Annotated in this window: 53 protein-coding genes and 1 tRNA gene (1 of these 54 running past the window's edge); 35 read left to right on the top strand and 19 right to left on the bottom strand. The window is 63.3% G+C overall.

What is annotated here, in order from left to right; genetic code table 11:
* Nucleotides 1-50: 50 nt before the first annotated feature.
* From gpmI to B2828_RS15200, 3 genes are all read left to right on the top strand, one after another.
* A complete protein-coding gene (gpmI, locus tag B2828_RS15210; RefSeq protein WP_479634621.1) occupies nt 51-1,589 on the top strand; it encodes a 2,3-bisphosphoglycerate-independent phosphoglycerate mutase in 1,539 nt (512 codons plus the stop codon).
* Between the two features lie 52 nt (nt 1,590-1,641).
* A tRNA-Gln gene (locus B2828_RS15205) sits at nt 1,642-1,715 on the top strand.
* 25 nt (nt 1,716-1,740) lie between these two features.
* Complete coding sequence (locus B2828_RS15200) at nt 1,741-2,409, top strand: HAD family hydrolase (RefSeq protein ID WP_479634620.1); 669 nt, start codon at nt 1,741-1,743, stop codon at nt 2,407-2,409.
* Here the strand turns inward: B2828_RS15200 and B2828_RS15195 are convergent.
* Nucleotides 2,406-4,067, bottom strand: coding sequence for a S1 family peptidase (locus tag B2828_RS15195; RefSeq protein WP_479634619.1), 1,662 nt, complete (start codon nt 4,065-4,067; stop codon nt 2,406-2,408). The two genes, B2828_RS15200 and B2828_RS15195, sit on opposite strands and share 4 nt — an antisense overlap.
* Nucleotides 4,068-4,174: 107 nt before the next feature.
* Between B2828_RS15195 and B2828_RS15190 the strand changes: the two genes are divergently transcribed.
* A complete protein-coding gene (locus B2828_RS15190; protein WP_479634618.1) occupies nt 4,175-5,215 on the top strand; it encodes an HD domain-containing protein in 1,041 nt (346 codons plus the stop codon).
* A gap of 79 nt (nt 5,216-5,294) precedes the next feature.
* Entirely contained in the window at nt 5,295-6,338 is a 1,044-nt protein-coding gene (locus tag B2828_RS15185; RefSeq protein WP_479634617.1) for a sulfate ABC transporter substrate-binding protein, read from the top strand.
* 7 nt (nt 6,339-6,345) lie between these two features.
* Here B2828_RS15185 and B2828_RS15180 read toward each other — a convergent pair whose 3' ends face one another.
* Complete coding sequence (locus B2828_RS15180; protein ID WP_479634616.1) at nt 6,346-6,846, bottom strand: Co(2+)/Mg(2+) efflux protein ApaG; 501 nt, start codon at nt 6,844-6,846, stop codon at nt 6,346-6,348.
* On the opposite strand from B2828_RS15180, the gene thiD reads away from it, so the two are divergent.
* From thiD to B2828_RS15135, 9 genes are all read left to right on the top strand, one after another.
* Entirely contained in the window at nt 6,845-7,636 is a 792-nt protein-coding gene (thiD, locus tag B2828_RS15175; protein WP_479634615.1) for a bifunctional hydroxymethylpyrimidine kinase/phosphomethylpyrimidine kinase, read from the top strand. The genes B2828_RS15180 and thiD overlap by 2 nt on opposite strands.
* A gap of 49 nt (nt 7,637-7,685) precedes the next feature.
* Nucleotides 7,686-7,943, top strand: coding sequence for a hypothetical protein (locus B2828_RS15170; protein ID WP_479634614.1), 258 nt, complete (start codon nt 7,686-7,688; stop codon nt 7,941-7,943).
* Between the two features lie 66 nt (nt 7,944-8,009).
* Nucleotides 8,010-8,849 (top strand): ABC transporter ATP-binding protein, encoded by an 840-nt coding sequence (locus B2828_RS15165; RefSeq protein ID WP_479634613.1) that lies wholly within the window; start codon nt 8,010-8,012, stop codon nt 8,847-8,849.
* Nucleotides 8,846-9,766: an ABC transporter permease gene (locus tag B2828_RS15160; RefSeq protein WP_479634612.1), complete on the top strand. Its 921-nt coding sequence runs from the start codon at nt 8,846-8,848 to the stop codon at nt 9,764-9,766. Before B2828_RS15165 ends, B2828_RS15160 begins: the two co-directional genes overlap by 4 nt.
* Nucleotides 9,763-10,530, top strand: a complete 768-nt coding sequence (locus B2828_RS15155) for a hypothetical protein (protein WP_479634611.1) — start codon at nt 9,763-9,765, stop codon at nt 10,528-10,530. The genes B2828_RS15160 and B2828_RS15155 overlap by 4 nt, the downstream gene beginning before the upstream one ends.
* Nucleotides 10,531-10,553: 23 nt before the next feature.
* A complete protein-coding gene (locus B2828_RS15150; RefSeq protein WP_479634610.1) occupies nt 10,554-11,276 on the top strand; it encodes a metallophosphoesterase family protein in 723 nt (240 codons plus the stop codon).
* A 30-nt stretch (nt 11,277-11,306) separates the two neighbouring features.
* Nucleotides 11,307-12,275: a glycosyltransferase family 9 protein gene (locus B2828_RS15145; protein ID WP_479634609.1), complete on the top strand. Its 969-nt coding sequence runs from the start codon at nt 11,307-11,309 to the stop codon at nt 12,273-12,275.
* Between the two features lie 3 nt (nt 12,276-12,278).
* Entirely contained in the window at nt 12,279-13,190 is a 912-nt protein-coding gene (locus B2828_RS15140) for a helix-turn-helix domain-containing protein (protein WP_479634608.1), read from the top strand.
* Nucleotides 13,191-13,496: 306 nt separating this feature from the next.
* Complete coding sequence (locus B2828_RS15135; protein WP_479634607.1) at nt 13,497-14,492, top strand: aldo/keto reductase; 996 nt, start codon at nt 13,497-13,499, stop codon at nt 14,490-14,492.
* A gap of 1 nt (nt 14,493) precedes the next feature.
* On the opposite strand, the gene B2828_RS15130 is transcribed toward B2828_RS15135, so the two are convergent.
* Nucleotides 14,494-15,762, bottom strand: coding sequence for a hypothetical protein (locus B2828_RS15130; RefSeq protein ID WP_479634606.1), 1,269 nt, complete (start codon nt 15,760-15,762; stop codon nt 14,494-14,496).
* A gap of 53 nt (nt 15,763-15,815) precedes the next feature.
* Here B2828_RS15130 and B2828_RS15125 point away from each other — a divergent pair, with 53 nt between their 5' ends.
* On the top strand, nt 15,816-16,613 hold the full coding sequence (locus B2828_RS15125; protein ID WP_479634605.1) for a TIGR00282 family metallophosphoesterase: 798 nt from the start codon (nt 15,816-15,818) through the stop codon (nt 16,611-16,613).
* Nucleotides 16,614-16,662: 49 nt separating this feature from the next.
* Here the strand turns inward: B2828_RS15125 and B2828_RS15120 are convergent, their stop codons facing one another.
* From B2828_RS15120 to B2828_RS15100, 5 genes are all read right to left on the bottom strand, one after another.
* Entirely contained in the window at nt 16,663-17,508 is an 846-nt protein-coding gene (locus B2828_RS15120; RefSeq protein WP_479634604.1) for a nitroreductase family protein, read from the bottom strand.
* A gap of 8 nt (nt 17,509-17,516) precedes the next feature.
* Nucleotides 17,517-18,575, bottom strand: a complete 1,059-nt coding sequence (locus B2828_RS15115) for an alkene reductase (protein ID WP_479634603.1) — start codon at nt 18,573-18,575, stop codon at nt 17,517-17,519.
* 30 nt (nt 18,576-18,605) lie between these two features.
* A complete protein-coding gene (locus B2828_RS15110; RefSeq protein WP_479634602.1) occupies nt 18,606-19,187 on the bottom strand; it encodes a TetR/AcrR family transcriptional regulator in 582 nt (193 codons plus the stop codon).
* Between the two features lie 73 nt (nt 19,188-19,260).
* Entirely contained in the window at nt 19,261-20,115 is an 855-nt protein-coding gene (gene pssA, locus B2828_RS15105; RefSeq protein ID WP_479634601.1) for a CDP-diacylglycerol--serine O-phosphatidyltransferase, read from the bottom strand.
* Nucleotides 20,116-20,143: 28 nt separating this feature from the next.
* Nucleotides 20,144-20,797: a phosphatidylserine decarboxylase gene (locus B2828_RS15100; protein ID WP_479634600.1), complete on the bottom strand. Its 654-nt coding sequence runs from the start codon at nt 20,795-20,797 to the stop codon at nt 20,144-20,146.
* 213 nt (nt 20,798-21,010) lie between these two features.
* Here B2828_RS15100 and B2828_RS15095 point away from each other — a divergent pair, with 213 nt between their 5' ends.
* From B2828_RS15095 to B2828_RS15085, 3 genes are all read left to right on the top strand, one after another.
* Nucleotides 21,011-21,868, top strand: a complete 858-nt coding sequence (locus tag B2828_RS15095) for a hypothetical protein (RefSeq protein WP_479634599.1) — start codon at nt 21,011-21,013, stop codon at nt 21,866-21,868.
* Between the two features lie 92 nt (nt 21,869-21,960).
* Nucleotides 21,961-22,389, top strand: a complete 429-nt coding sequence (locus tag B2828_RS15090; RefSeq protein ID WP_479634598.1) for an Rrf2 family transcriptional regulator — start codon at nt 21,961-21,963, stop codon at nt 22,387-22,389.
* Nucleotides 22,390-22,439: 50 nt separating this feature from the next.
* Nucleotides 22,440-23,054, top strand: a complete 615-nt coding sequence (locus B2828_RS15085; RefSeq protein WP_479634597.1) for an NAD(P)-dependent oxidoreductase — start codon at nt 22,440-22,442, stop codon at nt 23,052-23,054.
* A 115-nt stretch (nt 23,055-23,169) separates the two neighbouring features.
* Here B2828_RS15085 and B2828_RS15080 read toward each other — a convergent pair whose 3' ends face one another.
* Nucleotides 23,170-24,318, bottom strand: coding sequence for a GDSL-type esterase/lipase family protein (locus B2828_RS15080; RefSeq protein WP_479634596.1), 1,149 nt, complete (start codon nt 24,316-24,318; stop codon nt 23,170-23,172).
* Nucleotides 24,319-24,472: 154 nt separating this feature from the next.
* Here B2828_RS15080 and B2828_RS15075 point away from each other — a divergent pair, with 154 nt between their 5' ends.
* The 3 genes from B2828_RS15075 to B2828_RS15065 all read left to right on the top strand — a co-directional run bounded on the left by B2828_RS15075 (nt 24,473) and on the right by B2828_RS15065 (nt 31,760).
* Nucleotides 24,473-25,345 carry a deoxyribonuclease IV gene (locus B2828_RS15075; RefSeq protein ID WP_479634595.1) on the top strand — a complete coding sequence of 291 codons (873 nt, stop codon included), beginning with the start codon at nt 24,473-24,475 and terminating at the stop codon, nt 25,343-25,345.
* A gap of 288 nt (nt 25,346-25,633) precedes the next feature.
* Complete coding sequence (gene gltB / locus B2828_RS15070) at nt 25,634-30,235, top strand: glutamate synthase large subunit (protein WP_479634594.1); 4,602 nt, start codon at nt 25,634-25,636, stop codon at nt 30,233-30,235.
* 46 nt (nt 30,236-30,281) lie between these two features.
* Complete coding sequence (locus tag B2828_RS15065) at nt 30,282-31,760, top strand: glutamate synthase subunit beta (RefSeq protein ID WP_479634593.1); 1,479 nt, start codon at nt 30,282-30,284, stop codon at nt 31,758-31,760.
* A gap of 88 nt (nt 31,761-31,848) precedes the next feature.
* Here B2828_RS15065 and B2828_RS15060 read toward each other — a convergent pair whose 3' ends face one another.
* The gene (locus tag B2828_RS15060) at nt 31,849-32,433 is read right to left on the bottom strand and encodes a cysteine hydrolase family protein (protein WP_479634592.1); all 585 of its coding nucleotides are present in this window, start codon (nt 32,431-32,433) and stop codon (nt 31,849-31,851) included.
* A gap of 194 nt (nt 32,434-32,627) precedes the next feature.
* Nucleotides 32,628-32,822: a hypothetical protein gene (locus tag B2828_RS15055; RefSeq protein ID WP_479634591.1), complete on the bottom strand. Its 195-nt coding sequence runs from the start codon at nt 32,820-32,822 to the stop codon at nt 32,628-32,630.
* Nucleotides 32,823-32,912: 90 nt separating this feature from the next.
* Here B2828_RS15055 and B2828_RS15050 point away from each other — a divergent pair, with 90 nt between their 5' ends.
* From B2828_RS15050 to B2828_RS15010, 9 genes are all read left to right on the top strand, one after another.
* Nucleotides 32,913-33,101, top strand: coding sequence for a hypothetical protein (locus B2828_RS15050; protein ID WP_479634590.1), 189 nt, complete (start codon nt 32,913-32,915; stop codon nt 33,099-33,101).
* Nucleotides 33,098-33,373 carry a hypothetical protein gene (locus tag B2828_RS15045; RefSeq protein WP_479634589.1) on the top strand — a complete coding sequence of 92 codons (276 nt, stop codon included), beginning with the start codon at nt 33,098-33,100 and terminating at the stop codon, nt 33,371-33,373. The genes B2828_RS15050 and B2828_RS15045 overlap by 4 nt, the downstream gene beginning before the upstream one ends.
* A gap of 64 nt (nt 33,374-33,437) precedes the next feature.
* The gene (locus B2828_RS15040; RefSeq protein ID WP_479634588.1) at nt 33,438-34,034 is read left to right on the top strand and encodes a TVP38/TMEM64 family protein; all 597 of its coding nucleotides are present in this window, start codon (nt 33,438-33,440) and stop codon (nt 34,032-34,034) included.
* A gap of 226 nt (nt 34,035-34,260) precedes the next feature.
* The gene (locus tag B2828_RS15035; RefSeq protein ID WP_479634587.1) at nt 34,261-34,695 is read left to right on the top strand and encodes a hypothetical protein; all 435 of its coding nucleotides are present in this window, start codon (nt 34,261-34,263) and stop codon (nt 34,693-34,695) included.
* Between the two features lie 9 nt (nt 34,696-34,704).
* Nucleotides 34,705-36,276 (top strand): glycosyltransferase family 4 protein, encoded by a 1,572-nt coding sequence (locus tag B2828_RS15030; RefSeq protein ID WP_479634586.1) that lies wholly within the window; start codon nt 34,705-34,707, stop codon nt 36,274-36,276.
* Entirely contained in the window at nt 36,273-37,133 is an 861-nt protein-coding gene (locus tag B2828_RS15025) for a glycosyltransferase family 2 protein (protein WP_479634585.1), read from the top strand. The genes B2828_RS15030 and B2828_RS15025 overlap by 4 nt, the downstream gene beginning before the upstream one ends.
* A gap of 112 nt (nt 37,134-37,245) precedes the next feature.
* The gene (locus tag B2828_RS15020; RefSeq protein ID WP_479634584.1) at nt 37,246-38,409 is read left to right on the top strand and encodes a UDP-galactopyranose/dTDP-fucopyranose mutase family protein; all 1,164 of its coding nucleotides are present in this window, start codon (nt 37,246-37,248) and stop codon (nt 38,407-38,409) included.
* 109 nt (nt 38,410-38,518) lie between these two features.
* Entirely contained in the window at nt 38,519-39,538 is a 1,020-nt protein-coding gene (locus B2828_RS15015; protein ID WP_479634583.1) for a GDP-mannose 4,6-dehydratase, read from the top strand.
* A 22-nt stretch (nt 39,539-39,560) separates the two neighbouring features.
* Nucleotides 39,561-40,301, top strand: coding sequence for a glycosyltransferase family 2 protein (locus tag B2828_RS15010; protein WP_479634582.1), 741 nt, complete (start codon nt 39,561-39,563; stop codon nt 40,299-40,301).
* Here the strand turns inward: B2828_RS15010 and folP are convergent.
* From folP to B2828_RS14995, 3 genes are read right to left on the bottom strand one after another with little or no spacing between them, the layout of a single operon-like run.
* Complete coding sequence (gene folP, locus B2828_RS15005) at nt 40,282-41,169, bottom strand: dihydropteroate synthase (protein WP_479634581.1); 888 nt, start codon at nt 41,167-41,169, stop codon at nt 40,282-40,284. The two genes, B2828_RS15010 and folP, sit on opposite strands and share 20 nt — an antisense overlap.
* Entirely contained in the window at nt 41,166-41,969 is an 804-nt protein-coding gene (locus tag B2828_RS15000; RefSeq protein WP_479634580.1) for a histidinol-phosphatase, read from the bottom strand. Before B2828_RS15000 ends, folP begins: the two co-directional genes overlap by 4 nt.
* A 5-nt stretch (nt 41,970-41,974) precedes the next feature.
* Nucleotides 41,975-43,171 (bottom strand): MGDG synthase family glycosyltransferase, encoded by a 1,197-nt coding sequence (locus B2828_RS14995; RefSeq protein ID WP_479634579.1) that lies wholly within the window; start codon nt 43,169-43,171, stop codon nt 41,975-41,977.
* A gap of 120 nt (nt 43,172-43,291) precedes the next feature.
* On the opposite strand from B2828_RS14995, the gene B2828_RS14990 reads away from it, so the two are divergent.
* Together B2828_RS14990 and B2828_RS14985 are read left to right on the top strand one after the other, a co-directional pair.
* Complete coding sequence (locus B2828_RS14990; protein WP_479634578.1) at nt 43,292-43,750, top strand: CYTH domain-containing protein; 459 nt, start codon at nt 43,292-43,294, stop codon at nt 43,748-43,750.
* On the top strand, nt 43,747-44,616 hold the full coding sequence (locus B2828_RS14985) for a CHAD domain-containing protein (protein ID WP_479634577.1): 870 nt from the start codon (nt 43,747-43,749) through the stop codon (nt 44,614-44,616). Before B2828_RS14990 ends, B2828_RS14985 begins: the two co-directional genes overlap by 4 nt.
* A gap of 6 nt (nt 44,617-44,622) precedes the next feature.
* Here the strand turns inward: B2828_RS14985 and B2828_RS14980 are convergent, their stop codons facing one another.
* From B2828_RS14980 to alr, 3 genes are all read right to left on the bottom strand, one after another.
* Nucleotides 44,623-46,698 (bottom strand): acyltransferase family protein, encoded by a 2,076-nt coding sequence (locus B2828_RS14980; protein WP_479634576.1) that lies wholly within the window; start codon nt 46,696-46,698, stop codon nt 44,623-44,625.
* A 13-nt stretch (nt 46,699-46,711) separates the two neighbouring features.
* The gene (locus B2828_RS14975; RefSeq protein WP_479634575.1) at nt 46,712-47,077 is read right to left on the bottom strand and encodes a hypothetical protein; all 366 of its coding nucleotides are present in this window, start codon (nt 47,075-47,077) and stop codon (nt 46,712-46,714) included.
* A gap of 66 nt (nt 47,078-47,143) precedes the next feature.
* Nucleotides 47,144-48,292, bottom strand: a complete 1,149-nt coding sequence (gene alr / locus B2828_RS14970) for an alanine racemase (RefSeq protein WP_479634574.1) — start codon at nt 48,290-48,292, stop codon at nt 47,144-47,146.
* A gap of 98 nt (nt 48,293-48,390) precedes the next feature.
* Between alr and B2828_RS14965 the strand changes: the two genes are divergently transcribed.
* Together B2828_RS14965 and carB are read left to right on the top strand one after the other, a co-directional pair.
* Complete coding sequence (locus tag B2828_RS14965; RefSeq protein ID WP_479634573.1) at nt 48,391-49,389, top strand: hypothetical protein; 999 nt, start codon at nt 48,391-48,393, stop codon at nt 49,387-49,389.
* Nucleotides 49,390-49,631: 242 nt separating this feature from the next.
* Nucleotides 49,632-52,883: a carbamoyl-phosphate synthase large subunit gene (gene carB / locus B2828_RS14960; protein WP_479634572.1), complete on the top strand. Its 3,252-nt coding sequence runs from the start codon at nt 49,632-49,634 to the stop codon at nt 52,881-52,883.
* 41 nt (nt 52,884-52,924) lie between these two features.
* Here carB and B2828_RS14955 read toward each other — a convergent pair whose 3' ends face one another.
* Entirely contained in the window at nt 52,925-54,031 is a 1,107-nt protein-coding gene (locus B2828_RS14955) for a glycosyltransferase family 9 protein (protein ID WP_479634571.1), read from the bottom strand.
* A 10-nt stretch (nt 54,032-54,041) separates the two neighbouring features.
* A complete protein-coding gene (locus B2828_RS14950) occupies nt 54,042-55,208 on the bottom strand; it encodes a glycosyltransferase family 4 protein (RefSeq protein WP_479634570.1) in 1,167 nt (388 codons plus the stop codon).
* A gap of 203 nt (nt 55,209-55,411) precedes the next feature.
* Here B2828_RS14950 and B2828_RS14945 point away from each other — a divergent pair, with 203 nt between their 5' ends.
* Nucleotides 55,412-56,090, top strand: the 5' portion of a protein-coding gene (locus tag B2828_RS14945; RefSeq protein WP_479634569.1) for a glycosyltransferase. 392 nt of this gene lie beyond the right edge of the window; the window shows 679 of its 1,071 coding nt (coding positions 1-679); it begins with the start codon at nt 55,412-55,414; its stop codon lies beyond the right edge, outside the window.

Genomic DNA, 56,090 nt, shown 5'->3' with positions numbered 1-56,090 from the left:
ATTCCGCCATTGCCAAAGGGGGTGAGGGTATGGGAAATTAAGGCAAAAATATGTCTAAACCTGTAGTGCTCATCATCCGCGACGGTTGGGGAATCAATCCGAATGGCAAGGCTTCCGCCGAGGCCGATGGCAATGTGACCCTCCTGGCCCAAACCCCGTTCCATAACGACCTTTACGCTCGCTACCCGGGCTCGAAAATCAGCGCCAGCGGCTTGAGCGTGGGCCTGCCGGAAGGCCAGATGGGCAACTCCGAGGTGGGCCACCTGAACCTCGGCGCGGGCCGCGTCGTCTACCAGGACCTCACCCGCATCAACAAAGCCGTGGCCGAGGGCAAGCTCCAGGAGAACCCCGTCCTCCAGACCGCCTTTGCCCAGGCCAAGGGCAAGCGCCTCCACTTCCTGGGCCTCGTCTCCGACGGCGGCGTCCACAGCCACATGGAGCACCTCGTGGCGCTCTGTAATGCCGCGAAGGAAGCGGGCGTGGACGACATCATGGTCCATGCCATCACCGACGGCCGCGACTGCTCGCCCACCGGCGGCGCGGAATACCTCAAAAAGCTCGCCGAGGAGCTCAAACCGAGCGGCGCCTATATCGCCACCGTCGTCGGCCGCTACTACGCCATGGACCGCGATAACCGCTGGGAGCGCAACAAGCTCGCCTGGGACGCCATCGTGCTGGGCCGCGGCACCGTCTCCACTCTGAGCCCGTCCGAGACCGTCAGCGACCTCTACGCCAACGGCCAGACCGACGAATTCCTGCCCGCGCTGATCTTCTCCCACGCCAACGAGCAGCGCGTTCATGACGACGACGTCGTCTTCTTCTTCAACTTCCGCGCCGACCGCGCCCGGCAGATCTCCCAAGCCTTCCTGCGGCCTGATTTCAAGGGATTCGACCGCGAAGTCACCCCCAAGGTCCACTTCGTCACCCTCACCCAGTACGACAAAACCTTTGGCTGTCCGTGCGTCTTCGGGCCCGAGGAAATGACCAACATCCTGGGCGAAGTCGTCAGCCAGGCGGGCCTGAAACAGCTCCGCATCGCCGAGACCGAGAAATACCCGCACGTCACCTACTTCTTTAACGGCGGCATCGAGGCCCCGTTCGCTCACGAGGACCGTGTCATCGTCCCATCGCCCAAAGTCGCCACCTACGACCTGGAGCCCCGCATGAGCGCGGCCGAGGTCACCAAGAAAGTCGTGGCCGACCTGCACAACTACGACTTCGTGGTGCTCAACTTCGCCAACCCCGACATGGTGGGCCACACCGGCTTCATCGAGGCGGGCATCAAGGCCGTCGAGACCATCGACACCGCAGTTAAAGACGTTGTGGCCGAAATCCTCCGCCTCGGCGGCAAAGCCCTCATCACCGCCGACCACGGCAACTGCGAGCAGATGCGCAACGCCGACGGCTCGCCCAACACGGCCCACACGACCAATTTGGTTCACCTGATCTACGTCGGCGCAGATGCCGCGCAGTATAAGCTCAACGACGGCATCCTGGCCGACGTGGCTCCGACGCTGCTTACCATGCTCGATCTGCCGATCCCGGCGGAAATGACTGGAAAAAATCTGCTCATCCGCTTGCAATCGTAGAGCCAAACGGCTATCAAGACGCTCCCCGGCGATCCGTCGCCGGGGTGTTGATTGCCCGGTGGTGTAAGGGTAGCACAGGTGACTTTGACTCACCTAGTCATAGTTCGAATCTATGCCGGGCAGCCACTTTCCTAAAAACACAGAAGATCCGATGACCAGTTCCTGGGGGGCTATTTTCGATTGGGACGGCGTCATTATCGACTCCTCCCGCCATCATAAACGCTCCTGGGAGCTGCTCGCCGAAGAGGAGCACTTGCCGCTTCCCGAGAACCATTTCGTCCTCGGTTTCGGGCGCAAAAACCAGATCATCATCCCCGAGATCTACCGCTGGGCCACCGAGCCTAAGGAGATCGAGCGCCTGGGCAACCGCAAGGAGGAGCTTTACCGCGAACTGATGGCCGCCGAGCCCCTGGAGCCGCTTCCTGGCGTGCGCGAATGGCTCGAAGCGCTCCGCGACGCGGGCGTTCCCCGGGCCGTCGGCTCCTCCACGCCGCGCGCGAATCTGGATGCCGCCCTGGGCCGCCTCGGCTTCGGCCCGCTGTTTGACGCCATCGTATCCGCCGAGGACGTGACCCTCGGCAAGCCCAACCCCGAGGTCTTCCTGAAAGCAGCCGCGCGCATCGGGCGCAAGCCGGAGCGCTGCGTGGTTTTTGAGGACGCCTTTGCGGGCATCGAAGCCGCGCGGGCGGGCGGTATGCGCGTGATCGCCATTGCCACGACTCACCCGATCGAGGAACTGGGCATGGCCGACCGGGCCGTGCACACGGTGAAGGAGCTGAGCGTCGGGGAGCTGGCGGCGTGGTTCCCGCCAGAAGCCTAGAACCAGCTCGACGAGCGCTGCTCGATCTGGAAGGAGAGGTCTTTATAAACCTGTTCGCGGAAGCTGATTTGCTCCTCCATCACGCGACGGAAGTAATCGTAGCCGGTTCGCATGTCGAAGCTCGGAATATCGTTCCTGCTGACGCTGCGGAGGTCTCCCAGGAACTGCTGAAGGATCATTTTTTGCTCCCCTGCGGACAGGCGGTTGTGGGCCTTTACTCGCCCGGAGAATGATTGCATCACCCGCTGCATCCCGGGCGATTTGTAGTAGCTCGGTTCGAAGCGGCTGCTGCTTTTCGAGTCAAAGAGCCGGATGAAATCGTCGCTGACGCTCTCGATCTTTCCCACGGTCGCTCCCTGGTTAAAGAGGACTTGCCAGTTGATCGGCTCCCAGGTTTTGACGGAATCGAGCCGGTAGCCGAACCGCCGGACGTCGGTGGTCACGGTGTCGCCGTTGTTCTTAACCTCGCGTTTGAGCAGGTAGGTGGCGATGCCGATGACCTTCCCCGTGGCCTTGTGCACGATGGGACTGCCGCTGTTGCCGGGTTCGAACGGGGCGTCCACTTCGATCAGGTTCGGGCCAATCCCCTGGATTTTTCCATCCACGGGCTTGACCACCATGGCTCCCCGGACGTTGCCGAGCACGGTGACTTCGTCGCCGATTTTGATGCTGGTGTCGATGTTCTCCAGTACTTCGAAACTCTTGGGCGGATTCTGGGCTTCCATCCGTACGATGTCGTGCCCCACCGCGACGCCGCCCGCTCCGACGGTGAGCCCGCCTCCCTTGACGTTGGTGAGCTTGAAGCCGGGGCTGAAGCAGATGACGTGGGCATTGGATATGACGTAGGGCTTCCCTCCCATCGTGCAAACAAAGCCGCTCCCGGTGCTCTCCTTGCCCTCCACGATGAGGAGAGCGTCGGAGTATTCAGAGACGATTTTTGCGGTTTCGGCGCTGGACTGGGCCGGGGTGGGGGCCGAAGTCGGCGGGACGGCTCCGACGGGCTGGGATGCGGGAGCGGGTGAGCCCGGAGTGCCGGGTGCGAAGGCGGCGCTGTTGGCGACGACCAGCTTCTCGCCGACGGTTAGCGAATTGAGGATCGCGCTGAGGTCCTGGGCTGTCGTGCCGTCTTCCTTGGCTCGCGATAGGGAAATCCGGACAATGGCCGCTTCTCCGGCGGCGGCTTCGGTAAAGATGCGCTCATCGCCCGCCGCGCCTTTGCCTGTGATCTCGATCGTCACGATCCGGGTGCCCTTGGAGGAATTGGTCGTCCTCGTTTTGACGTCCGTAGGGCTGTAGCCGAGGTTGAGCATTGAGCAGAGGAGCTTTTCGGTTTCTGCCTGGATGCCGCGCTCTCCGTCGAGCGGGGCGGGGCCGGGAGACTGGAATGCGGTGCGGTAAACCGAGAGTAGTACGCGGCGGCGGGGATCGTCCGGGCGGGCTGTCAGCAGTAGTGCGGAAGCCTTGATGTCGAGGCACGATGAGGCCGCCGAGGGGGTCCCATCCTGGTGGTTTTCAATGACTTTCCAGCCGGGCGGTAGAGCGAGGTCGGTACCCGAACCGACTTTAATCTGTTGCGCCAATAGCGGGAGCGGGGCACTCAGCAGCGCCAGGCCAAGCATCCGAACCAGAAAACGTCCATGCGGTGGGGTGAGCGTCATACGCGATATGCGGTTAGTCCACCGCCTTGTTACGCCGGATGCCGCAGCCTTGGAAGAAAAATAATCTGTGAAAATGGGGCCGATCCGGCGATACATTCACTCTTCCCATGACGCTCCTTACGATTCCCGAGATCAAACGCGCGGCTCAGGCTCAGGAAAGCCGGGTTGAGGCCAGCTTCCACGCCCAGGCCGACGCGGTGACGCCCAAGCAAACCCGCGACGGCAAGCCCTATTGGGAGCTGACCGCCGCCGATGCCGAGGGGAAGCTAACGCTGCGCGCCTGGAGCGATTCCCCGGCCTACGCTTTCTGCGAGAGCTTGCCGCAGGGGGCGTTTGTCGAGGTGGAGGGGGAATTCTCGGCGCATCCGGCCTTCGGGGTCGAGGCGCGCCGCTGGACGGGCCGCATCCTGGAGGAGACCGAGGTGGAGCTGCTCCTTGGCGGGCCCGCTTCGTTGCGCGAAAAGCAAGCGCGGGATTTTGAAACGATCCGCACGCTCCTGGGGAGCATCGCCGACCCCCGGCTGCATGCGATTTGCCGGACGTTTTTGGAGGAATTCGGCGAGCGCTTCCGTCGCACAGCCGCCGCGCGCACCTATCACCATGCCCGCCGGGGCGGCCTCGTCGAGCACGTCGCCCAGATGCTCCGCGCCGCCGACGCCTTGGCCGGGGTCTACCCCCAGCTTAACCGCGATCTGCTCCTCTCCGGGGTCTTTTTCCACGATTGCGGCAAGCTCTGGGAATGCTGCCCCGAGCCGCGCGGGTTCGCGATGCCCTATGACGAGCGGGGCGAGTTGATCGGCCATATTTCCATCGGGATTGAGGTCATCAACGCCCTCTGGCGCAAGATTTTCGCCTCCGAGGAGGCAGCGGGATGGTCGGCGCTGACGCCCTCCAGCGAGGACGTGCGCAATCACTTGATCCACTTAATCGCCGCGCACCATGGCGAAATGGCCTTCGGCTCCCCCGTGCTCCCCAAGACGCCCGAGGCCATCGCCCTCCATCACATCGATAACCTCGACGCCAAGCTCGAAATGATGTCGGCGGCCTACGCCACCGGGGCCTCAGTCGCCCCGCGCATCCTGGAACGCGTCAGGCCGCTGCCCGCCAATCTCGTCGTCCCGCTGGCAAAGTTTACGCCTGAGGCATAAGCCCTCGTGTTTTCAAAATCCGCGTGTCGTCGAATAATCTTATAGACTACCTACTCAATGGGTATATATAATCCGCACGATGACTACTTTTCGCTCCCATCTGGTGGCGCGCCCGTTGCGCCGTGCTGTTCCGGCTCTGTTCGCCGCCGCGCTTGCGGTTCTGGCGGTGACTCCCGGCGAAGCGGCGGCCCCCGTCTCTTTGCTCAATGTTTCCTACGATGTGACGCGGGAGTTTTACCGGGAATTTAACCCGGCCTTTGAGGCGCATTGGAAAGCCCAGGGCGGCGGCCCGCTGACGATCAACCAGTCCCACGGCGGCTCCAGCAAGCAGGCCCGGGCCGTCATTGACGGGCTGGAGGCGGATGTCGTCACGATGAACCAGAGCACGGACATCGACGCCATCGCCGACAAAAAACTGCTCGCCGCAGACTGGACGCAAAAGCTCCCCGACAACGCCGCCCCGTTTACCTCCACCATTTTCTTCCTCGTGCGGAAGGGCAACCCGAAGGGGATCAAAGACTGGCCCGACCTCGTGCGCCAGGGCGTGCAGGTGATCATCCCGAACCCCAAAACCTCCGGCAACGGCCGCTACAGCTACCTCGCCGCCTGGGGGTACGCCTTGCAGGCGGGCGGCGGCGATAAAACCAAGGCACGGGAATTCGTGAAGGCGCTCTTTGCCAACGTCCCGGTGCTGGACACTGGCGGGCGCGGGGCGACGACCACCTTTGCACAACGGGGCATCGGCGACGTGCTTCTGACCTTTGAGAACGAAGTCCAGCTGGCTATCGCCGAACTGGGCGCGGATAAATTCGAGGTCGTCGTGCCCTCGGTGAGCGTGCTCGCGGAGGTGCCCGTGGCGGTGGTCGATACCGTCGTAGACCGGCACGGCACCCGCAAGCTGGCCGAGGAATACCTGCGGTATCACTTTAGCGACGAAGGCCAGGAGATTGCCGCCCGGCACCACTTCCGGCCGCGTTCCTCTGCGGTGCTGCAAAAGCACCAAGCCGAGTTCCCCGCCCTCAAACTGCTGACCATCGAGGAGATCGCGGGAAGCTGGAAGCAGGCACTGGATGTCCACTTTGCTGACGGCGGGGTCTTTGACCAGATTTCCGCCCAAAAATAGGCGCGGGTTACTCTGGTCCCCGGGGGATCTTCATCTCGAAGCGGGGAATGAGCGTCGCCACCGGCTCGCCCGATTCGCTGGAGCCGAAAAACGCCCCCTCGGCCACGCTGTCGGTCGCCACGACGTGGTAGGAGTGATAGGAAAAATGGTCGCCCGGCTCCAGGCGGGGCGTTTTGCCCACCACGCCGTCCCCCTCGATGACGATCCGGTTCCCCTTTTCGTCGGTGACGACCCATTTGCGGCCCCGGATGGTGACGGTCTCCTCTGAACGGTTTTCAATCGTCAGGTAGTAGGCAAAGGGGTGGGGCCGTTCCGCCGGGGTCTCCAGCTTGGGCATGTACACCAGTTTGTCGAGTGTGACACGGAGCGACTCGAGTTGACGAAAGGATGTCATGGTTAAAATCCGCGTCAATATGGACTCGGAGCCGGGCGTTTTCCAGTGATAATCCCGGCAGATTTTTCGCGGGGCTTGCGGCGAGAGGGGCGGGTCGCTACGTTGCCGCGTCATGACCATTCCCGTCGCCCTTTCCATCGCTGGTTCCGATTGCAGTGCCGGAGCCGGGGCCCAGGCCGATTTGAAAACGTTCTCCGCGCTCGGCGTCTATGGCCTGACCGCCGTGACCTGTGTGGTGGCGGAGGTCCCCGGGCGGGTCGGCTCCATCGCTACGCTGCCGCCCGAGGTGGTGGCCGAGCAGATCCGGATGTGCTTTGAGACCTTCCCCGTGGCGGCGCTAAAAACGGGGATGCTCCATTCCCAGGGCATCGTGGAGGCCGTGGCCTGGGAGCTGGAGAAAGTGCGTCCCGAGGCCCTGGTGGTCGATCCCGTAATGGTCGCTACCAGCGGCACGCCGCTCCTGGAACCGGCGGCGGCTGAGAGCGTCCGGGAGCGCATCCTCCCGCTGGCGCGCCTGGTAACGCCCAACCTGGCCGAGACCACCGCGCTCCTGGGGCGCCCCGTGGCCGGGCTCAAGGAAATGACCGAGGCGGGCCGGGTGCTTAGCGGCCAGTACGGCTGCGCGTTTTTGATCAAAGGCGGGCACCTCAAGGGGGAGGCTGCGGATGTCCTCGTCACCCCGAACGGGGAGTCGGAGGTCTTTGCTGCCGAGCGCGTCGCGGGTGTCTCCACCCACGGCACCGGCTGCACCCTTTCCGCCGCCATTGCCGCCGGGCTGGCGCGCGGGCTGGAGCTTCGGGTGGCCGTGGCCGAGGCCAAGGCGTTCGTCACCCGGGCCATCGCCGGATCGTGCCGCTGGGATGGCGTCGAGGCGCTCAACCACGGGGGCTTTGTTGGTGCATAAGGGGTTGCCGGGAGGCGGCCTGATGGCGTATAAAGCTTTCCCCCTAACCATGGTTCCCCTGTTTCTAGAACTTCTGCGCTGCCCCGAGAGCGGTCAGCGCCTGGCCCTGGCCTCTGCCGAAGTGCTGGCCGGGCTGGAGGCGCTTCGCCGCGAGGGGGCGCTCTCTGTCCCCGCCACAGCGCCCCAGTGGGACCCCTCCTTGCCGCTTGAGGCCGTACTGGTCCGCGAGGATGGCCGGGTGGGCTACCCCGTGCAGGGCGGCATCCCCATTTTGTTGCCGGGGCACGGGTTCGCTCTCGGAAAATGAAGGCAAAAGAAGCCAAAAGCGCGCAATCTGCTATCTTCCAGGTTTGACGATCCTTTTTTCACTTCCATGTCTGAACCCGCCATTTCGATTCGGAACTTAACCAAGGTCTACCCCATCCCGTTCAAGCGGGAGCGGGTGGTGGCCGTCCACGATCTCTCGCTTTCCGTCGAGCCGGGGCAGGTCTACGGGCTCCTCGGGCCGAACGGTTCGGGCAAGAGCACGACGATGAAGATCCTGCTCGGCCTGGTGAGCGCCACCTCGGGCACGACGCGGATTTTTGGCCGCGACTCGACCCGCGTGGAGAGCCACGAGGAGGTCGGCTACCTGCCGGAGAACCCCTATTTTTACAAATTCCTGACCGCGGGCGAGACGCTCCGCTTCTACGGGCGGCTCTGCGGCATGGGCGGGCAGGCCCTCCGGGACCGCGTGCACGAGCTGCTCGCCGTCGTCGGGCTGGAGGACGCCGAGCACCGCCGCCTCGGGGGCTTTTCCAAGGGAATGCTCCAGCGCATCGGCCTGGCCCAGGCGCTCATCCAGGAGCCGCGCCTGCTGGTGCTCGACGAGCCGACGGCGGGCGTTGACCCGGCCGGTTCGCGCGATATCCGGGACCTGATTTTGCAATTCAAGGCGCGGGGCATCACCGTGCTGCTCTGCTCCCACCTGCTCGGCCAGGTGCAGGAGGTGTGCGACCGCGTGGGCATTCTCCACAAGGGCCGCCTCGTCTGCGAAGGGGAGCTGGACAAACTCGTGGCCATCGAAAACCAGACCCAGCTGATCTTCGAGAACGCCTCGCCTGAGCTGCTGGCCCGCTTCGAGGCCGAGGCCGCGGCGTGTGGCGCGCGCTTGGTTGAAAAAAGTAAACCCCACGCCCCGCTGGAACGCTTCTTCCTGGAGGTGACGAAATGAGTGACTCACCCACGACCCTTTCCACCCCCGCCGCCGCTTCCTTGGCCCGGCACCGCGCTTTTTCCCTGGTGCGCATCGGGGCCCTGGCCGCCAATACGCTGCTCGATTTGATCCGGCAGAAGGTCTTTTATTTCCTGATCGTCTTCGCGCTCGTCCTGATCGGCTGCTCCTGCTTCATGGACTTCATCCGGCCCGAGCTGCAATTCCAGGTCATCAAAGACGTCTCGCTCGGGGCCATGTCGATCTTCACCTGGCTGCTCTCCGTGCTGGCCACGGCCATGCTGCTGCCCAAGGACATCGAGGACCGCACCCTTTACACCATTCTCGCCAAGCCCGTGCCCCGGTTCGAGTACCTGCTGGGGAAACTCTGCGGCGTGCTGCTGCTCCTGGCCGTTTCCACGGTGATCATGGGGGCGATGTTCTCCGTGGTCCTCTTTGCCAAGGAGCAATTCGTCGTCGCCGGGCTGCGGCATGAGCTGGGCGGCAACCCGGCCGCGCTCGCCGAGGCGCTCAAAGGGGTTTACGCGGGCACGTTCAGCAGCGCGCTCGTCGCCGGGATCATCGCCATCTACCTGAAGGCGGCCATCTTCGCGGCCTTGACGCTCTTTATCTCCACCTTTGCCAGCTCGTACATCTTTACCGTGGTGATCTCCGTGGCCGTCTACCTGATCGGCCACCTGGTGCCGATGGCTCGGGATTACTGCCTGAGCGGCGGGGGCGGCTTCGTGGCCAAGGCTACCGTGGCCGTGGTCGCGCTGCTCTTCCCGGATCTCCAGCTCTTTAACCTGACCGACGATATCGTCGCCGGTAACGCCATCCCGCTGCCCATCTTCCTGCACACCTGCGGGCTCGGGTTCCTCTACATCGCGGTGTATACCTGCGTGGCTTACTTTACCTTCGCCAAAAAGGAACTGTGAAACGGGTCGCCGCCATCTTGCTCCTGCTCCTTGCTTTCGGAGCCGCGAAGTTCCCTCTGGAACAGCGGATCGGCGAAGCGCATCGCGCCGCGTTTTTCCACGGGGCGAAGCTGAATATCTCCCTGCGCGAACAGATCGGGCAGGGGGCCTTCCTGGCGGCGTTGAGCGGGTTCCGAGGGGTCATCGCCGATATCCTGGCGCTCCAGGCCAACGACGCCTGGGAGAATACCCAGTGGAGCCGGGTCCATTTCCTCTACAAACAGATTACCACCCTGGAGCCGCGCGTTACCGTCTACTGGGAGATGGCCGCCTACTACATGGCTTATGACGCCGCCGCCGCCGCGCTTCAGGACGAAAAACAGCCCCGACAGCTGCTCCGCGTCAAGGCCTCCCGGGAGTACATGCAGCTGGGCCGCGAGTTCCTGGAAGACGGCGTCAGCAACAACCCCGACCGCTTCGTGCTCTACAACCGCCTGGGCCATGTGCTCATGACCAAGCTCCATGACCATTACGGCGCCTACGAAGCCTACACCAAGGCGGCCCAGTTCCCCGATTGCATGGGGTATGAGAAGCGCTTCGCCGCCTACGAGCTGGCGCAATGCCCCGGCTACGAGGCCCAGGCCTACGAACTGCTCCTGGGGCTCTACCGCGAGGGTCCCGTGGAAAGGACCTCCACACTCCTCAAGCGGCTGGCGGCGGTTGAAGAAAAACTCGCCATCCCCCCCGAGCAAAGAGTTTACAAGCCCCCTACAAAAAACCCATAGTAGCCCCTCCCCCTTCCGGTCCCATGCGTTTTGCAATCTTCGGCGATATTCACTCCAATTTGGAAGCCCTGCAGGCCGTACTGGCCGATGCACGGGACTGCGGCTGTACGCACCACGTCTGTCTGGGCGATATCGTGGGGTACAACGCCAACCCCCACGAGTGCGTGGATGTCATCCGCAACCTGGGCTGCCCCGTGGTGATGGGCAACCACGACGAGCAGGCTTACCTCAACGATAACAAAGAGAACTTCAACCCCCTGGCCGACACGGCGATCCGCTGGACCCGCGCCCACCTGCCCGAGGAGGATAAAGCATGGCTCTCCAAGCTGCGGCTCGTGCGGCAGGTGAGGGACTTCACCATCGTCCACGCCACGCTCGATACCCCGCACCAGTGGGGCTACGTCTTTAACCAGCTCGACGCCGCCGCGAGCTTTAACTACCAGTTCACCAACCTCTGCTTCTTCGGCCATACCCATTCGCCGCGCGCCTACGTGCGGGACGAGTCCGTCCGGTCCGTGCCGCTCGACGTGCTCCAGATCGAGCCGGGGAAGAAGTATTTCATCAACGGCGGCAGCGTCGGGCAGCCGCGCGACGGGGACTGGCACGCCTCCTACTGCATCTTCCACGCCGATAAGAACCTGGTCGAGCTGCGCCGGGTGGAATACGACATCAACACCGCCCAGGACAAGGTGGTGGAGGCCGGGCTGCCGCAGCGGCTTGCGGACCGGCTCGCCCTGGGGGCCTAAAGAGGCGCAAGGGGGGCGCAAGATTATCCCGTGGCACCGGAATCCATTTTGGTCATCAAGCCGAGTTCGCTCGGAGACATCGTGCACACGCTACCGGCGGTGTCGCTCGTGCGGCGCGCCTGGCCTACGGCCCGGCTGGCCTGGGTGGTTAACCCCGAGTGGTCGCCGCTGCTGGAGGGGAACCCCGACGTGGACGAAGTCGTGCTTTTTCCCCGGCGCGAGCTTGGCGGTTTGCCGCTCAAGACGCTCCGCTGGCTGCGGAAATTGCGCGCCGGGCACCGGAGCGACTTGGTACTCGATTTCCAGGGGCTCCTGCGCAGCGCCGTCATGGGCCGCTTTGCCCGGGGCGGGCGGCTCGCCGGGCTTTCCGATGCCCGCGAGGGGGCGCGGTATTTTTACGACGACGTGGCCCACGTCGGGCGCGAACACGCTGTGGAGCGTTGCCTGAAGCTGGCGGCGAAGGTGGGAGCCGGGCGCTCCGAACCGCTCGTCTGGAATCTGCCGCCGGGGAACCGCCCCGCCGGGTTTGAGCTGGCCGAGGGGAGCTACGTGCTGCTCCATCCGTTCTCGCGCGGCAAGGGAAAATCGCTCACCGCCGAGCAAGCGGGGGATTTCGCCAAAGCGCTCGCGTGCCCGGTTGTGCTAGCGGGGCGGGCCGATGCCGCGCTGCCCGACCCGATGCCGGAGAACTTGGTTAACCTGCTCAACCACACCAGCATCGCCGAGATGATCTGGCTCATCCGCCACGCGCGCTTCGTCGTCAGCGTGGACAGCGGCCCGATGCACATCGCCGCCGCGTTGACGCCCCATTTGCTCTCCATCCACACCTGGAGCGATCCGCGCCTGGTCGGGCCGTACCGTCCGGAAGCCTGGATTTTGAAAGACCGCACCCTCTTCCAAGCCCGTGAACTGCGCGAGGGGCCCGCGACCGGCAAGCCGCTGGCCGCGCCGGACATCAAGACCGTCGCCGCCCACGTGGCGACGCTCATCGGAGGCTAACCCATGGCGCTGCCACCCGATCCGATTCGTGCCGAGGAATTCTCCCGCCACAGTCCGGGGAGCGTGGTGCAATCCGGCACCGGCGAGGCGTGGAAGGACCTGCTGGTGGAGATCTACACGCTGACCGATTGCGAACAGAGCGTCATCGTTCCCGCCGTGGCCGAGCCCGCGATTTTCTGGAAACTCTCGGGCCGGGCCGAGTTCGCCGAGCGGGACTTGGGCGGCGAGTGGTGGTCCTACACGCTCAACGAAAACGAATTTTTCATCACCACCTCGCGCACGCCTTACGAAGTGCGCTGGAAGGTGATCGGGGAGGAGCCGTTCAGCTCGATGCGGGTTTTTATCGGGTTGCCGATCTTCGCCCGGGCTTACCGGGAGGTGTTTGGCCGGGCCATGAAAAGCGCTTTGCTGCGCGAGATTTCCGGCGGGCGCGATCCCGTTCTGGAGGCGCTCCTGGAGCAGCTTCGCGGCGAACTGACCGCCCGGGGCCCGGCCAGCCCGCTCTTTGTCCAGGGGATTGCCCAAGCCATCGCGGTGCACCTGATCCGCACCTACTCGCTGCCCGGGGACGAGGAGGAACCCCGCCGCCTGGGCCTGCCCGCGTTCACTCTGCGCAAGGTAACGGCGTGGGTGGAGGCGCATCTGGAGGAGGCAATTTCGCTCGACCAGATGGCGGGCGAGGCGGGGCTGAGCCCGTTCCATTTTTCGCGCATTTTCAAGCAGACCACCGGCCTCTCACCCTCGCAATATGTCATCCGCGAGCGAATGGGCAAAGCGCGCCGCCTCTTGCGCGAGACGGACCGGAGTGTCATCGAGATCGGCCTGGAGGTTGGCTACGCCAGCCCGGGGCATTTCGCCAAGGTTTTCCGTCGCGAAAGCGGGATGACGCCGCTGGAATTCCGGCAAAACGGCTGAGAACCCTGAAACCCACTTGAATTTTATCAGGAACTCAGGGAAAAGGCAGAGGGTTCACGCAAAGCCGCAAAGCCGCAAAGCCGCAAAGATAGGAAACGCTTGTCTTTGTCTTTTTTGCGCCTTTGCGTGAGAATAGAATTCCCCCCCTATTTCATCCCGCGTGGATTCCTGTGTCCTCGGGGCATGGGGATCTGATTTGTATTCCTGATAAAAATGGATTTCCGCAAGATCGGGCTAGGAAGCGCAAGACCTCGCGAGAAATTTGGGCGTGCCGGTTCTATGGTTGCCGAAATGAAAGAGACACCAATGTTAGCAAAACGTAAATTGGGCAGCCAGGGGCTCGAAGTCGGTGAAATCGGCCTCGGGTGCATGGGCATGAGCCACACCTACGGCCCGGCTGACGATGCCGAGTCGATTGCCACCATCCACCGGGCCATTGAGCTGGGGTGCACTTACTTTGACACCGCCGAGTACTACGGCCCCTTCACCAACGAGGAACTCCTGGGCCGGGCGCTGAAAGGACGGCGCGGGGAGGTCGTCATCGGGACGAAATTCGGCTTCGACATCGCCTCCGGGCCCGGGTTCGGCAAGGCCACCCGGCTCAACAGCCGCCCGGAGCACATCCGCGAGGTGGTCGATCAGTCGCTGCGCCGGTTGCAGACGGACTATATCGACCTGCTCTACCAGCACCGCGTCGATCCCGCCGTGCCGATCGAGGAAGTGGCCGGGACGGTGGGCGAACTCGTGGCCGCTGGGAAGGTGCGCTACTTCGGGCTCTCCGAAGCAGGCATCGAGGTGATCCGCCGGGCCCACAAGACCCACCCCGTGAGCGTCTTGCAGAGCGAGTATTCCCTCTGGGAGCGGAATTTGGAGGCGGAGATTTTCCCCGTGTTGCACGAGCTGGGCATCGGGCTTGTGCCCTACAGTCCACTTGGGCGCGGCTTCCTCACCGGTACCGCCAAACGGGCCGAGGACTACAGCCCGGACGACGCCCGCAGCTTCGTCAATCCCCGCATCCAGGGGGAGAACTTCGAGGTCAACCAGAAGGCGGCGGAGGTGGTCAAGGAAGTGGCCCGGGCGAAGGGAGCCCTCCCCGCGCAGGTCGCGCTGGCGTGGATTTTGCAGAAAGGGCCGGATATTGTTCCGATCCCCGGCACCAAGCGGCGCAAGTACCTTGAGGAGAACCTCGGCGCGGCGCAAATCCGGCTCACCCCAGAGGAGATCGCCACCCTGGAGACGGCCTTCGCCCACGTGGCCGGGCCGCGCTACGCCGCGCAGCAGGCGGCGTTTGTGAATCGGTAGGCTACTTCCCCTTTTCCGCGAAATAAGCTCCGACGCCTTCGGCCACGGCGTCGGCGTATTCGCGGTAGAGGCTTTTGCGGGGGGCGCCCCCGACGATCTTCGTGCCTTTGTAGTCGCCCAGCTGCACCCGGTCGAATACCGGTTGGCTGTTCATCACATACGGTTCGCAGTAGACCACCGGGCTTTGGTAGAGACGGTTGGCCAGCAGGTTGCGCGCCCAGACGTAGGGGCTCCCCGCCGGGGCTGCGTTGCCGCCGTGGTATTCGAAGGGGGGCAGGCCGGTGGCGCGGGCCAGCGAATCGGCCACTTTGGCCGAAAGGGGCAGGTCCACCGAGGCGCTGCGGTTGAGGAGCCGCAGGAGCATCTCGTGGCGCACGTCCGCCAGGGCCAGCTCCTCGGCGCTGTAGTTGCCGTTGACGAGCAGGTGCATGTGGTTGTGGTCGGTGAGCTGCGGGGTGGCCGGGTCGCCCCAGGCCTCGGCGTTGTAGTGGAGGCAGATCGTCAGGTCGGGCCGGATGCGCTGGTTGACCTTCCATGCCCGGGCGCGGATTTCGCTGACCCGGTAAAAAAGCAGCTCGCTTTGCCACTGGAGCGACGCCGATTTGTCCGGGTCGTTCGGGCCGTCATAGCCGAAGTGGGGATCGGGAATCCCGGCCTGGGCCAGCAGCGTGCGGGCCTCCGTGCGCAGCGTGCGCGGGCGGTCGCTCGTGACGGGATCGGCGGACGAACGGACTAGGACGACTTTGGCCCCCATCGCGGTGAGCCGTCGGGCGAGGTGCCTGGCCGTCAGGAGCGCCATGTCGCCCTCGGTTACCGGGATGCCGTCGCCGATTTTAAACCAGCGCTCCTCCATCTTCGCCCATTTGCCGCCGAGGTGGCCCGGGTCGATGGCGATGGTGTACCCGGCGAGCGGGCTGCCGGGGAGGGCTTTCTTAGCTCCCGGGGGGCTCCAGTAGCGCGGGATGGGGCTAGCGGCCTCGGGCGAGGGGGCGAACTCCAGGCGGAAGTCGGTCTCCGCGCTTTCCGGCGGGTGGATGCGGGCGCTGGTCTTGCCGAGGTCGATCGTGGCCTTCCATGCGCCGCCCGGGGCGTAGATGGTATCCAGGAGGTTGAGGAACTCGGCGCGAGTGATGGTTTTCTGGTAAGGGGCAAGGTCGGCCCAGTCGGGCTCGCCGCTCAAAACGCTGGTCGGTTCCGCACCCCTAAGCTGCGGGAGCAGGCCGATTAAAAGGAGGGCGGTAGCGCGGAGAATCGCAAGGAAATGGCGCATCGGAAGAATAGAGTTTGTGGAGAAGCCGGTGTTTCCAGTAATGAACAGACTGTATGTTACGTATTTTGTTCCTGGGTGACGTGGTGGGCGAACCGGGCCGCAGCGCGGTGATCGGGCTTCTGCCGGAGCTGAAACAGGAGTATGGCCTCGATTTTGCCATCGTCAACGGCGAGAACGCCGCCGGGGGGCGCGGCATAACCCCTAAGATTACCATCGATCTGCTGCGCGCGGGCGCGGCCGTGGTGACGACCGGTGACCACATCTGGGACCAAAAGGAGATCCTCAACTATATCGATACTGAGCCGCGTCTGCTCCGTCCGCTCAATTACCCTCCGGCTACCCCCGGCCAGGGGAGCGTGGTGCTGGAGACGGCCAAGGGCAAGGTGGGCGTCATCCAGGTGCAGGGGCGTACCTTTATGCAGCCGCCGCTGGAGAACCCCTTCCGCGCCCTGGAGGTCGAGGTGGCCCGGATGCGCGAGGAGACGGTCGTGATTTTCGTGGATATCCACGCCGAGACGACCAGCGAGAAGGTGGCCACGGGGCGCTTCCTGGATGGCCGGGTTTCCGCCGTGGTGGGCACCCACACGCACGTTCAGACGGCCGATGAACAGATTTTCCCCGGCGGCACGGCTTTCCTGTGCGACGCCGGGATGTGCGGCCCGGTGGAGTCGATCCTCGGGCGGCAGATCGAGCCGATTGTGAACCGCTTTGTCAGCAGCCTTCCGGCGACTTTCCCGGTGGCCAAGGGGCCGGTGGCTCTCCACGGAGCCATCGTGGACGTGGACGAAACCACCGGCAAGGCGCTTAAAATCGAGCGGTTTGTGAGGCGGGTCGGAACGGAAGCTTCGTAAGGCGGCCCCGCGTTCCCCAAGGCTGATCCCCCGGACCGCTCTGGCGGGGTCAGCGGACCCAGTTCACCTCCGGCGGCGTGTGTTGCACGGTTCGCTGAAAGGGGATTTTCGGCAATCCGAAGGCCATGCAGTAGCAGATCACGTCGTCCTCGGGGATGCCCAGCCAGTGCCGCGCTTCCGGGACAAACTCGGTGATGGCCCAGTAGGCCAGGCCATCCCAGACGGTGGCGATGCCGCGCGTTTGGGCCAGAAGCTCAAAGTAGCTCAACGCGATGATCCCATCGACCTGAGGCGTCCTCGCGTTCCGGGGAACCGAGGTGACGACAAAATGCGGCGCGCCCCGGAAGAGGATGTCCACCTTTTGTTCCTTCCACAAGCGGGGGAAACTGGCGAACGTTTCGCGCTCGGGTGGGAGCGCTTGCTTGGCGATGGCTTTTTCGATGCCGTCGAGGAGCTTTTCGCGGAATCCATCGAGCTTGGCGCGGTCGTCGATCACCGTCCAGCGAACGCTCCGGCGGTTGGCGCCCGTGGGGGAGGCGTTGGCGATCTCCAGTAGTTCCCGAATCTGCTTCGCGGGGAGGTTTTCCTGCTTGTAGGATCGGGTGGAGCGTCGGCCGCGCACGAGAACCTCCATGCTCCGTGCCGAGGGGAGGTTGCCTGCCAGCGGAAGGCTCTCCCGTGGGTCGCGGCCGAGGATGGAGATGGCCCCGTGCGGACAAATGGCCAGGCAGTGCTGGCATTGATAGCATTTCCCGGATTTTTCGAGGATCAGCTCTACGGGCCCTTCACTGGGAAGGGCCAGGATTTTGGCGGGGCAATCCGCCACGCAGCGGCCGCAGCGGTTGCACAGGGCCGGGTCGGCGGCGAAAGCGAGATCAGGTAGCGTCGTTTCCATGGAATGGTCTATTTTAGGAACGGGTAATCCGTGTACCCCTTCGGGCCTTCGCCGTAGAAGGTCTCTTTGTCGGGCTCGTTGAGCGGCTCGTCGAGGGCGAAGCGCGCGGGCAGGTCCGGGTTGGCGAGGTAGGGGATGCCGAAGGCTATGGCATCGGCTTCGCCTGCCGCGAGGACTTCGTTGCCGGTTTCGCGCGTGAACTGCTCGTTGGCGATCCAGATGCCGCCGAATTCCTTCTTGAGCACCGGCCCAATCCGGTCCGGGCCGAGCTTCTCGCGGGCACAGACGAAGGCGATCTTCCGCTTGCCCAGCTCCCGGGCGACGTAGGTGAAGAGGGCCAGTGGGTTGGAGTCGGCCATGTCCTGCGAATCGCCGCGCGGGGCGAGGTGGACGCCGACGCGGCCCGCCCCCCAGACGGAGACCACGGCGTCGGTGACTTCCAGAAGCAGCCGCGCGCGGTTCTCAATGGAGCCGCCGTAGATGTCGGTGCGGTGGTTGGAGCCGTCGTGCAGGAATTGGTCGAGCAGGTAGCCGTTGGCTCCGTGGATTTCCACGGCGTCGAACCCGGCTTCCTTGGCGTTGATGGCCGCCTGGCGGTAGGCCTCGATGATGCCCGGGATTTCATCCAGCTCCAGAGCGCGGGGCGTTACGTAGGGCCGCAGGGGCCGCACGAGCCGGACGTGCCCGCTCAGCGCGATGGCGCTCGGGGCTACCGGTAGCGCGCCGTTGTGGTAAATCGGGTCCGAAACGCGGCCGACGTGCCAGAGTTGCAGGGCGATGTGGCCGCCGGAGTGGTGGACGGCGGTGGTGACTTTGCGCCAGCCTTCCACTTGTTCCTGGGTCCAGATGCCGGGGGTGTCGGGGTAGCCGACGCCCTGGGGCGCGATGGCCGTGGCTTCGCTCAGGATGAGGCCCGCGCCGGAGCGCTGGCGGTAGTATTCCACCATCAGGTCGTTGGGGATGCGCTCTTTCCCGGAACGGCAGCGGGTGAGCGGGGCCATGATGATGCGGTTGGGCAAGTGAAGGTCGCCGATTTGGACAGGATCGAATAGCGTGGGTTGGCTCATAGGTTGGATCGGTTGGTTTAGGACTGCGCTTTAAGACTGCATTTCCAGAAACCGGAGCATGCCCGGCTTCAGTTCGTTCAGGGGGGAGAGATCGTTGTGCACCTTGGCCTGGAGCAGTAGGCCCTGCGAATAGGCGAAAAGGCAGCGCCCGACGGCAATGGGATCGGGGACCCCGGGGAGGTCGCGGGCGGCGGAGGCAAAGTAGGCGACGTAGCCGTCCATGATCTCGGCGGTTTTCCGGCGAATGGTTTCGTCCTGGGTGCTCAGCTCGGCCCCAAGCGTTACCATCGGGCAGCCGCAGACTTTGCCATACTGCTCCCGTTTGGCGGCCTGGCGGGAGCGCGTGTAGTCGCAATAGGCGCTGATCCGCTCGGATGCGGTGCGTTGAGGCGAGAAGATCGCGTCGAGGTCGGCCTTCTGCTCTTCCCAATGCATCTGCATCGCGGCGGCTGTGAGGTCGGACTTCGAGGGGAAGAAGTAATAGAAGCTCCCTTTTTTAACCCCGGCCTGGCGGCAGATATCATCTACGCTCACGGAGCCATAGCTGGCCTCCCAGACGAGGCGCAGCGCCACGTGGAGCAGTTTTTCCCGAGTATCGCAGGCGGGCTTCATGAAGGGAATGTAGTTGACCGGTCAGTCAACTGCAAGGGGAAAATGAAGCGCCTTGAAAAAAGGGCGGGTTTTTTTACCCCTGCGTGGGGGGCACGGGCGGCTGCGGGGGCTGGGAGTCGCTCTCCTCGGAGTCGTCTTCGATCTCCTGGCGCATTTGCTTGGAGAGGAAGGGGCGCAGGAAGCCGTAGAGGAGGTAGGTGATGAAGAGTACCGCCGGCATCCAGATGTAGTTGATGGCGGTGAAGATCAGGACCAAGAAGATGGCGATGAAGACCGGGATGGACCCTTTGGTGCGCCAGTTAACCCGCTTGAAGCTCGGGTATTTGAAGCCCGAGAACATCATAAACGAGAGGAAAATCATCAGCGCTACGAGCAGGTAGCGCCACACGCCGATCAATTCGCGGTCTTTGCCTTCCCACCAGAGGATGAAAAGGGTGACGGACGCGATGACGCCCGCCGCGGCGGGGATGGGGAAGCCGCGAAAATCTTTGTCGCACCCGGTGCTTTTCGCCGCCAGGCAGTTGAAGCGGGCCAGGCGCAGCGCACCGCAGAGGAGGTAGAGGAAGGAGATGGCCCAGCCGTAGGGGAAGCCCTGGAGGACGATCTTGTAGAGCATCATGGCGGGGGCGACGCCGAAGGAGATGACGTCGGCCAAGGAGTCGAACTCCCGGCCAAAGTCGCTCTCATGGCCGCCGAGGCGGGCCAGGCGGCCGTCGAGCATGTCAAAGATGCAGGCGATCAGGATGAGCCAGATGGCGGAATGAAAGTAGGTCTGGTTAAAGAAAAAGAGATCCGGCTCGCCCAGCTCCTGGGCGACGGTGCCGCGCACGATGAGCATGGTGGCGGCAAAGCCGCAGAAGAGGTTGCCCGCCGTCATCAGGTTGGGCAGGAGGTAAATCTTGGGGGAATCGCACTTCGAATCGCTCATGTCAAAAGGGAAGGGGAAAAAGGAGGTTCTACGGCTGCTGCTTGAGGCGGGCAATGATCGAGGTGCCCGCTTCCACTCGGTCGCCCTGTTTTACGGTGATTTCGGCGTCGAGGGGGAGGTAGATTTCCGTTCGGGAGCCGAAGCGGATCATGCCGAAGCGTTCGCCTTTGGCCACGGTGTCGCCAACGTGGCTCCAGCCGACGATGCGGCGCGCGATGAGGCCGGTCAGCTGCCGCACGACCAGGGTGGTCTGGCCACTCTGAAAGCCCCAGGTCCGGCAGGCGTTTTTACCGCTGGCATTGGGATCGCGGGCGTCGAGGTAGAGGCCTTCGTGCTCCTGGGAGTAGGTGACTTTACCGGCGATGGGGGCGCGGTTGGTGTGGACGTTGAATACGGAGAGGAAGATGCCTACGCGCTGCATTTTGCCCTTCACGACTTCGGGTTCTTCGATGATGTCGACGTCGTGCACGACACCGTCGGCGGCGGCCACGACGGCCAGCGGGTCAGCCGGGGGGACGCGGTCCGGATCGCGGAAAAAGGAGATGGAAAACAGGATGAGGAGGGCTCCCAGCAGAGCGGGGACCCAGGTGATCCGCCGGCGCGCGGTCCAAAGGAGGGCGGTGAGGACGAACAAAACCCCGAAGATCCAACGGGCTTCCCAAAGTGTTTGAAAACGGAACATTCCCGCAAACCATAAGGCCCCATGCCGCCGGGGTAAAGCCCGGTGTTTTGTGCCGGTCGGATTCGATTTCCGGGAGGGGGAAGATCTCGTGCCGTGGAATATAGCAATACCTTTTAGGCGAACGGTTTACGGTAGAACAGGTAGGAGCATAACCGGGCGGGAAGTCGATGTGTTGGCAAGCAGGATTCTTGCCTGATTCACTCTATCTGTCGTATGAAAAAACACCCCTTTGTCGGGTCCTTGGTGCCGGTTTTTCTGGACACCGCTTTTTTCACGATCACAGTTGTGTGTCTTCCGGTGCATCGGGCCGCGGCGGAGCCGAATGTTCTGAAGATCCCGGATGCGCTGAACTGTGAGCTTCCCCCGCCTGCGGCCGATACGATCCTGCGGGAGGCGCAAGGGGCCCCGAGCCGCCTGCCCTCTGTTACCGCCAAGGTCATCATTTCCCATCGTCAGCAGGGTGACGCACCGGCGATTATCCGAGCGGTCGTGGCGGCGGCCCCGCTCTCGCAGGCTAGCTCGATTGTCGCCGCCCTCGGCGCGGAGTTTGCCGCCCAGCCTCAGCTCGTCCGGCTGGCTCCAGAGATCGCGGCGGCGTTTACCCAGGCGCTGCTTGGCAAGTTGTCGCAAGGGGCTTCGGTTGCGCAGGTTCGTACGGCAATCGCCGAGAGCGTGGGAACGCTGACGGTATCGCTTCCCGGTACCGTGCAGGCCAACCACGACCGGATCGTGGCCATCGGGCAGGCGGTGGCCGGGGTGCTCGGGCCGCGATATGCCAGCATGGCTCCCTCTATTGTCGCCGCCACCTCTGCGGCGTTGAAGGCCTCGGCGGGGGCGAGCAACGTGGCTTTTGTTTTGGGCGACTTCCTGAGGGCGTTCGGGAAGGTGGACTGCCTGGCGGTTGGCGAGAAGCTCGACCCCGAGGCCGTGGGCGGCGACGGCAAGGGCTTCAAGGACATCATACCGCTCGATCCGCAGGGGGCGGTGCTGGACCCGGTCGGATCGAGGCCCGTGGATGATCTGCCCATGCGTCGCTTCTGGTACGGGAATGTGACGGCTCCGGAAATGTAAACCGCTAGGCTTTTCCGCCGGGCTCGCGGGGCTTGGGGGTAAATGCCGGTTGACGGAAATGGATTTGTAACTATATTTGTTACATACGTCCCATGGTTAATAGTCGCCTCACCGTCGCCATTCATGTCCTCTGCCTACTGGCTTGCCAGCGGGGGGATCACTTGACGTCGGAATGCATTGCCGGGAGCGTTAATACGAACCCGGTGGTCATCCGGCGGCTGCTGGCCACGCTACGCAAGGCGGGGCTGGTCCGTTCGCAGGGCGGCGCGGCAGGCGGCTGGGAGCTGCTGCGCGGGCCAGAGTCGATCACGCTCCTGGAGGTTTACAAATACGTGAACCCGGGGGCTGTCTTTGCCATGCACAATAAAACGCCCAACCCCCGCTGCCTCATTGGCAAGAACATCCAGCGCGGGCTGGTCGGCTACTTCATGCAGGCCCAGGCGGGGCTGGAGCGGGAACTGGGCAAAGTCACCATTGCCCAAGTGCTCGGCGACGTGATGGCCGGGGCAAAGGCGGACTGATTTTTTCTATAACTCAAACCGTAACAAACATAAGTACAGAAAGCCAGGCTATGAACATCGCAATCCTTGGTGCAACCGGGCATGAAGGCCACCTGTTGGTGGAAGAACTCCTCCAGCGAGGCCATACCGTGACGGGGATCGCCCGACATCCGGAGAAACTCTCTCCCAAGCCGGGGCTGAGCCTCGCGGCGGGCGATGTAAAAGACAAAGCCCGCCTTGTTGAGCTGGTCCGGGGGCACGACGCGGTGGTGCACTCGGTCATGTTTCTTTCGACCGACGTGCGCGCCATCATCGACGCCGTGAAGGAGGCGGGTGTTCCCCGGCTGGTGGTGGTGGGGGGCGCGGGGAGCTTGGAGGTATCGCCCGGGGTTCAGCTGGTCGATACGCCGGAGTTCCCGGCCCCGTACAAAGGGGAGTCGCTTGCGGGGCGCGCGTTCCTGGAGGCGCTCCGGGGCGAAAAGGACCTGGACTGGACGTTTATTTCGCCCTCGGCTTTCTTTGATCCGGACGGAGCACGTACCGGGAAATTCCGCCTGGGGGGCGACCGCTTGCTCGTGGGCGAAGACGGGGTGAGCCGCATTTCGATGGCCGACTTTGCCATCGCGCTGGCGGATGAACTGGAGCACCCGGCCCACCGGCGCGCGCGGTTTACCGTGGGATACTAAATCGGCGGCCAGGGAGGCCCCCTGGAAAAAAATAGGCGCGACGGCGTACCCGGAAGCCGCCGCCGCGCCAGCCCTCGTAGGAAATGAGCGAGTGGGCGAGGGAAGAGGTGCTCGACTATTTCAAAAACTCGGTGAGCTTGGGCATCAGGGCGTTGTACCAGAGCTCGTAGCCCTTGGCCGATGGGTGGAGCTTGTCGGGCATGATCTCGGAGGAGATTTCGCCCTTGTCGTCCAGGAATGCGGAGCCGATGTCGAGGTAGAAGACCGATTTGCCGTCGTCCAGCTTGGAGATGATCCCGTTGACGGCGGCGTTCTTTTTCCGGGCCTCGGAGGCCGCGGCGTCGCGCGGGAAGATGCCCAGGAGCAGGATCTTGGTCTGCGGCAGCTTCTGGCGCACGGTCTCCACGATGGCTTTGACGCCCTCGGCCGTGGTCTCGGGAGCGTCGTCCCGGACGTTGTTGGTGCCGATCATGATGACGGTGGCCTTGGGGGAGATGCCGTTAAGCTCGCCGTTGTTGATGCGCCAGAGGACGTGCTGGGTGCGGTCGCCGCTGATGCCGAAGTTTGCCGGGGAGTAGGGGGCGAATTTAAGCCAGGTCAGCTCGCCCGTGCGGCCCCAGAAGTCGGTGATCGAATCGCCCAGGAAGAGGAGGCCGACCGGTCCGGCCTTGATCCGGTTAAGGAACTGCTGGTGGCGGAAGGAGTCCTTGACGGCGGGGGTGACCGCGGCCTTCGCCGTGAGCTCCGTTGCCGGGCATTCGTAGACTTCCAGCTCGCTGGTGAAGACGTAGTTGGGGCTGAATTGAACCTGCGTTTCGTACCGGTCGGGGTAGGTCAGGCGCACATAGCGGGCCGGGGTCTTGGGCCCGGTGAGGACGGCTCGCTCCGCCTTGCTTTGCTGAAATTCCTTCTTGGCAAATGGGGTGAAGGTGGCGTTGTCGGTGCTGAGGGAAACCTCGACGGTTTTGGTTGACCCGAACTGCGGCACCGAGACGGCGACAGTCTGCACCTCGCGGTCTTTGCCGAGGTCCACGGTGACGAATTTCGGGAACATGGCGGTAACGCCGGAAGCCCAGCAGTTTTTGGGGTTGGCGCTCGGGTCGCCATCGGTCAGGCCGGGCTGATCCCAGCCGCTGACATTGGGATCGCTGGAGACGTAAGGACACTTGAGGGCCACGTTGTCGGTTCCCGCCGCGAAGACCACGGCAGGGAGGGCGGCGAGCGCCAGCAAGAGGACAGAGGAGACAAAGATGCGTTGTTTCATGGGAATAGGGAGAACGGGGAACGAAACTGAGGAGAGCCTACTCCTCTTCGATCTCCCCGATAGTCGGTAGTTTTACCGACCTGTAGGTTCTCGGAGGGGAAAAACTCGCCTTCGGTCTTTGCCCGGCGCTTTCCGGCGGGTATTTTGGCCCGATATGAAACCGAAAGCGCCCTTCCGTCCCCTCATCGGAGCCCACATGTCCATCAGCGGTGGCGCGGCGCTGGCGATTGATCGCGCGCTCTCCGTTGAAGCCACGGCGATGCAGATTTTCGTCAAAAACAACATGCAGTGGTTCGCGCCGGGGCCGTTCTCTGACGCGGAGGTGAGCGCATTTACCCAGCACCCGCGCCGGGGCGAGCTGCGGTCGATTTTTGGCCACAGTGGCTATTTAATCAACTTGGCGGCGGCTAATCCGGACTTCGCGGAGAAGTCCCGGCGCGCCTTGCGGGAAGAATTATTGCGCGCCGATCAGCTCGGGCTTCCCTTCCTGGTCCTCCATCCCGGGGCCCACATGGGCGAGGGGGAGGCGGTGGGCCTGGCCAAGATCGTGGCGGGGCTGGATGAGGTCTTTGCGGCGATCCCGAAGGTCAAGACCAAGGTCGCTCTGGAGACCACGGCGGGGCAGGGGAGCTCCATTGGGCACACCTTTGAGGAGCTGGCCTGGATCATCGCTCATTGCCAAACCCCCGAGCGCCTTTGCGTCTGCCTGGATACCGCCCACGTCTTCGCGGCGGGGTACGATATTTCCACGCAAGCCGGTGCGCGCGAGACGTTTGAGAAATTCGACCAGGTTATCGGCCTCCAGCGCCTGGTAGCCGTCCATTGTAACGACTCCAAAGTGGGCCTCGGCTCGCACGTGGACCGCCACGAGCACCTGGGCAAGGGGAAGATCGGCCTCGCGCCCTTCCAGTTCCTGATGCAAGACCCCCGGTTCGCCGCCATCCCGAAGGTGCTCGAAACGCCCAAGGGAAAGGAAATGGCCGAGGATCGTGTCAATCTTGCGCTATTGCGGAATTTTTCAGAATAAACCGGGTGACCTGGGGTGGCTTTGCGGTGATTGTGCGGTCCCTCTCTTTTTTTGCGAAAACGGCATAAAAGGCGCTACGACCTCGGTTGCCTGTAAATTTTGCAAGAAGAACATTGAAAATTTTTCCAGGAATGCTGCTATTACCAACCCGCGAAAAGACCAATATATCGCGAAAAATCACCGCTTCGAATGTTCCAGATTACGACACCGTTCCTAAAACCAGCCCTGGCGCACACCGGGTTCTTGTGCGAATAGTCGAAGCTGCCGTCCTATAACGAAAAGAAGAAGATGCAGACAACGCCCATCAACGGACTACCCCCGAAGCAAGGCCTCTACGATCCGCAGTTCGAACACGACGCCTGCGGCGTCGGATTCGTGACGCACATGAAAGGCCGAAAGTCGCACGATATTGTCGAGCAGGCGCTGACGGTCCTCCTCAACCTCGACCATCGCGGCGCCGTGGGTGCCGAAACGAATACCGGTGACGGCGCGGGCATTTTGATCCAGATGCCCCACAAGTTTTTGAAGAAAGCGGCCAAGGCCGAGGGCATCGAACTCCCCGAAGCCGGCCAGTACGGCGCGGGCGTCGTTTTCGCCGCTCCCGAGGCTGCCGCTCGCGCTCAGGACGAAGCCACTTTCGCCAAGATCGTCGCCGAAGAAGGCCAGACGCTGCTCGGTTGGCGCAAAATGCCCACCGACAACTCGACCCTCGGCAACACCGCCAAGGCCTCCGAGCCCACGATGATGCAGGTCTTCATCGGCCGGGGCGTTTCGTGTAAAGACGACCTCGCCTTCGAGCGGAAGCTCTACGTCATCCGCCAGCGGGCGATGAACGAGATCCGCCTCTCGGGCCGGAGCCCCTTCTGGTACGTCGCCAGCCTCTCCGCCCGCACGATGATCTTTAAGGGCATGCTCATGCCCGTCCAGGTGGGCGAGTACTTCCTCGACCTCGCTGACCCCGATGTGGAGAGCGCCCTCGCGCTGGTCCACTCGCGCTTCAGCACGAACACCTTCCCGAGCTGGGAGCGTTCGCACCCGTACCGCTACATCGCCCACAACGGCGAAATCAACACCCTGCGCGGCAACATCAACTGGATGAAAGCCCGCCAGTCCCTCTTCGAGAGCGAACTCTTCGGCGACGACTTGAAGAAAGTCCTTCCGGTCATCGACCCCAACGGGTCCGACTCCGCAATGTTCGACAACTGCCTGGAGCTCCTCACCCTTTCCGGCCGCTCCCTGCCGCACGCGGTCATGATGATGATCCCCGAGCCGTGGACCGCCCACGAGTCCATGAGCGACGAGCGCAAGGCCTTCTACGAATACCACTCCTGCCTGATGGAACCGTGGGACGGCCCCGCCTCCATCGCGTTCACCGACGGCACCTTCATCGGCGCGGTACTCGACCGTAACGGTCTGCGCCCCTCGCGCTACTACGTCACCAAAGACGACCTGGTCGTCATGGCCTCCGAAGCGGGCGTTCTGCCCATCGCCCCGGAGAACATCGCCAAGAAAGGCCGCCTCCAGCCGGGCCGCATGTTCCTCGTGAACATGCAGGAAGGCCGGATCGTCGCCGACGAGGAGATCAAGAGCGCGATTGCCAAGGAGCACCCCTACCGCGAATGGATCAACCAGCACATGATCGAGCTGGCCAAGGTCGCCGATGCCCCCGAGGTTCCCGAGCCCGACCACGCCACCGTGCTGACCCGTCAGCAGGCCTTCGGCTACACCTTCGAAGAACTTCGCAAGCTCATGGTCCCCATGGCCCGCGACGGCGTTGAGGCCATCGGCTCCATGGGCACCGACACCCCGCTGGCGATCCTCTCCAACAAGGTTCACCCGCTTTTCGATTACTTTAAGCAACTCTTCGCGCAGGTCACCAACCCGCCGATCGACTCGATCCGCGAAGAGATCATCACCTCGACCCAGACCACCATCGGGGCCGAGCGCAACCTGCTCAAGCCCGAGCCGGAAAGCTGCCACTTGATCGAGCTCCAGTCGCCCATCCTCTCCAACGAGGAACTCGCGAAATTGAAGCACATCGCCGAGGGGCAGTTCAAATCCATCACGCTGCCGATCCTCTTCAACCCGGCGGGCAGCAACGAGGAAGCCGCCAAGGCCCTCGAAGCCGCCTTTGACGATCTCTGCGCGAAGGCCGACGCCGCCATCGCCAGCGGCATCAATTTGATCATCCTCTCCGACCGTGGAGTTGACGAAACCCATGCCCCGATCCCCTCGCTGCTCGCCGTGGCCGGTCTGCACCACCACCTGATCCGCGAAGGCACCCGCACGCGCACCGGCCTGGTGCTCGAATCCGGCGAACCGCGCCAGGTACACCACTTCGCGTTGCTCCTGGGCTACGGCGTCGGCGCGGTCAACCCGTACCTCGCCCTGGAGACCCTGGACGACATGATCCGCCAGGGCCTGCTTCCGGGCGTCGATCACAAAACCGCCGTCAAGCACTACACCAAGGCCGCTACGAAGGGCGTCGTCAAGGTAGCCTCCAAGATGGGCATTTCCACCATCCAGAGCTACCGGGGCGCGCAGATCTTCGAGGCCGTCGGCCTGAACCACGAGGTTATCGAGAAGTATTTCACCTGGACCGCCTCCCGCATCGAAGGCGCGGGCCTGGACGTCATCGCGGGCGAAGTGCAGCTCCGCCACAAGCACGCCTACGCGCAGACCACGAGCCCCACGCTCGAAGTCGGCGGCGAATACCAATGGCGCGCGGACGGCGAAGCGCACCTCTTTAACCCGCTCACCATCCACGCCCTGCAAAAGGCCGTCCGGACCGACAGCTACGACGCCTTCAAGCAGTACGCCGCGCTCGTCAACGAGCAGGATACCCAGCTCTACACCCTCCGTGGCCTGCTCGGTTTTGCAGACCGTCAGCCAGTGCCGATCGATGAAGTCGAGCCCATCGAGGCGATCATGAAGCGCTTCAAAACGGGCGCCATGTCCTACGGTTCCATCTCCAAGGAAGCCCACGAAGCCATGGCCATCGCCATGAACCGGATCGGCGGCAAGTCGAACACCGGCGAAGGCGGCGAAGACCCCGAGCGCTTCAAGCCGCTCCCGAATGGCGACTCCAAGAAGAGCGCGATCAAGCAAGTGGCTTCCGGCCGCTTCGGCGTCACGAGCGAATACCTCACCAACGCCCAGGAAATCCAGATCAAGATGGCCCAGGGTGCCAAGCCCGGCGAAGGCGGCCAGCTCCCTGGCTCCAAGGTCTACCCGTGGGTCGCCAAGACCCGTCACTCCACCCCGGGCGTCGGCCTTATCTCGCCGCCCCCGCACCACGACATTTACTCCATTGAGGATCTCGCGGAGTTGATCCACGACCTCAAGAATGCGAACCGCGAGGCCCGCATCAGCGTCAAGCTCGTCTCCGAAGTTGGCGTCGGCACCATTGCCGCTGGCGTCGCCAAGGCGCACGCTGACGTGGTCCTCGTCTCCGGCTTCGACGGCGGCACGGGCGCTTCCCCGCAAACCAGCACCAAGCACGCGGGTCTCCCGTGGGAGCTCGGCCTGGCGGAAACGCACCAGACGCTCGTTCTCAACAACCTCCGCAGCCGGATCATGGTGGAAACCGACGGCCAGCTCAAAACCGGCCGCGACGTCGTCATCGCCGCGCTCCTGGGTGCGGAAGAATTCGGCTTCGCCACCGCACCGCTCGTCACGCTGGGCTGCATCATGATGCGCGTCTGCCATCTGAACACCTGCCCCGTCGGCGTCGCCACCCAGAACCCGGAGCTGCGCAAGCGCTTCACCGGCGATCCCGCCTACGTCGTCAACTTCATGAAGTTCGTCGCCACCGAGGCCCGCGAATTCATGGCCAAGCTCGGCTTCCGCACCTTGAACGAAATGGTCGGCCACACCGAAGCGCTCGAAGCCCGCAAGGCCATCGAACACTGGAAGGCCAAGGGCGTCGATCTCTCCGCCATCCTCTACCAGCCGGAAGTCGGCCCCGAAATCGGGCGCTACTGCCAGATGGCCCAGGATCACGGCATCGACAAATCCCTCGACGTCACCACGCTCCTCGAAATCGCCAAACCGGCGCTGGAGAAGGGCGAGAAAGTCAAGGCGACCGTCGCCATCCGCAACGTCAACCGCGTCGTCGGCACCATCCTCGGCAACGAGATCACCAAGAAGTATGGCGCGGCCGGGTTGCCCGAGGACACCGTGCACCTCCACTTCAAGGGCTCGGCGGGCCAGAGCTTTGGCGCGTTCGTTCCCAAGGGCGTCACGCTCGAACTCGAAGGCGACACCAACGACTACATCGGCAAGGGCCTCTCCGGCGGGAAAATCATCCTCTACCCGGCGGCCGGTTCCACCTTCGTCCCGGAGGAAAACATCATCGCCGGTAACGTCGCCCTCTACGGTGCGACCAGCGGCGAGGCCTACATCCGCGGCGGCGCGGGCGAGCGCTTCGCCGTCCGTAACTCCGGGGCCAGCGCGGTCGTCGAAGCCGTGGGCGACCACGGTTGCGAATACATGACCGGCGGCAAAGTCGTCGTGCTCGGAGCCACCGGGCGCAACTTCGCGGCGGGCATGAGCGGCGGCGTCGCCTACGTCCTTGACGAGGCGGGCACCTTCCCGTGCCGCTGCAACCAGCAGATGGTCGGCCTGGAAAAGCTCGAAGGAGCCGAAGCCGAAGAGGTCAAACGCCTCATCGAGCGCCACGCCGAGTACACCGGCAGCACGCGGGCCAAGCAAGTGCTGGCCCAGTGGGAAAGCCTCGCGCCGAAGTTCGTCAAGGTCATGCCGAAGGACTATAAGCGCATGCTCGCGGCCATCGACAAAGCCAAAGCCTCCGGCCTGAGCGGAGACGAGGCCCTCAACGCCGCGTTCGAAGCCAACATCCACGATGTCGCGCGCGTCGGCGGCGGCTAAAATCCCTTTTTCACCCAAGAAGCGAACACTTTAAGCATCACACACCATGGGTAAGCCCACAGGATTCCTAGAATACTCCCGCGAACTGCCGCTCGACCGTCCGGCCTTGGAACGCGTTAAAGACTGGAACGAATTCCACAACCCGACGGACCCCAAGGCCCTGGCAACCCAGGCCTCGCGGTGCATGGATTGCGGCACCCCCTGGTGCCACACCGGCGTTCTCTTTGCCGGAATGGCCAGCGGCTGCCCGATCCACAACCTCATCCCGGAGTGGAACGACCTCATTTACCGTGGCCTCTGGCGCGAAGCGCTGGAACGCCTGCACAAGACCAACAACTTCCCCGACTTCACCGGCCGCGTCTGCCCCGCCCCGTGTGAGGGAGCGTGCACCGTCGGCCTCAATGGCGACCCGGTCACGATCAAAAACATCGAGGTCTCCATCATCGACAAGGGCTGGGAAGAGGGCTGGGTCACCCCGCGCCCGCCGGAAAAACGCACCGGCAAGAAAGTCGCCGTCGTCGGCTCCGGCCCCGCCGGTCTTTCCGCCGCCGCTCAGTTGAACCAGGCGGGCCACTCCGTCACCGTTTTTGAACGCGCCGACCGTCCGGGCGGGCTCCTCATGTACGGCATCCCGAACATGAAGCTCGACAAAAAGAACGTCGTGCTTCGCCGCATCGAACTGCTCAAGGCCGAAGGCGTCACCTTCGTCACCGGCACCGAGATCGGCAAGGATCTCTCCATCGAGAAGCTCAAAGCCGACTTCGACGCCGTGGCCCTCTGCCTCGGCGCGACCCATGCCCGCGACCTCAAGCTCGAAGGCCGCGAGCTCAAAGGCATTCACCTCGCCATGGAGTTCTTGGGGAGTAACACCAAGGCCCTCCTCGACGGCTGCCCGGCCCCGATTAGCGCCGAGGGTAAGCATGTGATTGTCATCGGCGGTGGCGACACCGGCACCGACTGCGTGGGCACTTCAATCCGCCACGGCGCGGCCAGCGTCACCCAGGTGGAAATCATGCCCAAGCCGCCGCTCGAACGCGCCGCGAGCAACCCGTGGCCCGAATGGCCCAAGGTCCTCAAGACCGATTACGGCCAGGAAGAAGCCGACGCCAAGTTCGGAGCCGACCCGCGCATTTTCTTGACCACTGCCAAGCGCTTCATCGGCGACGAGCAGGGGAACGTGAAAGAGGTCCATTTGGTCCAGGTCGAGTGGAAGAAAAACGACAAGGGCCAGTTCATCCCGCAGGATGTCCCCGGCACTGAGAAGGTCGTCCCGGCGGAACTCGTCCTGCTCGCCCTTGGCTTCCTCGGGCCCGAAGCGACCGTTCCCGACGCCCTCAAGCTGGAGCGCGATCCGCGCAGCAACATCAAGGCGGAACACGAGAAATACGTTACCAACGTCCCCGGCGTCTTTGCCGCGGGCGACTGCCGCCGGGGCCAGAGCCTCGTCGTCTGGGCTTTCAACGAAGGCCGTGGCGTGGCTCGCGAAATCGACCGCTACCTGATGGGCGCGACCGACCTGCCGTAAACGGCTTCGACCAACTGCAAAATCTTAAAGGAGAGAAAGAGCGATCTTTCTCTCCTTTTTTTGCGTTCCGCCAGGCGGTGCTTTGGTATTACGCGGCGGGATTGGCTGGGCGGATCTTTTGCGCGAATTCCTGGAAGGGAATGCATTCGATCCCGATGGCTTGCATATCCCGGATGTTGCCGAGGGCGACCTCCTGGGTTGCCGCGGAGGTGGCGTCCACCAGGATAGTGGTTGGGTAGCCGTAGCTGATGCTGTCGAAGGCGGTAGCGCGGATGCAATTAGGGTATTGCGTGCCACAAATTGCCAAATGAGTCACGCCGCAGCGCCGCAAGACGAGGTCGAACTCGGTTCCCATAAAGGCCGAAAAGCGCGGCTTTACGATCACGTGTTCCCCGGGAAGCGGAGCCAGCTCAGAAACGATTTCGGCTCCCCGGGTTCCCGGTAGCGCATATTTCGGACCGGCCAGAAATGCGGCCCTCCGGGTCAGCTCGATATCGCTGCCGTCGGGGCGGTAATTCCGGATGATATGGAAGATGGGGAGCGATTCCCGGCGAAAAAAATCGAGGGCCAAGCGAATTGCTGGAATCGTGGCATGGGCATTCGGGATGCAGGCGGGTGCTTCGGGCAGAACAAAGTCGTTCTGCATATCAATAATGGTGAGGCCGATGGTCATCGTTATTGCTGGTCGGGGATTGGTAGAAATTGGACGGGCGCGTACCGCGTCACGGGGCGGCCCGTCTTTTTTCCAACGACAATTTACCGTATTTGGGACAATGCGCCAGCAAGCGAAAGGCTTAAGGTGAGCTTGGAAAGCTGGTTGCTCTTTTCGCCATCCTTGGCTTCGTGACGATGGGGGGAATGGGAAGCTTATATCGCCTTCTTTTCGTAAGAAAAGTCGATGGGCAGAATTAAGCGTCCTTGATTACGGTCCACCTGGCGGATCAGGGCATCGACGGCCCATCGAACAAGTTGGCCGGTGCTAACCCCGTTTTTCTGTGCAATTTCCCGGAGCGCCGCCAGCTGCTCCGCATTCAGCCGAAAGTTGAGAGATGGATAGTTCACAGCAGTTGTGGCCACTTGTAGTGGGTTGTGCTGCAATATGCACGGAATTCCCGCTTGTACAGCTAGGAAAATTGTGCCACAACTGGCCACATGAATTCGCAGGATTTGCAGCTTCCAGGTGAGCAAGTCGAGGCTTTGGATCGCATTGCGAGAGAAAACCAGACTGATCCAGAGGCGCTGCTTTTGCTGGCGGTCACGGCCCTGATTGAGGAGGCAAGACGCAACGAAAGCTGGCTCACGGGCCCGATTTCCCGCGAGCGAAACATCCGCAGATTATGAAGCATCTCTCGCTATGTAAGTATGCGAAAGTCATCATGGATGCCGAGGAGCGCCGGGCGACTTTGCAGAAGGCCCTTGCTCAGGCGGAGGCGGATCTGGACGCGGCGTTTACGAAGCTCTTCGAGCATTATGTCAAAAATCCGCACCCCATCCGGTTCCCGGAAGACGAGATGAACAAGGTGTCGCGGATTTGTACGGTCTGGGTGAGTCACAGCCGCCGCAGCCGTTCGGCGCTTTCAAAAATCCGCCCTTCCGAGCGCGTCAAGGGGTAGGGCAATTTGCGAAGGGGTTGCTTTTTCCCTCGGAGGCTCCATACTACCTCCCCTTCATATTGATATGATGCCGTGGCTTGAAACGTATTTGCGCAGCCTGGGGTCCATGGGGCTCACGGGGGCGTTCCTTTTTTTCCTTTCGTTCGCGGGGCTAAGCCTTTTGGGGCTGCCTCTGGTGCCGTTTGCCGTGATCGGGGGGCTGATGTTCGGGGTCTACGGCGGGTTGCTGGGCATTATCGCCGGATCAACGCTCGGAGCGGCCCTGGGCTTTTTCTTTAGCCGCTACGTCGCCCGGGACCGCGTGGCTAAGTATCTGCAAAAAAACCCGAAATTCGTCATGATCGACCAGGCGATCCGGCGCGAAGGCTGGAAGATTATCGGGCTGCTGCGGCTTTGCCCCATTCCCTTCGGGGTCTCCAATTTCGCCTACGGCCTGACCAATGTCCGTTTTGGCCACTACCTGATCGCCACCATGGCGGGGATGCTGCCTGGGGAGATCGTTTTTGTGACCTTGGGATCGACGGGGCGGCAGCTGAGCGACGTGAATCACTCGCCCGCCGCGAAAGCCATGACCCTCGTGGGCGTGGTGGCCCTGATCGGCGTGCTGGTGCTCGTCAAGCGGATGGTTACGCGCCGCATCCAGACGGTGGCCGAAGAGTAGGGCTCTCCCTGCCTGCCGGGTAGGGAAAACCCGGAGAAATGGCCTTCCAAAGCGGAAAATAAGTCCTGAATCCACGCGACTCCGTGCTCTGGCGCGATATAGGGGAAGCGCCGGTCCGTTTCCGCAAGGGGAGCGATCCTCGGCGCGGTATCCGTGAAAACCGGAGCGCCGCATTGGAAACCTACCATCAACTTCAGCCCCAGGCCCCGGATAGCGTCATCAAGGAATGAACGAACCCCAACCAACCCCGCCGGAGAATCCCGGAGAGGCCATCGAGCGCATTCGCGCCGAGGTGGCCCGCAGAAAAGGCTCCGGAGACGAACTGCCCCCGCTACCCGCGCCCCGCAAAAAAACGGCTTTGCAGAAAGCCGTCGAAGCCTTGGACCGGGCCCGAGGCAAGCACCTCAAAGCCGCCCGCTGGCCGCGTTTGCTGCGTTCGCTGCGGCGCAACCAGGAGGCCATTGACGAAGCGCTGATTTCCGCCGCCGAGGCGCTGGCGCGAGAGGCCGAACAAATGGCGAGGCTCACGGGCCCGCTGGCCATGCAGCAATCGGCTCTGCTTTCACGGGTCCGGGCGCTCTCCGGGCGGGTGGCCGAGCTCGAAGCGCGGGTGGAGAAATTGAGCGCCCCGGGGGCGTCGGACAAGGATATTACAGGATAATTGCAACTCATGGATGATTTCATCTACGGCAGGCGGCCGCTGGGCATCGCGGTCGACCTCACCTCGCTGCGCGGCGGCGGCGTCAACGGCGGCATCAAGCCTGCCATCTATGCAATGCTCACCGAGGCCGGGCGCATCGCCGGGGAGTCGATCTTTTTTATCTACCTGACCCACTCGCGAACGCACGGCGAGGTGCGCGCCGTGGCTCGGCCGGGAGATTTGCTCGTGTGCGTGGAGGAGGACCCATCCTGCTCGGTTGAGATTGTCGAACCGGAGTGCGAATACCGCCTCCCGGACCCGCCGCCCGGCTTTATCAAGGACATCGGGGCTGATCTGCTTTACGCGCCGACGGGCGGTTGCGGCTTCGCGGCGGAGGGCGTTCCCACGGTGGCGATGATCGTCGATCTGTTGCACAAGGATTATCCAAAAACATTAAATACGCAGAAAATAGCCGATCGGGAGGAGTCCGTGATCCATACGCTGGCCACCGCCGAGCGGGTTCAGTGTATCAGCCGCAACGGGATGGAGCGGATGGTGCACCATTACGGCGTGCCCGAGGAACAGCTGTTTTTTACCTACCTGCCGGTGCAGGAGCGCCTGGAGCGGGCCGTGGTAAACGACTCAACGCCACCCAATGTCCCACAAAGCGCAGTACTTAATACGACGAAGTATTTTTTTTATCCAGCCAATCTCTGGATGCATAAAAACCATGAGGTACTGCTCCAGGCCTACCGCCGCTACCGTGGACGGGCAGGGGAGGGAGCATGGGACCTGGCGCTGACGTTCCATGAGAGCGCTCGTGCGGGGGAACTGCGCGCTCTTGCAAAGACCCTCGGCATTGAGGCACACGTCCAGTTCCTCGGGTACGTCTCCGACGCGCGGCTTGGCGAACTCTGGCGCAACGCTGGGGCGCTGGTCTTCCCCTCGCTGCACGAAGGGTTCGGTATCCCGCTGGTGGAGGCGATGGGGTACGGAGTCCCGATTCTTTCGAGCCCGGATTTTTCGCTCCGGGAGATCGCCGGGGATGCGGCGCTGTTTTTCGATCCGCACGATCCGGAGTCGATCGCCGCCGCGATGCTGAGGCTGGCGGGCGACGGGTCGCTGCGCGAGACGCTGCGGTATCGCGGCGGGCGGCGGTTGCGGTGCTTCGACCTGGGCATCGAGACGCGCAAACTAATCGACGTCTGGAGGCAGACTGCCGCGGGACGTCACGGCTTCCCCCGCAAGCCCCTGGCGCTCGATGGGCGGGCCGCGCTCTCCGTGGCGACTCCCTCCTCCGATGCGCGCTGGACTCTTCGCGTGCGCGTCAGCGGCAAGTTTCCGCAAAACCGTTACCGCTGTTACCTGGGCGACGCCGCCTTCGGATCGTTCACGTTTGAGGATCATCCTGAGTATGCCTTTGACTGCCGCCCTCTAGGGCGCGTGCTGCGGGTCATCGTAGAGCGGCGTGCCGGTTGCGAAGCTGATTCTACCGAGCCTGGAGCGGCGGAGGCGGTTGTGGCGATCGAAGCGGTGATGGCCGGAAACGCGGAGGGCGATTGCATTCCGCTCTTTTCCGCCCGGAAGGAGGATGCGTTATGAAATTCAGCGTGGTCATCCCCTCCTACCGGCAGGCGCGCTTCATCCGGTATACGATCGAGAGCTTGCTGGCGCAGAACCGGGCGGATCTGGAGATCCTCGTATTCGACGGCGGCAGCGACGATGGCACGGTCGATATTCTGGAAAGCTATGGTGATAGGATCCAGTATGTCTCGCGCCCGGACGGAGGCCAGACGGACGCCATTAACCAGGGCTTGCGGCAGGCGCGTGGCGAGGTGCTCGCGTACCTTAATTCAGACGACGTCTATTTTCCCGGGGCCCTTGAGCGCGTGGAGCAGCATTTTGACGCGCACCCGGACTCGCTTGCGGTCTACGGCGCGGCGTGGCATTTGCACGCGGACGGCTCCAATATGGAGCGCTACCCGACCGAGCCGTGGAACTACCGGCGGCTGCTACAGACCTGCTACCTTTGCCAGCCCGCCGTCTTCTGGCGGCGCGAGCTTATGGAGCGCTGTGGCACGTTCGACGACCGGCTCAACTGGGCGATGGATTATGAATACTGGCTGAGGGCGGGCCGCTCGGTGCGGTTTGATTACCTGGGGTGCGCGGTGCTCGCCGGGTCGCGGCTGCACGGGGCCACCAAGACGCTCAGCCAGCGGCTGCGGGTGCATGAGGAGATCCTGAGCGTGGTCATGCGCTATGCGCCCGAGCCGCCCGTGAAGTGGCTCCTGGCCCTGGCGCGCGTGATTGTCGAGGACGTGCGGATTCCCGCGGCGGGCGGCTCCGTTCCCGAGGATCTCAAATGCGCGTGGTTGGTCGAGACGGTGCTGGAGCGGGCGGATGCTCTCGGGATTCCGTTCACCGCCGAGCTGGCAGAAGGCCTGAAAGGGTATCTGTGATCCTCGCGGGGTAGACCGGTTGAGGCGGAAGCCGCTACTCTGGAGCAGGTCGATTTTTATGGGGAAGTGTTGACTCCCCTGGCCGGTTGGTTCAAACGAATAGGGAGTGGCCATGGATCAACTTTCTCCTCATTTTATCATCGTTGGCGCCGGTTTTTCGGGTGCCGTTCTCGCGCGCTCGTTGGTCGAACGCCTTCCCTGCCGGATCACCATTGTTGAGGAGCGCCCGCATGTGGCGGGGAATTGCCATACTGAGCGCGACGCCGCCACGGGGGTGATGGTCCACCGCTACGGGCCCCATATTTTCAACACCAGCCAGGCGCACGTGTGGGAGTACGTCAACCGGTTTGGGAAATTCCGCGAGTGGGTCAACCGGGTGAAAGCCGTCACTCCGCGCGGCGTGTTTTCCCTGCCGGTGAACCTCCACACGATCAACCAGTTTTTCGGCAAAACCTTCAACCCCGCGGAGGCCCGTGCTTTCATTGCGTCCTTGGGTGACAAGTCCATCGGCGAGCCGCGCAACTTCGAGGAGCAGGCGCTCAAGATGATCGGGCGCGAGCTTTACGAGACGTTCTTCTACGGCTACACGCGCAAGCAGTGGGGCTGCGAGCCGAGGGAGCTTTCTGCCTCCATCCTCAAGCGCCTCCCCGTGCGCTTTAATTACGACGACAACTACTACAACAGCCGCTGGCAGGGGATCCCCGAGGAAGGCTATTCCGCGATCGTCGCGAAGATCCTCGATCACCCGGCCATCGACGTGAAGCTCGGGCAGCGCTTTGACCCGGGCGCGCCCCGCGAGGGAAGCCATGTTTTCTACACCGGCCCCATCGACGCCTTTTTTGCCTACCGCCTTGGCCGCCTCGGCTACCGGACGGTGACTTTTGAACGCGGCGAGGCGGAGGGGGATTTCCAGGGCAATGCCGTCCTCAACTACAGCGACGCCGCTCTCCCCTTCACGCGCATTCACGAGCACCGGCACTTTACGCCGTGGGAGGAACATGCGCGGACGGTCTACTTTAAGGAATACAGCAAGGAAACCGAGCCCGGTGATGTTCCGTATTACCCCAAGCGCCTTGATGGCGACCTCGCGCTGCTAAGAGAATACCGTGCGCTTGCGGCGCGGGAGCCGGGGGTCTCCTTCCTCGGCCGCCTGGCGACCTACCGCTACATGGATATGGAGAAGATTATCGGCGAGGCGCTGGCCTTTGGGGAAAAATTTGCCGAGGCCTACGCGGGTAAAAACGCGCTTCCGGTCTTTCCAAACGAAGAAAATTAAGCGATAACGGGGGCACACAAGGATGTGCGGCGCCCCTGGGCTTATCGGTGGATTCCTCCGGGGAGGGATCTCGTTTGAAGCGTGGGGGTACGCCTGAAACGCCCCCACAATGGCCAATACTCCGTCACCCCGCCCCGTCGCCCTGATCACCGGTATTACCGGGCAGGATGGTTCCTACCTCGCCGAGCTGCTTTTGGCCAATGGCTACGAAGTCCACGGCCTCGTGCGCCGGGCGGGCCGGGTTCAGGAATCGGCGCTCGCGCCCCTGGCGGCGGATCCCGAGGTGCTCGGTAAACGGCTTTTCTTCCATTACGGCGACCTTGCGGACCGCTGCCTGTGGCCCGCGATCTTCCAGCAGGTCCGGCCTGACGAAGTTTATCACCTGGGCGGCCAGAGCCATGTCGGGCGCAGCTTCGAGATTCCTGAGCCGACCGCTGAGGAGGTGGCGATGGCTTCGCTGCGGTTGCTGGAATGCCTCCGCGAATCGGGCAGCCGTGCGCGGATCTATCTGGCTGCGACGTCTGAGGTTTTCGGAGCGGCCACGGAGTCGCCCCAGACGGAGGAGACGCGCTTCCGGCCCACGAGCCCCTATGGATGCGCGAAGGCGTTCATGCTTCACACGGCCCGCGTCTACCGCGAGTCCTACGGGCTCTTTGTTTGCAACGGCATTCTCTACAACCATGAATCCCCCCGGCGCGGCGCGGCGTTCGTTACGCGCAAGATCACGCGAGCGGCGGCGGCGATCAAGCTCGGCCTTCAAACAAAACTGGTACTGGGTAATATCGAGGCCCGGCGCGACTGGGGCCATGCGCGCGACTATGTCCGGGCCATGTGGATGATGCTCCGGCATTCCCTACCGGATGACTACGTGGTCGCCACGGGCGTGACCCGCAGCGTGCGGGACTTCGTGGAGGCGGCCTTCAACGAAGTCGGCCTTCCGTGGCGCGACTACGTGGAGTACGACGCCGAGCTGGAGCGCGTTCTGGAGCCGACGCAGCTGGTCGGCAACCCGGCGAAGATCCACTCCGCGCTCGGCTGGACGGCGCGGCATTCGTTCGAGGACCTTGTGCGCGAAATGGTGGCAGCCGATTTGCAGGCGCTGGCCCAGGAGCATTCGCTGAACTGCTAAACCATCCCCGCTTTCATTGCCCATGCCTCTACCCACTCTTTCCCAACGGATGCGCGAATGGTTTCAGCCGGTTCCCGAGCCCGGGAGCGGCCCGGTTTTCACCGTGGTCATCCCCACCTTTCGCGCTGCTGAAAAGCTGGAGCGCTCCATCGCCTCGGTATTGTGCCAGCCCCGGGAGCTGTGGGAACTGGTGGTGGTGGACGGCGGTTCGGACGACGGGACTGCGGGCGTTCTGTGCGCGCATGCCGGGGAGATTGCGTGCGCTGTTTCCGAGCCCGACGCCGGGGTCTACGATGCCATGAACAAAGGCGTGGCGCGCTCCTCAGGGCGTTACCTTTACTTTCTCGGCGCGGGCGATACGCTGCGCGACGGCGCGCTGGAGCGGGTCGCTGCGTGCATCCCACGGCGGGGCATCGGGTTCGTTTATGGCAACGTTTTCATGCGCGACCGCAATGTCGTCTGGGATGGCGCTTGGACGGCGCAGAAGTTCCGCACCCGCACGCCCTGCCAGCAGGCCGTGTTCTACGATCGACGCGTTTTTGCCCGCCACGGCGGCTTCGAACTGCGCTACCCGACATTGGCCGATTACGCGCTTAATATCCGCTGCTTCGGCGATTGGAGGATCGAGAAAATTTTCGTGAACGATATTATCGCGGATTACGAAGGGGGCGGCCTTAGCGCGAGCTGCCGCGACGAACGCTTCCACGCCGAGCGCCCGGCGCTGCTCCTGCGCCACTTGGGGCTTAAGCCGAAGCGGAAGTAGCGGCTGCCAGCACGGGCCCGGCGGTCTGGATCGTCTGTACTGCCGCCCGGACGTTATGAACGCGGAAAATATGAGCCCCGCGCCGCAGTCCGCTCACAATGCAGGCGACCGTCCCCGCGTCCCGCTCCGCCGCTGGAATGCCGCCGAGCACTTCGCTAATGACGAGCTTGCGCGAGACGGGTAGCAGGATGGGTCGCCCGAAAGAGTGAAGCTGGTCGATATGCCGCAGTATGGCAAGGTTGTCGTCCCGTAGCTTGGAAAAGCCGATGCCGGGGTCCAGGACAAGCGCTTCGGGCGAAATCCCCGCCGTCTCGGCGAGCGCGATTTTTTCCTCGAAGAACGCGCGGAGGTTCGCCATTACATCGGGGTATGCGTGGTAGGGGTGGTAGACTTTGGGCGTCCCTTCGTTGTGCATGATGAGGAGCGCCGCACCGGTGTCGGCGCAGATGCGGGCGTTCTCGGGGGTCGGCAGCGCGCCGAGGTCGTTGAGCAGATCGCCCCCCTCGGCCAGGACCGCCCGGGCCACGGCGGGCCGCCAGGTGTTGATCGAAAGCAGCGGCGGGAAGAGCCCCTCGGGATCGGCGGGGCGGGGGTAATCGGCGCACTCGGCCACGAACCGGCGCACGAAGGGGAGCAGGCGGGCGGTTTCCTCGGCCTCGGAGATCGTGGGGGTGGCGGTTGAGGCGGTGTCGGCCCCCACGTCGATGAAGTCGGCCCCCTCGGCGGCCATCTGGCGGGCGCGGCGCAGAGCCAGGTCCACGCCTTCGATGCGGTCGCCGGAGAAGGAGTTGCTTTCGAGATTAAGGATGCCCATTACCAGCGGCCTGCGCGGGAAGGGGATGAGGCGGTCGCGAGCGCGCAGGTTCATGCGATGGGAACGAGCTGCTTTTGCCGCCCGGCCAAGCGCACCAGTTCGGTGAACCCGGCGGCTTTCGCGAGCGCGAGCGCGTCGTCGAAATTCGCGCCGACTTCCGCCGGGGCGTGGGCGTCGGAGTTGATGAGCAGCCGGGCTCCGGCCTCGTGGGCGAGGTGCAGGAAGAGGGCGTCAGGGTAGCATTCGCCCGCCGGTTTGCGCAGGCCCGCGGTGTTGATCTCAAAGGCTGTGCCGGTCTCCGCCAGCGCCGCGATGACCGGTTCGTAAAAACGCCGGAGGTCACCCTGGGGCCGGTGGCCGAATTTCTTTGGCAGGTCCGGGTGGGCGATGAAGTCAAAGGCCCGGGTGCGCACGCACGCTTCCAGGGCCTTGAAGTAGAGGTCCCAGATTTCCTCCACCGACCCGGACTCGAACCGCGAAATGTGCGCCGGGTTGTCGATATCCCAGCCGGGGGCGATGTAGTGGACGCTGCCGATCAAGTAATCCCAACGGGCCATGCCGGAGAGCTCCTCGATCCACGCTTCGTGGCCGGGCAGGTAATCGACCTCCAGCCCGAGGCGGATCGGCAATTGCGGGAAGGCTGCGCGCGCCTCTTCCACGGCCTCGAAGTAGCGGGGGAGATCGGCGAGGCTCATCCGCCAGTCGTCGAAGGGCTCCAGGCGCGCTGGCATCGGGCTGTGGTCGGCCAGGCCGAGCTCATCCAGGCCGCGCTCCACGGCGGCTTGAGCGTAGTCCCGGGGCCAGCCCTGGGCATGGTGACAGAGCGGCGTGTGGGTGTGGTAGTCGGTAAACATGGGGACTATGGGTTGAGTGTGGGCCGTTCGCCCGAGGCGGCTTCGGCAATCTGCACGCTCTGGTCGTCGTCGATTTGCAACGGTGGCAGGTCGTCCTCCAGCAACGTGCGCACGATGGTCTCCGCCGCGTCGGGACGGCCCAGGCGCGTGGCGTTCTGGCGCATACTTTCCAGGTGGCCGGGGGAGTCGAGCAGGCGGTCGATTTTGTAGGCGATGGTCGTCATCTCGTTGCACTTGATTGCCGCGCCTTCTTCGAGCAAATGGTCGCTGTTGCGGTCCTCCTGGCCGGGGATGGGGCCCAGGATGGCCATCGGCAGGCCGCAGGCGAGCGCCTCGGCGGTGGTGAGGCCACCGGGTTTGCCCAGGTAGAGATCGGCCGCTTTCATGAAATCGTGCATCCGCCGGGTGTAGCCGTGGACTTTGATGTTCGGGTGATCGTCGCCGATGAGCGTCTCCACCTGTGCCTTCAGCTCCGGGTTGTTGCCGCAGATGACCACGATCTGCATGTCGTGGCGGATTTGCAGCAGCTTGGCGACGGCGATGCCCGCCGGGCCCACTCCGAAGGTGCCCGCCGAGAAGAGCAGCGTGAAGCGCTCCGGGTCGAGCCCCAGCTCCCGGCGCAGCGCCCCGCGGTCCACGGGCTGGGCAAAGACGGGGTCGATGGGGATGCCGGAGACCGTCACGCGCTCCGGCGGCAGCCCCAGGGCGATCAAGTGGGCCTTGGTCTCCTCGATGGCCACGAAGTAGCGGTGGAAGGTGCGCGAAAGCCACATGGCGTGCATGTCGAGATCGGTCACGACCACGGAGAGGTGCGTCTGGATGAGGCCCTTTTGGATCAGGTGGGCGATGATCCCGGTGGGCATGAAGTGGGTGCAGATGACGATATCGGGCTGAAAGCGCCGGATGAAGCGCACCAGGCGCAGGGACTGGAGCCGGTCGAGCCGCAGGCGCATCGTGTCGGTCTTCCACGGTTCGTCGCTGGCTTTGTAGGCCCAGCCGAGCACCTCCGGGGCCGACTTGACGAGCCGGATGTAGAACTTGGAGTAGAAGTTGCGGAAAAGTTTGTTGGTGTATTTCAGCGCGTCGAGGTGTTTGACGGCTTCCACGCCCGGCTCCCGGGCGAAAGCTTTCGCAAGTGCCTCGGCGGCCCGTACATGGCCCGAACCGGCGCTGGCGGAAAGAATGAGAACGCGTTTCTTCATGGGGAAGTCGGTGGGTAGCTGGCAGCGGCTATTTGGTTCCAATTCTCGGAAAGACCCCCTATTGTTGCCCTTCCAGCCAAAGCTGACAACTCCCAAAGCGGCAAAGAAAAAGCCGCCGGTATGAATCAGGAAATCGAACGCAAATTTCTCGTCAAGGCGCTCCCGGACGGTTTCGACCGGACGGACGGGGTGCCCATCGACCAGGGCTACCTGGCCGTGGAGCCGCATGGCCGCCAGGTGCGGCTGCGCCGGAAGGCAGACGCGTATTATATCACCGTGAAGGGGGCTCCCAATGGGTTTGCGCGGGCGGAACTGGAGGTTGAGCTGAGCGCGAGCCAGTTCGACGCGCTCTGGCCGCTGACCCGGGGGCACCGGTTGCGCAAAACCCGGCACGAACTCCCCCTGGGGAGCCTGACGGTGGAGGTGGATGTCTACGGCGGCCTGAACGAGGGCCTGCTCGTGGTCGAGGTCGAGTTCCCCACCGAGGCCGAGGCCCACGCTTTTGTCCCCCCGGCATGGTTCGGGCGCGATGTCAGCGCCGATTCCCATTACAGCAACCGCATCCTGGCCCGCGAATGAACCCTCCGCCGCTTTATCTCCAAGCACATGAAGCCCCCGGCGAGGGGCTGCGCCGGATCGCCCGCAAACAGATCGACACCGCGCGCGCAGCGCTCAACAACGATTCCGACCCCGTCCGCTCCGTCCACGAGGCACGCAAGGCGCTCAAAAAGCTCCGGGCCGCCTTCCGGCTGGTCTCCGGGAGGCTCGAACCCCGCCGCCGCGAGGTGGAAAAAAAGGCGCTCGGTGAAATCTCCCACCTTCTTGGGCCGATGCGCGATGCCGACGTGCGCCTCCGGACCCTGGAGGCCCTCATCCGCACCGCCCCGGCTGAACCGGCGGAATTTAGTGCCGTGCGCACGGCTCTCGTGGCCGACCGGGACCGCGTGGCGGCTTCGAGCGAGGAAACCGTGCGGCGTGTGCTGCGGCTTCTGGAGAAAGCCCGCCGCCGGGTCCAGAGCTGGCCCTTGGACGCGCTGACCTCCGACGACTTGAAGGCCGAGGTGCAGCGCGCCTACCGCAAAGGCCGCCGGACCCTGGAGGCCTACCGCGCCCAGCCGAGCCCCGAGGCCTTCCACGAATGGCGCAAGCGGGTCAAGGAACTCTGGTACCACCTGCGCATCGTGCGAGCCTCCTTCTCACCGGGCAAGGTACGCCGCTTGATTATGAAGCTCAAAGACATGGGCGGAATGGCAGGGGACGCCCACGACCTCGACGCATTGCGCGCCGGAGTGCAGCAGCTGGTCGGGCCAGGTGTTCAGTCGGCGTTCATTATTGGCGAGATCGACGCGCGCGAGCCGGAGTTCTACGCCGAGGCGCTCCGCCTGGGGCAGCGGTTTTACAAAAAGAGCCCGCAGGATTTCATAAAGGGGCTGGAGCGGAAGTAGACGGGGCTAGAGCGGCTTCGGCCAAAGCAGGGGCGCGATGCTCCGGCTGACAAGTGTGGCCCCCGCTGCCGTAAGATGGTCCCCGTCGGAGTAATACGGCTGCCCTTCGGGGCTCATGTAAACCGAGCAATCGTGTGCGAAGAGGCTGGCATGAAGCGGCACGATGGTCACCAGTCCCTGTTGTTCCAGCTTGGAAAAAATTGAGGTCAGTGACCCTTGACGGTTTTCGTAATCCTGGCGCGTTAACTCGATGGGATACGGGTTGGGGATGATCCGGCTGCGGGCGGCGATATCGGCAACGCCGTAGCCGTACTCTGGGACGGTAGTGAATAGATAGACCTTCTTGCCTCGCTGGGTAAACCATTCAGCGGTGCGTTGGAAGTCCGACTCGATCCGGCTGAGTGCTGTTTCCTCGATCATGAGTGGAGCTATCCGCCCTTTCTCGCCTAACCGAGGAATGCTTCCTTCGATCCGGTATTCCTTGAGCCAGCGGCCTACCAGGTAGATGTCGTGGATGTCCGGGTGCGCGGCAATCCATTCGAAAAGCTTCATTTCGGGTGGGGCCGATGGCTCGTGGATGACCGGATGAATCCTTTGGATAATAAAGAGCCCGGACTGGTCCTGTTCCCGTGCGATTCGGTCCAGGCCCGGCAGGAGCGCCTCTGCGTGGCTATCGCCCAGCAGGCAAAAGGTCGGTTTCCCGGGGGCACCCATAGGTTCGACGTAATGGGGATCGAGCGAGGGATAGGCCGGAGGGTGAAATGCGGGGATTTGGCGGAATTTATTGAAATTGGAGAGGAACGGGCGGGGAGCAGCTGTGCAACGGGCGGCATCCTGATGAAGGAAGTGCCGCAGCCCCTCCGTTTGGATCAAAACTGTGCAGAGCGCCGCGAGGCTTCCGCAGGCCAATGCGGTCCAGGTAAAAGCCCGGCGCGGGGTGAACTGGCGGTTTAGGCGGAAGGGAAGTTCCACAAAACGCCAGGAAAGGTAAGCTGCCGCGAACGAGAAAGCGCCCGCCGCTGCCATTAGGGCGGGATGGCTGTGGTCGTAGCTGACGTACCGGGCGAAGCAGACGACCGGCCAATGCCACAGGTAGAGCGAATAGGAGATTTTGCCGATGCCCACAAACAGGGGTGAGCCCAGGAGCGGTGCCGTTGCCCCGGTCGCCCCGTAATGCAGCAGGAGAAGGCTTCCGGCGACAGCTGGAAGACTGACCCACCCGGGAAAGGGGTGAATGCCCAGGCTGCCCAGAAACGGCAGGATCAGCTCCACGTTCGTTCCCCCGTTTTCGTAGGTCTTTTTTACGCTCAGGCACCAAAATGAAGCCACGAGAAGCAGTAGTCCGAGTAATGAGAGGAGATCGGTTCGCAGGCCCTTCCCCGCAGAGGGTAGGCGGGAGATAAGCGCCCCTGCAAAGAGCTCCCATGCCCGCGTCGGAAGGGTGTAAAACGCCGTAGTGGAATCCCCCCGCATGCCGAGAAACAGACAAATCGCTAGTGATCCGCAAAGGCATGTCAGAAACACCGGCATGACGCAGCGTTTCGTGAGCTTCCAAAGCAGGAGCGTGACGACCGGAATAACGATGTAGAACTGTTCCTCAACCCCTAGCGACCAGAGGTTCAGCAGTGCATTGGCGTGGGCGTTGGGCTGGAAATAGCCCGTATCCAACCAGAAATAGAGATTGGCTGAGAACAATGAGCTGAAGAGCGCCGTCTGTGCCAGAGGAACCACGCGGGCCCAGTGATAAAAGAGCAACCCCACGAGCAGCACCACGGCCATCACTGTGAAATAGGCTGGAAAAATCCTGCGGATGCGGCGGAAGTAGAATGCCCGGAGCGAAAACGTCCCTTGTTCAAGGTCGCGGAATATCCCTCCGCAAATCAGGTAGCCAGAAATGACGAAAAAGACATCCACTCCAACAAATCCCGCCGGGCAGAGGCTGCTTGCCAGGTGAAAAAGCAGGACCGGGACGACCGCAAGGCAGCGCATCCCGTCGATATGGGGCAGGTAGGTTCCCCTGGTGACCTGCTGGGCCCAATGCGGGCCGCCGCCTTGAGCTGGAAGAAGGGGGATGGGGCGCATGGGAGCCTTCCCCCTACTTCTTCCCCGACTTTTCCCCTTCCTCGATGAGCTTCCAGAAGCCCGGCTTTTCGCCTAGCGTCTTGTCCTCCTCCACCATCGGGAGGTTCGAGCGGAAGAGAAAATCCCGGATCGTGTTCTTGTGCAGCACCCGGTCGATCGCGATGCCCTCCGCCGTTTTCTCAAAGTAAATCCGGAAATCCTTCACATGGCAGCGGTGGAGCGTCTTGCCGTTGCGCTCGATGTGGCCGAAGCGCACCGGGTCGAGCTGGTCGAGGTCTTCGGGTAGGATTTGGAATTCGGCGAGCAGCTCAAGCTGGAGGTCCATCGGGAGGGCTGACATCTCGGCGGCGCTGATTTCGTTAAAGACGATCTGGAACATGAAAAGCGGGGTGAAAGAGTGGAGAGGGGTCTCTTCGTATCACGTCACCCCCTCGCGGTCTAGCAGCTAGATGTAATACCTCATCACGCGCGGGCTGATCGAGGTGAAGATTTCCCACGGGATGGTGCCGGCTTTCCGGGCCAGCTCGGAGGCGGTGATCTCCTCGTCCCCCTGGCGACCGAGCAACACCACTTCGTCCCCAGCGGCGACTTCGGGCACCTTTGTCACGTCCACCAGGATCTGGTCCATCGTCACCCGGCCCAAGAGCTTACAGCGGTGGCCCCGGATGAGGACCTCCACTCCAGAGCCCGAGAGGTGGCGCTGGTAGCCGTCGGCGTACCCGGCGCAAATCGTGGCGATCCGCATCGGAGCCGGGGTGATAAACGTGCGTCCGTAGCTGACCCCGCGCCCCTTGGGAACCTCCCGGATCAGCGTTACGCGGGATTTCCAGGTCAGCACCGCCTGGATTTTATCCTGAAATTCCGGAAACGGGGAGACGCCGTAGAGGACCAGCCCCGGGCGCACCACGTCCGGGTTGCCCCCCTTGCCCAGCGCCTCTTGCGCGAAGGGGACGAGGCCGCCGCTGGCCAGCGCGTGAACGGTGCCCGGCTCCAGCCCGGCTTCGCGGAAACTGGCGATGAGGCGGTTCCAGAGGTCCAGCTCCTTGCGGGTCCACTGGGCGTCCTCGTCCGGAACGGGCAGGTGGGTGGCCACGCCCGCGAGCTTCAGGCCGGGCAGCGCGGCGATGGCTCGGGCCACCTCCAGGGCCTCCTCGTGCCAGACGCCGATGCGGCCCATGCCGGTGTCGATTTTCAGATGAACGGCGTAGGGGGCCTTTAGCTCCAGCGCTTTGGCCAGGGCTGAGTAGGCTCGCGCCTCCTCCAGAGAGGAAAGGACCGGGATAAAACCGTTGCGGACCATCGCCTCGCGCTCCTCGGCCAGCGCGGGCCCGAGGACGACGATGGGGGTGTCCGGGGCGACCCGGCGGAGCTGAAGCGCCTCGGTGACGCTGGCGACGCCAAACATCTCGACCAGATAGCGCAGCTCCCGCGTAAGTTCCACGACGCCATGGCCATAGGCATTGGCCTTAACGATGGCCATGAGGTTGACATTCGGCCCCACATGGTCGCGGATCGCCCCGACGTTGTGGCGTAGCGCGTCGAGGTCGATTTCCGCCCAGCAGCGGCGGAATGGTTCGGAAAGAAGATGAGACATGGTTTGAAGCCTTACTTTGGGCCTATTTTTCGCCGTACTCAACCGTAACTTGCCGATTGAAAAAAGCCCTGTTACTGATATAGGCGATTACCTCCCCCATGAAAAAGATTCCTTTCGTCCTGCTGGCCTGCGCTTCGAGCGCCCTGGCGCAAGTCTCCGTGACCCCCGACCAGCCGAATACCCCCGTGGCTCCCGCCCCCAGCGCCTCGGCTTCCTCTTCTCCCACGGCCACGCCCGCTGCCGCCACCCCTGGGGAATCGACTCCGGAACCGGTCAAACGCGCCCGCCCGGCGGTGAAGAAAAAGGCGGCCCCTGCCCCCACCCCGGAGGCCACGCCCGCCCCCAGGAAACGCTCTGGGTTCTTTGGGTTTTTCCGCAATATGTTCGGCGGCGAAAAAGCCCCGAAGGCCACCCCTGCTCAGACGCCGAAGGCTTCTAAAAAGGGCATCGCCTCCCCCAAGGAAGGGATCAAGGGGGCCACGCCCGCTCCCGAGGCCACCCCGGTTAAAAAAGGAGCCGCCAAACCCGAAGCCGTGAAACCGGCGGCCACCCCCTCGGCGGCTCCGAGCGCCAAGCCGACCGCGAGTCCCAAGGCTTCTCCAACGGCTACCCCGGTTGCCACCCCGGCTCCAGCTCCTACCGCTGAGCCCTCTGCCACGCCCACGCCCAAACCCACGGCGACCCCGAAACCCACGGCCACGCCCAAGCCAACCGCAACGCCCAAGCCTTCCCCGGTCGAGACCCCGACGCCTACGCCCACTCCGAAACCGACCCCCAAGCCCACCCCAACGCCCAAGGCAACCCCGACCCCCAAAGTCGTCGAGACCCCCGTGGCCACCCCGGTTCGGGAAGTATCTCCCGAGGCCTACGCCAAGACCAAGGGAGCGGCCCTCCAGGACCCGAAAGTCGCCTCGGCGCTCCAGAAACTACAGTCCACCCCCGAGGGAAGCGACGAGTACAAAGCCGCCGCCAAGGCCTACACCGAGGCGCTCTTTAACAAGATGCGCAAAATCGACCCCAGCCAGAAGGAGTCCCTCGACCGCCGCGAAGGGGCCTACCAGCGCCGCATCGACGCCGGGAAGCCGATCGTGGAATAGCCTTCAGGCGGCTGCGGCCCCTGTTCTTGCACTCTTCTTTTCGTGCCGAAACGCCATTTCGGCACGCGCTTGAGCCCTCAACGCCCATTGTGGCCCGTGAGTTGCCGGTGCGCTGGCGTCCCCAAATGAAGTTCGGGAACAAGGCGCAGTCTTATCCCGCGGTTCATAACCATGAGCGGGTCACTCATTTTTCTGGAAAGTTGACTCGGCAGATGCTCTAGTTTCCGGCACGTTTTTACCCGATGCCTAAGAATACCGACCTCAAGAAAATCCTCCTCATCGGCTCCGGCCCCATTGTTATTGGCCAGGGCTGCGAATTTGACTATTCCGGCGTTCAAGCCTGCAAGGCGCTGGCGGAGGAGGGTTATGAAGTCGTGCTGGTGAACTCCAACCCGGCCACGATCATGACCGATCCGGAGTTCGCCTCCCGCACCTACATCGAGCCGATCACCGCCGAAGTCGTCGAAAAAATCATCGAGGCCGAGCGTCCCGACGCCCTCCTGCCCACCCTCGGCGGCCAGACCGCCCTCAATACCGCCATGGAACTGGTGCGCAACGGCGCGCTGGAACGCCACGGGGTCAAGCTCATCGGCGCCAACGCCGAGGCCATCGAAAAAGGCGAGGACCGGCAGAAGTTCAAGGACGCGATGATCAAGATCGGCCTCGACGTGCCGAAATCCGGCACCGCCCATTCTCCCGAGGAAGCCCGCAAAGTCGCCGCTGAGATCGGCACCTTCCCGCTCATCATCCGCCCGGCCTACACCCTCGGCGGTGCGGGCGGCGGCATCGCCTACAACCGCGAGGAATACGATACCATCATCGCCCGCGGCCTCGATCTTTCCCCGGTGAGCGAAGTGCTCGTCGAAGAGTCTCTGCTGGGCTGGAAGGAATACGAGATGGAAGTGATGCGCGACCGCAACGACAACTGCGTCATCATCTGCTCCATCGAGAACTTTGACCCGATGGGCGTCCACACCGGCGACTCCATCACCGTCGCCCCGGCCCAGACCTTGAGCGACCGGGAATACCAGGTCATGCGCGACGCCAGCTTCGCCGTCATCCGCGAGATCGGCGTCGAGACCGGCGGGTCCAACATCCAGTTTGCCGTCAACCCCGAGAACGGCCGGATGATCGTCATCGAGATGAACCCGCGCGTCTCCCGCAGCTCCGCCCTGGCCTCCAAGGCCACCGGGTTCCCCATCGCCAAGATCGCCGCCAAGCTGGCCGTCGGCTACACGCTCGATGAAGTCCGCAACGACATCACCCGCGAAACGCCCGCCTCCTTCGAGCCGACCATCGACTACTGCGTCGTCAAAATCCCGCGCTTCGCCTTCGAGAAATTCCCGCAGGCCGACTCCACGCTGACCACGCAAATGAAGAGCGTCGGCGAGGCGATGTCCATCGGGCGCACGTTCAAGGAATCGCTCCAGAAGTGCCTCCGTTCGCTCGAAATCGGCCGCGCCGGTCTCGGTAACGATGGCAAGAAACTCCCCGCCCAGCTCCCCGACGGCACCTGGGATATCGATCTCATCACCCGCAAGCTGGCCACGCCGAATTTCCTGCGCGTCTTCTACCTGCGCTACGCCTTCCTTGCCGGGTTCGACCTGGAGAAAATTTTCGACCTCACCAAGATCGACCGCTGGTTCCTCATGCAGATCCAGCAGCTCGTCAACGAAGAGATCGCCTACGTCAACGACCCGCAGAACATTCCGCTCCTGCGCGCCAAGAAGCTCGGCTTCTCCGACAAACAGCTCGCCCAGATGGCGGGCGTTACCGAGGCCGAGATCCGCTGCCAGCGCAAAGACGCCGGGATCATCCCGACCTACCGCCTCGTTGATACCTGCGCCGCCGAGTTCGAGGCCTACACCCCTTACTACTACTCCACCTACGGCGACGAGAACGAGACCAAGCCCTCCGATGGCCGCAAGAAGGTCATGATCCTCGGCGGCGGGCCCAACCGCATCGGCCAGGGCATCGAGTTCGACTACTGTTGCGTCCACGCCTCCTTCGCCCTGCGCGAAAGGGGTTTCGAGACCCTGATGGTCAACTCCAACCCCGAAACCGTCTCCACCGACTACGACACCAGCGACCGCCTCTACTTCGAGCCGCTCACCCTGGAAGACGTGCTCAACATCTACGAGCAGGAGCAGTGCTGGGGTGTCATCGTCCAGTTCGGCGGCCAGACCCCGCTCAACCTCGCCAACGGCCTTAAGGCCAACGGCGTCAACATCCTGGGCACCCAGCCCGAGAGCATCGACACCGCCGAGGACCGCAAGAAATTCGCGGCGATGATCGACAAGCTCGCCCTCCTCTGCCCGCCCAACGGCACCGCCACCAACGAGGCCGAGGCCGTCGAAGTCGCCACCCGCATCGGCTATCCCGTGCTCGTCCGTCCGTCGTTCGTGCTCGGTGGCCGCGCCATGGAGATCGTCTACAACGAAGCCGACCTGCGCCGCTACATCCGCACCGCCGTGGAAGCCAGCCCCGAGCGCCCCGTGCTCGTCGACCGCTTCCTGGAGGACGCCACCGAGGTCGATGTCGACTGCATCAGCGACGGCGAGACCGTCGTCATCGGCGCCATCATGGAGCACATCGAATACGCGGGCATCCACTCCGGCGACTCCGCCTGCGCCATCCCCTCCTTCTCGCTTTCCCAGACCGTCAAGGACAACATCGCCGACGCCACCCGGGCCATGGCCCTGGAGCTGAAGGTCAAGGGCCTCATGAACGTCCAGTTTGCCGTCAAGGACGAGGTCGTCTACATCCTCGAAGTCAACCCGCGTGCCTCGCGCACCGTGCCCTTCGTCTCCAAGGCGATCGGCGTGCCGCTGGCCAAGTACGCCGCGCGCATCATGGCGGGCGAGACGCTGGCACAGATCGGCTTTACCAAGGAAATCGTGCCGACGCACTACTCCGTGAAAGAAGCCGTCTTCCCGTTCATCAAATTCCCGGGAGTCGACATCGCCCTCGGGCCGGAAATGAAATCGACCGGCGAAGTCATGGGCATCGACTCCACCTTCGGCCTGGCCTACGCCAAGGCGCAGATGGCCGCCCAGCCGCAGCTCCCGAAGGGCGGCAACCTCTTCATCAGCGTGCGCGACAGCGACAAGGCGCACGTGGTGGAACTGGCTGCGGGCTTTGCCAAGCTCGGCTTCAAGCTCTTCGCCACGGGCGGCACCGCCAAGGCCCTCTCGGGCGCGGGCGTGGCCGTCACCAAGCTCTTCAAGGTCGCCGAGGGCCGTCCCAACGTGCTCGACATGATCAAGAACGGCGAGATTGCCTTCGTCATCAACACCCCGAGCGGCAAAATCCCGCGCGAGGACGAGGTGAAGATCCGCAGCGCCGCCGTGGCCAACCGCATCCCGATCATGACCACGCTCGACGCCGCCAAAGCGAGCTTGAGCGGCATTGAGGCGATGAAGGAAAAGGGGCTCAACGTCCGCCCGATCCAGGATCACCACAAGCGGCTCGCGGAGAGCGTCCAGGGGCGGTAAGCGCCCGGCGCTTCAACGAGCTTCACTTGATCTACGGTGCTCTACGCGCCGACCGGGCGAGGGGCGACGCCGCCTCTCGCCAGCAGGCGTTCGATGGCCTCCCAGACCTCCTGGTCGGGAATGCCGTCCATTGATTCGGGCGTCGGGGAGGCGGGGTTTTTCCTCGCAAGCTCGATCACCTCATGATTCCCGGACCGGTCCAGCGGCCCCACGTCGCTTGCCGGAATGCGGTAGTGATGGATGGAGACGGTGGGGCACTTGACGGCGAAGGCGAGGTGCATCACGCCGGTGTCTGAGCTGACCAGCAGGCGGGCAAAGGTGAGCAGCGCCGCGGTTTCCTCCAGCGTGGTCTTGCTGCACAGGTTGATCACGCCAGGGCAGGCGCTCTCGATTGCGGCGGCCTGCGGTTCATTGTCGTGGCCTCCGGTGAGCACCACGGAGAGGTCGTAGCGCTCGCGAAGCCACCGGATCGCCCGGATATAGGCTTCCACGGGCCAGTTGCGCCAGCCGAGCGTCGTTCCACCGCCGGTTTGGAAGATGAGGTAGGGCTTCTCGATCCACCCTGCAAACCGCTGCCGCACTGCGGAACGCTCCGCCTCCGTTGGGGCATAGACCATCGAGCTGTCTCCCGGCAGCCCGCCCGCGGCTTCCGCCACAGACATCATGCGTGCGGTCATGTGGCCTCGGTTGGGCGCGTCCACGGGGTGGGAAAGTAAAAAGGTGTAGGGCTCGCTGCGCCAGAGCGGGCCGAAGAGCGCCCGGCGGTTGATGCAGTAGGCCAGCGGAAGCACCTCTGTGTTGGTATTGAGCAGAACCACGATGTCCGGCCGGTTCCTTCTGAATCTCCAGAGCAGCCGAAGGGCATAAAGCGGCGATTTTCCGTAGGAAACGACCTCGGCCACGTCCGGGTGGTGAAGGGCAATGGTCCGGCGCTTGTGATGGGCGCAAACGACGATCCGTGCGCGCGGGTAGGCTTTCTTAAGACTGCGGATCGCGCCGCCTTGGAACAGCGCGTCGCCGATGCCGGTGCAGCTGAAAACCAAAATCAGCGACGGGTCGCGGGGAACGGGCCCGGGGACGGGCGGAAAAACCCGGCTCACGGCGCGGAAGAAGGCGAGGGTGAAAGCCTGAACGAATCGGTGCCACATGGCGTGGAGGTTAGCAGGAGGCGGTGATAACTTCCCGCAGGTCTTTGATAAAGCGCGGGATGCTGTGGGTTTCGCGGATGTAGTCGACGGCGGCGCGGGCTTTTTGGGAATAGAACTCGTCGTCCTCCATCATGCGGCGGATGGCGGGGATGAACCGGTCCACGCCCTCGAAGCCGTCGCCGTTGATCTCGCCCACGAACTCGCCGAAGCGCTCCGCGAGCCCCTCCCGCTCCAGGCAGGTGACGAGTGTGGCACCGTAGGAGAGCCCCTCCAGCCAGGAAATCGGGATGCCCTCCCAGATGGCCGTGGAGAGCATGACGCGTGAATCCTTGAGAAGCTGCTTCTTTTTCTCCCCGTCGTCGTGGCCGACGAAGTGAAGGTTGGGGAGGTTGGAGAGGTCGCCCTTCATATACGGCGCGAGCATGCGGCGGTTGTCCTCGGGGTTGCGGAAGAACTGCCCGAGGACGTAAAAATCATATTCCGGCATCCGTTTGGCGACTTCGCAGAAAAGCCAGCAGCGTTTTTGCGCCTCGAGGCGGCCCAGGAAGACGACCGCTTTTTTCTTCTTGGCGAGGTCGAACTGGAATTCCCAGTCGATATCCACCGGGTTCGGGAGAAAGCGCACGGGTGTCTCTTTAGGCAGGTGGTAGAGCTCGATGCCTAGCGGATTGAGCGAGCGCCCCTGGGAGATGAAGGCGACCCGCTTCTGCGCGTTGAGCTTTTCGACGAAATTGTAGATCTTGGGGTTGAAGAAAAAAGGGCACTTGAGGGATTGCAGCGTATTGACGATGCACCAAGCCGATTCCGGGCGCGGGTCCTGAATCCAGAGAATCAGGCGCTTGGAGGGGTCGGGCTCGTTTTTAAGGGCGTAGGTGCTGGTCAGTTCGATGCTCAGGTAGACGCTGTAGTTCTGCTTTTTGAGCCAGCGTTTCGCGAAGAACGACCACCGGGGAAGCCGGTAGAGCGTGCAGCCGTCCTCTTCGTAGCGCTGGGCGGAAAAGTTCTTTTTGCCCCGGCCCAGCAGCACCTCGACCTCGATCTGCTCGTTGGGAATGTATTTGGCGACGTATTTGCGGGCCAGAAAGCCGTAGCCGCCGTAAGGGGTGCCCGCGCCTCCAAAGAATTCGTCAATGATCAATCCGACTTTGATTTTCCGGCCTGCGGTGTTCGATGTCATGAGTTAGAGGGCTGTCGCGTGTGGGGAGGTATACTGGATAATGGAGGCCTTTTTTCAATAGCAATATCAGCGTTTCCAGCGGCGAGCCGGGGGCGGGATCGGGGGATTTCCGCCTTGACGCGAGAGGCGCGGCTTCGCGAAACTTTGCTGCAAGTTTCATGGACGGTTCTTATTTATCAACGCGGATCCTTTGCCTGGGAGATTTGAGTTTTCAGAAGGAGCGGGAGTGCGACCTGTGCTTTTTCCTACACTATGCGAATGCCGATTTCGTTCATTGCGGAGCGAAGCCAGCCGTTCATGCCGTGGACCGGTGCATTTCCCTCACGGAGGCCCGGCGGAATTATCTTGCGGAAAAGTATGACCTGGTAATAGCCGGTAAACTGCCGACGCTGGAGCCGAATCCGCGAAAGTCGTTTTTCCACCGCTGGGCGGGGGTCGCGGGCAAGGTGTGCCGAGTAGCTGCCGCTTGGCGGGGGGCACGGGTGGCGCGGTTGTTGGAGCTTTTCGCCCCCCGGCTGGTCGTCCTGGATATGGAGGACCGCCCCATCATCGATAACATGCGCTTCCGCGCGGCCTCGCTTTGCCGCCTTTACTTTAAGCGGGAGCTGCCGCAGAACCCGTGCAACGCCTTTCTCTACACCACGGCCAGGAATGAGGATAACGGTAATATCCAGCGGCAGCGGGGGTTCGCGAAGATCCTCGCGAAACTGAGGCCGATTTCGCTCGGTGTCGAGCCGGGCCTGGCTGGGGAGATGGGGCTTGGGAATGTGGGCAAGAAATACGACGTATTCTTCGCGGGGACGACCTACAACCGGCCCACGCGCCTTTCCGGGCTGGAGCAGCTGCGCAGGCTGCGGGCGGAGGGCTACCGGGTCGATCTTC

Source organism: Spartobacteria bacterium UBA695 (genome assembly GCA_002298145.1).
In the GTDB taxonomy this organism is placed as follows: domain Bacteria; phylum Verrucomicrobiota; class Verrucomicrobiia; order Chthoniobacterales; family Chthoniobacteraceae; genus UBA695.
Note: the sequence above shows the minus strand (reverse complement) of the source record. Positions and strands in the feature narration are given on the sequence as shown.

Coding starts and splice junctions, on each gene's coding strand:
- gpmI (WP_479634621.1), top strand. CDS start 51: ATGTCTAAACCTGTAGTGCTCATCATCCGCGACGGTTGGGGAATCAAT.
- B2828_RS15200 (WP_479634620.1), top strand. CDS start 1,741: ATGACCAGTTCCTGGGGGGCTATTTTCGATTGGGACGGCGTCATTATC.
- B2828_RS15195 (WP_479634619.1), bottom strand. CDS start 4,067: ATGACGCTCACCCCACCGCATGGACGTTTTCTGGTTCGGATGCTTGGC.
- B2828_RS15190 (WP_479634618.1), top strand. CDS start 4,175: ATGACGCTCCTTACGATTCCCGAGATCAAACGCGCGGCTCAGGCTCAG.
- B2828_RS15185 (WP_479634617.1), top strand. CDS start 5,295: ATGACTACTTTTCGCTCCCATCTGGTGGCGCGCCCGTTGCGCCGTGCT.
- thiD (WP_479634615.1), top strand. CDS start 6,845: ATGACCATTCCCGTCGCCCTTTCCATCGCTGGTTCCGATTGCAGTGCC.
- B2828_RS15180 (WP_479634616.1), bottom strand. CDS start 6,846: ATGACGCGGCAACGTAGCGACCCGCCCCTCTCGCCGCAAGCCCCGCGA.
- B2828_RS15170 (WP_479634614.1), top strand. CDS start 7,686: ATGGTTCCCCTGTTTCTAGAACTTCTGCGCTGCCCCGAGAGCGGTCAG.
- B2828_RS15165 (WP_479634613.1), top strand. CDS start 8,010: ATGTCTGAACCCGCCATTTCGATTCGGAACTTAACCAAGGTCTACCCC.
- B2828_RS15160 (WP_479634612.1), top strand. CDS start 8,846: ATGAGTGACTCACCCACGACCCTTTCCACCCCCGCCGCCGCTTCCTTG.
- B2828_RS15150 (WP_479634610.1), top strand. CDS start 10,554: ATGCGTTTTGCAATCTTCGGCGATATTCACTCCAATTTGGAAGCCCTG.
- B2828_RS15140 (WP_479634608.1), top strand. CDS start 12,279: ATGGCGCTGCCACCCGATCCGATTCGTGCCGAGGAATTCTCCCGCCAC.
- B2828_RS15135 (WP_479634607.1), top strand. CDS start 13,497: ATGTTAGCAAAACGTAAATTGGGCAGCCAGGGGCTCGAAGTCGGTGAA.
- B2828_RS15130 (WP_479634606.1), bottom strand. CDS start 15,762: ATGCGCCATTTCCTTGCGATTCTCCGCGCTACCGCCCTCCTTTTAATC.
- B2828_RS15125 (WP_479634605.1), top strand. CDS start 15,816: ATGTTACGTATTTTGTTCCTGGGTGACGTGGTGGGCGAACCGGGCCGC.
- B2828_RS15120 (WP_479634604.1), bottom strand. CDS start 17,508: ATGGAAACGACGCTACCTGATCTCGCTTTCGCCGCCGACCCGGCCCTG.
- B2828_RS15115 (WP_479634603.1), bottom strand. CDS start 18,575: ATGAGCCAACCCACGCTATTCGATCCTGTCCAAATCGGCGACCTTCAC.
- B2828_RS15110 (WP_479634602.1), bottom strand. CDS start 19,187: ATGAAGCCCGCCTGCGATACTCGGGAAAAACTGCTCCACGTGGCGCTG.
- pssA (WP_479634601.1), bottom strand. CDS start 20,115: ATGAGCGATTCGAAGTGCGATTCCCCCAAGATTTACCTCCTGCCCAAC.
- B2828_RS15100 (WP_479634600.1), bottom strand. CDS start 20,797: ATGTTCCGTTTTCAAACACTTTGGGAAGCCCGTTGGATCTTCGGGGTT.
- B2828_RS15095 (WP_479634599.1), top strand. CDS start 21,011: ATGAAAAAACACCCCTTTGTCGGGTCCTTGGTGCCGGTTTTTCTGGAC.
- B2828_RS15090 (WP_479634598.1), top strand. CDS start 21,961: ATGGTTAATAGTCGCCTCACCGTCGCCATTCATGTCCTCTGCCTACTG.
- B2828_RS15085 (WP_479634597.1), top strand. CDS start 22,440: ATGAACATCGCAATCCTTGGTGCAACCGGGCATGAAGGCCACCTGTTG.
- B2828_RS15080 (WP_479634596.1), bottom strand. CDS start 24,318: ATGAAACAACGCATCTTTGTCTCCTCTGTCCTCTTGCTGGCGCTCGCC.
- B2828_RS15075 (WP_479634595.1), top strand. CDS start 24,473: ATGAAACCGAAAGCGCCCTTCCGTCCCCTCATCGGAGCCCACATGTCC.
- gltB (WP_479634594.1), top strand. CDS start 25,634: ATGCAGACAACGCCCATCAACGGACTACCCCCGAAGCAAGGCCTCTAC.
- B2828_RS15065 (WP_479634593.1), top strand. CDS start 30,282: ATGGGTAAGCCCACAGGATTCCTAGAATACTCCCGCGAACTGCCGCTC.
- B2828_RS15060 (WP_479634592.1), bottom strand. CDS start 32,433: ATGACCATCGGCCTCACCATTATTGATATGCAGAACGACTTTGTTCTG.
- B2828_RS15050 (WP_479634590.1), top strand. CDS start 32,913: ATGAATTCGCAGGATTTGCAGCTTCCAGGTGAGCAAGTCGAGGCTTTG.
- B2828_RS15045 (WP_479634589.1), top strand. CDS start 33,098: ATGAAGCATCTCTCGCTATGTAAGTATGCGAAAGTCATCATGGATGCC.
- B2828_RS15040 (WP_479634588.1), top strand. CDS start 33,438: ATGATGCCGTGGCTTGAAACGTATTTGCGCAGCCTGGGGTCCATGGGG.
- B2828_RS15035 (WP_479634587.1), top strand. CDS start 34,261: ATGAACGAACCCCAACCAACCCCGCCGGAGAATCCCGGAGAGGCCATC.
- B2828_RS15030 (WP_479634586.1), top strand. CDS start 34,705: ATGGATGATTTCATCTACGGCAGGCGGCCGCTGGGCATCGCGGTCGAC.
- B2828_RS15025 (WP_479634585.1), top strand. CDS start 36,273: ATGAAATTCAGCGTGGTCATCCCCTCCTACCGGCAGGCGCGCTTCATC.
- B2828_RS15020 (WP_479634584.1), top strand. CDS start 37,246: ATGGATCAACTTTCTCCTCATTTTATCATCGTTGGCGCCGGTTTTTCG.
- B2828_RS15015 (WP_479634583.1), top strand. CDS start 38,519: ATGGCCAATACTCCGTCACCCCGCCCCGTCGCCCTGATCACCGGTATT.
- B2828_RS15010 (WP_479634582.1), top strand. CDS start 39,561: ATGCCTCTACCCACTCTTTCCCAACGGATGCGCGAATGGTTTCAGCCG.
- folP (WP_479634581.1), bottom strand. CDS start 41,169: ATGAACCTGCGCGCTCGCGACCGCCTCATCCCCTTCCCGCGCAGGCCG.
- B2828_RS15000 (WP_479634580.1), bottom strand. CDS start 41,969: ATGTTTACCGACTACCACACCCACACGCCGCTCTGTCACCATGCCCAG.
- B2828_RS14995 (WP_479634579.1), bottom strand. CDS start 43,171: ATGAAGAAACGCGTTCTCATTCTTTCCGCCAGCGCCGGTTCGGGCCAT.
- B2828_RS14990 (WP_479634578.1), top strand. CDS start 43,292: ATGAATCAGGAAATCGAACGCAAATTTCTCGTCAAGGCGCTCCCGGAC.
- B2828_RS14985 (WP_479634577.1), top strand. CDS start 43,747: ATGAACCCTCCGCCGCTTTATCTCCAAGCACATGAAGCCCCCGGCGAG.
- B2828_RS14980 (WP_479634576.1), bottom strand. CDS start 46,698: ATGCGCCCCATCCCCCTTCTTCCAGCTCAAGGCGGCGGCCCGCATTGG.
- B2828_RS14975 (WP_479634575.1), bottom strand. CDS start 47,077: ATGTTCCAGATCGTCTTTAACGAAATCAGCGCCGCCGAGATGTCAGCC.
- alr (WP_479634574.1), bottom strand. CDS start 48,292: ATGTCTCATCTTCTTTCCGAACCATTCCGCCGCTGCTGGGCGGAAATC.
- B2828_RS14965 (WP_479634573.1), top strand. CDS start 48,391: ATGAAAAAGATTCCTTTCGTCCTGCTGGCCTGCGCTTCGAGCGCCCTG.
- carB (WP_479634572.1), top strand. CDS start 49,632: ATGCCTAAGAATACCGACCTCAAGAAAATCCTCCTCATCGGCTCCGGC.
- B2828_RS14955 (WP_479634571.1), bottom strand. CDS start 54,031: ATGTGGCACCGATTCGTTCAGGCTTTCACCCTCGCCTTCTTCCGCGCC.
- B2828_RS14950 (WP_479634570.1), bottom strand. CDS start 55,208: ATGACATCGAACACCGCAGGCCGGAAAATCAAAGTCGGATTGATCATT.